This is a genomic window from Brucella sp. LJL56, assembly GCF_054871705.1.
Window position 1 is genome coordinate 171,346 of sequence record NZ_JBTXLQ010000007.1, and the last position, 56,098, is coordinate 227,443.

Genomic DNA, 56,098 nt, shown 5'->3' on the forward strand with positions numbered 1-56,098 from the left:
ATTCCTCGACATAGACGCCGGAACAGACAAACACCATTGACGGGCGCTGTTCGCGCTGCAGAAAGCGTCGCTCGTCTTCCAGCGATGCATTGACTGCACATTCCACACCATTGGATGCTGTCACCGGCTTTCCATCTACCGATGTCAAGCGCCATCGATAGGCGTCGTAACCCAGCATCCGATTTGCAATGCGCAATGGCTCGATAGCCGTTGCGAACGCAATCATCGAAAAGTTTGGAACCAGGAAAAAGACAATAGACCGCTTAACCGATGAAGCCTGGATCATAGCCCGACCGTTCCCATTTTCGAAAGCCTCGGCTGCGGTTCCCGACGCAGCTAAAGCCTTGTGTCTCCGTCACGACTCCGGGTGGTTTTGGGCCCGGTTTTTCCCGGTCGCTTTCAGACCGGCAACCTTGCTGCGTTAGCCCTGTTTCACAGGGGGAGGGCGATGGCGCAAACAAGATAGTGTTCTATTGAGACACAGAACGGGAAGGTTGCACAGTGCGGCTAAATGCCTGCCGCGAAAAGGTATTTTTATGTCGGGAAATTGAGGGCGGATCCCATGATCGCCCTCAATTGGCGTCACTGCCCACGCTTGAACTCTGCCGTGTTTTTGGCGATTCCCGGTAGACGATCGTCCACGTTCGGCCAGCCGATATCGTGCAGTATGTGCTCAGGTAGCGATTCCAGCACACGACGGCTGCGTCTCACACGGCGTTGGTAAGACCAGGATTCGACCTGTTTTTGCACTTTGGAGTAAAATTCCAACAGCCATGATGGCACGTTCGTGACGGATGAAGTTGACGTGAAGTGAACGACTGTTGCCCGACCGTTGGGAGCGGATTGGCATTGAACGGTCATTTTCTTTCTCCTCATTTGGAAAGTTCAGTTGATACGCTCGCTGCAGCTTTGCTTGTTCGTGTTTTAAATGTGCATCCCACTTGACGTTCAATCAAACGAAATATAGAAAGGATTAAGATCAGAAAATTTGAACAATGAGCAGAAAAACGGAGTCCGTCATGACAGCGCCCGTTCAACACCCCCTCCCAATGCTCGATATTGATGTGCTCCGCACATTTGTGGCGATTGCCGATACGGGAAGTTTTTCTTCTGCGGCGAATGCTGTGTTCCGCACACCTTCCGCCGTTTCGATGCAGATCAAGAAACTGGAAGAACAGATTGGTGTTGCGGTTTTCGATCGTGATGCGCGTTCGGTTACGCTTACGAGCGACGGTGAGGTCCTTCTCGGATATGCACGTCGTCTTTTGGCTCTCAATCGAGAGGCCGTATCGAAGTTCGTCGCGCCTACCGTTACCGGCGTGGTGCGCCTCGGCTCGCCGGACGATATTGGCGAATGTGTTTTGCCGCTTGTTCTCAAGCGCTTTGCGGAAACCCATCCGGGCGTAACGGTTGATGTGGTGATCGATCAGAGCAGTAACCTGCGCAAGCGGCTCGATGAGAGACGGCTCGATGTCACGCTGATCAACATATCTCATACGATATTGAACAAGGGTGATGTGGAGGTTCTACTGGACGAAGAACTCGTCTGGGCCGGTGCCAAGTGTGGCACGGCTTATCGTCGGGAACCTCTGCCTCTTTCTATTTGGGAAGAAGGGTGCGCCTGGCGTGGCAGTGCGCTTGAAGCGCTTGAGACCAGCGGTCGCCCTTACCGTATTGCCTATATGAGTTCGCATTCGACAGGACAGAGGGCCGCGATCATGGCCGATCTTGCGATCGCGCCGTTTGGTAAAACTCTCTTGAGCGATGGGATTGTTGCTCTGGGGCCGGAACATGGTTTGCCCGCTCTGGGGCGTTATCAGCTTGGCATGGTTGTGAAGCCGGAAGCCGGGCCGCATATTCAGGTCGTTGCCGACCATTTGCGAAGTGTGTTCGAGGGCTATCGTCGCTCCGGTCGGTTTGAGGCTTTTCGCTCTAGCTGACAGCAGATCACAGTTTATTGGGATTGGAACTAATGCATTCTCTTGCCAGCGAAAAACGCTGCGCTAGATTTCTTTTGTGACAGCCGAATGAATCGGCTTCACCGCCAGATGCCGGGCAGGGCTTCTTGTGTGGCGGAGGCATAACTGGTTTGAATAGATTTGGAACTCTATGCGTCTGTCTCTTTAAAAACGACAGAATCGCGCATCCCATTGGAGAGACTGTCATGAAGCTGACCCGACTTGTCCCAATTGCTATTGTTCTCTGCGCATTCACGCTTGCGTCCTGCGCAAATACTGTTCGCGGCGTTGGTCGCGACGTGAAGGGCACCGCCCATGCGGTTCAAGAAACCGTGGAATAAGAGAGCAGACGGCCCGGGTTTTCCCGGGCCTTTTCATTACGGTACCAGAAAATAGCTGACGGTGACGTGCTTGTCTGGCCACGTTTTGTATTCAATGTCCGTGGTGACGATGCCATCTTGAGGCACCGCGATGTTCGCATTTTGCAAAAGCCTTGCAATGCGCTCATTGGGTGTAGCTCCACCAAACCACAGGACGAGTACGGGCGGCGTCAAATGGGCTCTGACGTCCGGCGTTTCAGGATGCACGACATATAAGGATGCATCAAACAATCTGAAATTGCCCGGTATCTGAGCGTTGTCCGTCAGGATCGTCTTGAACGGGCCTTTCGCCTGTACCTCTTCATAGAAATGCCGATAGTCGAGCTGGCCGTAAGGCGGAGAGTTGGAGCCATAGGTTAGATAATAGCTCAATACTGGCGGGACGATCAGGGCGACGACGGCGCTCACAGCAGCGTAGTCAATCAAAGCTCTGTTTCCGGTCCGATAACGTGCCAAAAGGCTGGCCATGAGTGCCGGAGTGAGGAACAGGACTGGCTGCAGCCAGCGGTCCTTCACGTTATTCGCGCCAGTCACGACAACGCCAACGAGAACAATAATCAACCCGACCAGGATCAGAAGGCGCAGAAACTTCTCGCCGGTGGTAAGGGGCACCGACGGTGCAGTTTTCTTCTTCCAGTGAATGATTGCGATAATACCCGCGATCGCAAGAGCGAGGATAGCGAACAGAAACGCTGCCTCTATCAGGCTTTCGACACCCATCAGCCGATCATAGAGAACATTGCCGGAAGCGCCGATTTCGAATTTGTTCGCGCGTGCCATGACACTCGATTTGTGCGCAAACATCCAAAGTGCGGTCGGTCCAAAGCAGACCGCAAATGCCAGGATCGTAACGAAGCTCAGTTTGGAGAGCAGTATCCGGCGATATTCGGGAATGAGAAGTCCCGTCACGATCAGCATGATCAGGAAGAATGAGGCATTGAACTTGCCGAGAATGGCTGCCGCCATGGCAACGCCCAGCGCGGCGGCGGAAACGGTGTTGCGCGTGCGCATATGCCAGGCGAAAGCTAAAAACGCCCAGCCACAGCCCGCCGTGCCCGCAACAGAATGCGTCAGCGCACGCTGCGATTCCCATCCGATTTGCGGAATAAGAAACAATCCGAGCATGCTGGCCGAGGCAACAATACGCGAGAAGCCCAACAGCCTCATTGCGCCGTAAACGCTCAGGAACAGACTTGCAAGGATGCTGAACTTCACGATCTGGAGTGTAAGCATCGACGTGCCCAGCACTGACGCCGCCAGATTGGTAATCCATGTATAAAGAGGGGGCTGAGATCCACCATAGCCCCAGTCCAGATAACCGATATTGGCCAGTTGTTCGGCATCATCGAGGCCAGCGCCGTTGGAAACGACGGTGACGAGAATGGTTTGAAGCGCGAAATAGCACAGCACGAAAATTGCAGCCAAAGGCAGGCCGAAAAGCTTCCTGTCGGCAGTAGAAGCAGCGGTGGCTGATCGTTGTGCGGTCAAACTCATTGCCCTGAATAAAAATCGCCTGCGTGGCAGGCTTCATTGGAAGCAGTCTGCATTTCACAGGATTATGTCCGGATTTCAATCGGACTGCTCAAAAAGCTTTGTAACAAAGGCGTGTAATTGTGCATTCCCTTGAGATCAAGGGCAACCGGCCAAATTCAGGCAACTGTTTGCAGGCTGAAATGGCAAAAACCGCGCTGCCAGAGGTGCACGGTTTTGCCAATTACGCATGGCATCTCCGCCGAACAATACACTGGCGGGATATACTGAGCTCCGGTACGCAGTACCAGATCCGGAGCGTCGAGCCGGGTAAACCCGTCTCGTGCTCCTTTCTAGCTCAACATCGTTACCGTACGGTTATCAGAGACTTAAGCAAATCTAAACAATGCAAGTTTTTTGCGTGGGCAATTGTTTACTCGGTCCCGGATTTGGCGCGCAGGTAGTTGATGATACCAGAAAAGTCTTCGCCGCCATGCCCTTCGCCATCAAAAAGACTGTAAAGTTTCTGTGCGTGCGCTCCGAGCGGTGTTTCGGCGCCGGCGCTTTGGGCTGCTTCCTGCGAGAGTTTGAGATCTTTTAGCATCAAAGCAGCAGCAAAACCGGGTTTGTAGTCCCGATTCGCCGGTGATGTCGGAACTGGGCCTGGAACTGGGCAGTAAGTCGTCAACGACCAGCATTGCCCCGACGACGTCGAAGCCACGTCGAAGAGCGCCTGATGTGACAGGCCGAGCTTTTCAGCCAGAACGAATGCCTCGCTGACACCGATCATCGATATGCCCAGAATCATGTTGTTGCATATCTTGGCAGCCTGTCCGGCACCGTCGCCACCGCAATGAACAATCTTTCCGGCCATGGGCTGCAAGACCGGTTCTCCGCGTTTGAACGCATCGTCACTGCCACCGGCCATGAAGGTCAGTGTGCCTGCGGAAGCACCGCCGGTGCCGCCCGAAACGGGGGCGTCGATGGAAAGATGCCCGTGGCTCGCTGCCAGCTCATGTGCCTTGCGCGCTGAGTCTACGTCGATTGTCGAGCAGTCGATGAAAAGTGAGTCTTTTCGAGCGTTTGGCGCAATGTCTTCATAGACGGAGAGGACGTGCTTTCCCGCTGGTAGCATGGTGATCACCACGTCGACATCAGCCACCGCATCCAATGCGCTCGCAGCGATCGAGAGACCATTTGCTTTCGCCTCTTCGAGGTGCTGTGGCAAAAGGTCAAAGCCGCGGACGGTGTGACCAGCTTTCACGAGATTTGCAGCCATCGGGCCGCCCATATTGCCAAGGCCGATAAATGCTATTGTGGCCATATTGAATTCCTCCCTTGGCGGTTGTTAACTTGGAGCACGCTCCAAACTCAACGTCCGATCATCTGGCGTGCGATAATGACACGCATGATCTCGTTCGTGCCTTCCAGAATTTGATGCACGCGCAGATCGCGGACGATTTTTTCGATTCCGTATTCATGAAGATAGCCATAGCCGCCAAAGAGCTGCAGTGCTTCATTCGCCACGTCGAACCCCTTATCGGTGACGAAGCGTTTGGCCATGGCCGACCACTTACCAGCATCGTGGGTCTTGCGATCCAGCTTGCTTGCTGCGGCGTAAAGAAGGAGGCGCGAGGCCGAGAGTTCAGTTTCCATGTCGGCGAGGCGGAATTGCAATGCCTGAAAACGATCGATTGTCTGGCCGAAGGCCTTGCGTTGGCTGCAATATTCCAGTGCCTTGTCGAGCGCCGATTGCGCGCCGCCGAGCGAGCAGGCAGCAATGTTGAGGCGGCCACCATCAAGCCCTGCCATTGCTATTCGAAAACCTGACCCTTCTTCGCCGAGAAGATTTCCAATCGGGACGCGGCAATTGTCGAAATTGACGGTTCTCGTCGGTTGTGCGTTCCAGCCCATCTTGAATTCGTTGGCACCAAAAGAAAGGCCGGGTGCATCTTTTGGCACAACGATGGTGGAAATTCCCTTGGGGCCGTCCTCGCCGGTACGCACCATCGTCACATAAGCATCCGTGGCACCCGCACCGGAAATGAACTGTTTGGAACCGTTGAGGACATAGTGGTCGCCATCGCGTGTGGCGCGCGTCCTGAGTGCCGCTGCATCCGAACCGGATCCGGGCTCAGTCAAGCAGTAGCTGGCAAGCGATTCCATAGATGCGAGTTTCGGTAGAAAGCGCTGACGTTGCTCCTCATTGCCATATGTATCGATCATCCATGCGGCCATGTTGTGAATGGAAACGAAGGCCGAGAATGAAGGGCATGCAGTTGCCAGAGCTTCAAAAATAAGCACGGCATCCAGCCGGTTTAGCGCCGATCCGCCGACATCTTCGCGCACATAAATGCCACCCATGCCGAGTGGTCCCGTCTCGCGCAGGATATCAATAGGAAAGTGCTTGTCACGATCCCATTGCAAAGCCTGCGGGGCGACACGATCACTGGCGAAGCCCCGCGCCATATCCTGAATGGCAAGCTGATCTTCGTTCAGCTCGAACTGGTTCTGGTCGGCAGCATCCATGGTTTCCTCCCCGTAGCACTGCACTTCGTCACCGGACTAGATCATACCCCTGTGAGACTGCCAACGCTCCATTGGAATAATGTTGCTCACATTTGTAATAAACTGATGCGCATTTTTGCATAGACGGTGGCTGGATGAGGCTCCGTTGCCAGCGAGTTCAGTTTAAGCTACGCAGCAGTCCATGACACGCGCAATCATGTTTCAGGGAACGGGTTCGGACGTCGGCAAAAGTGTTCTTGTTGCCGGACTATGCCGTGCTGCACGTAATCGTGGTCTCAACGTTCGCCCTTTCAAGCCGCAGAACATGTCCAACAATGCAGCAGTCAGCGACGGTGGCGGTGAAATAGGTCGGGCCCAGTGGCTGCAGGCTTTTGCTTGCGGTGTGCCATCTTCCGTCCATATGAACCCGGTGCTCCTGAAGCCGCAGACAGACATGGGCAGTCAGATCGTCGTGCAGGGCCGAGTGCGGGGTGAAGCGCGCGGACGTTATTACCAGGAACTAAAACCGCAGCTCATGGCGGCAGTCATGGAATCCTTCGCCAAGGTCAGCGAAGGCGCGGACCTTGTGCTGGTGGAAGGGGCAGGGTCACCTGCAGAAATCAATCTGCGTGCTGGCGACATCGCCAATATGGGGTTTGCCACGCAGGCCGGCGTTCCCGTGGTTCTGGTCGGTGACATAGACAGAGGTGGTGTGATCGCGTCCCTTGTCGGCACCCATACTATTTTGTCCGAGCAAGACCGCGCGATGGTTCGTGGTTTTCTCATTAATAAGTTCCGGGGCGATATTTCTCTTTTCGATGACGGGCTCACTGCCATTACCCAATTTACCGGCTGGCGCTCGTTTGGCGTGGTTTCGTGGCTGAAAGCGGTATCGCGATTACCTGCTGAGGATTCGGTCGTTCTTGAACGGGCTACGCGCGGAGACAAGAAGTCGCTCGTGGTTGCAGTGCCGATGCTGCCACGTATCGCCAATTTCGATGATCTGGATCCGTTGAAAGCCGAACCTGACGTCGAGGTGGTCATGGTGCCGCCGGGTTCCAGTATCCCGGACGATACAGGTCTTGTCATTCTGCCCGGAACCAAATCAACGATCGCCGACTTGCTGGCATTTCGCGACAATGGCTGGGATCGAGAACTGGCTGCCCATGTCAGAGGAGGTGGCCATGTGCTGGGCATCTGCGGCGGGTTCCAGATGCTTGGTCGTCATATCAGCGACCCTGCCGGTATTGAGGGGCATATACGCGATATTCAAGGGCTTGGACTTCTGGATGTCGAAACCCTGATGGAGCCTGAAAAAGTGGTCCGCAATGTGGAGGCAACCTCGCTTCTCCATAATACGCCGCTGGAAGGCTATGAGATTCATATCGGGCGTACGACTGGACCGGATGTGGCGAGGCCCTTTGCGCGTATTGCCGGGCATGACGACGGAGCGATATCGCCGGACGGGCGCATCATGGGAACCTATCTTCATGGTGTTTTCAACACAGACGAGTTCCGCAGGCGATTTCTGGAGAGCCTTGGCGTACGCGGCAGCTCAGTGAACTACCGCGCTGGTGTCGAGGCCGCACTGGATGAACTGGCCGGGGAGCTGGAAACCTGTCTTGATATTGATGCGTTGTTTAACTTGAGGTGAAAATCAGTTCCACGTCCGATACGTGTCGGCTACGATTGACGCCGATGGGCCGAAAGCCTAGTGTTGGAACCATGCAACAGGTTTTGCCGGGACGAATCCCGGTAATACCAAAAGGGAATGCGACGGACGGACCCATGCCGGGCGTCTTTATCGCAGCCGACCCCGCGACTGTAGAGCGGAGAGGGATGAGGCAAGCCGGGCAACCGGTGGCCACTGGGAGTTTGAAACTTCTGGGAAGGTAGCTTCAATCCTTACGACCCGTGAGCCAGGAGACCTGCCTGTTGCGTGAGGGCATTGAGCCTGAACCCCATGGGAGGTTTTTCCCTGCTGCCTGCACGGAGGTTGTCATGGCTGCACGTACTCAAAATTCTGTTTCCAGCACACTTGCAATGCCGCTCGCTGCCCGTCTGGGCACGGCTGTCGTTTCACTGCTTCTCGGCGCGTTCCTGATTTATGGCGTGGGGCTTGCCCATTCCGACGCGCTGCACGATTCGGCACATGACACGCGTCATTCCTATGGTTTTCCCTGCCACTGAGCAGTCGACCATCTTTCGGAATTGAATAAGCAAGGCTCGATGGTGGATGGCCATCGGCGCGAAATTGCTATTGAGGGACAGAAATGTTGATCCGTTATTTATTGGCGACGCTTGCCGCCGGTCTTCTGGCCGGGCTGCTGGTTACTCCCGCCATGTATTTGAAGACCGTGCCTTTGATCCTACAGGCCGAAACCTATGAAGAGGCTGGCGGTGGCCATAGCCATGGTGAAGCGGAAGCCGCACCACACGATCATGGTGCCGCTGCCGCAGATGCGGAAGAAGAAGGGGCTGAACTGCCATTTGGGCGGCTGGGTAATACGCTTCTTGCCAATCTTGTTGCCGGAGCCGGTTTTGCCCTCCTGCTGGGCGGCGTAGCCTTGCTTCTCGGTCGCCGCATTACAATGCAGAATGGTATTTATTGGGGTATTGCGGGCTTCTTTGCGGTCGCGTTTCTGCCTGCATTGGGATTATCGCCGGAACTACCGGCAATGCCTGCCGCTGATCTAGCCGAACGTCAGCTCTGGTGGATTGCAACCGTGGTGCTCAGCGGTCTGGGGCTCTATCTCATCATGTTGCGCCAGGAAATCTGGGCAAAGATCCTTGGGCTGGTGCTGATCGTGGCGCCGCATCTCTATGGCGCACCGCATCCGGAAGATACTTCATCGCCGATTCCGTCGTTGCTTGCTTCGCAATATGCAGTCGCATCGCTGGCGACTAACCTGTTCATGTGGGCGGTGATCGGCCTCGCACTCGGCTGGTTCATCCAGCACTATGCATCGTCCGAGATTGAAGGTTGATGAAAATGGCTTCGCCGGGAAAATCGGTTCTGGTCCTCGGCGGAGCCCGTTCGGGCAAGTCGTCATATGCCGAAAAGATGGTTGAGACATCGGGGCTTAAACCACTCTATCTGGCAACAGGACGCGCTTTCGACAAGGAAATGGAAAGCCGCATTGCCATTCACCGCGACCGACGTGGTTCTGAATGGCAGACGGTGGAGGAGCCGCTTGATCTGGTCGGTGCACTTGGATTGCACGCTGCCGAGGATCGGTTCGTTCTGGTCGATTGCCTGACCTTGTGGCTGACCAATCTGATGATGGCTGAACGAGATATAGCGACCGAGACCGCGAGTCTTGTTGCCCTCTTTCCGGACCTTGCTGGACCTGTGGTTTTTGTTTCGAACGAAGTTGGACTTGGGATCGTGCCGGAAAATCGCATGGCACGGGAATTTCGCGATCATGCAGGCTTTATGCATCAGGCAGTGGCCGCGGTTGCGGATGAAGTTTATTTCATGGCGGCAGGGCTGCCGCTCAAGATGAAGGGATAAATCGATGCAGGGACAGAAAATTCCCGCGACAGTCATTACGGGTTTTCTTGGCTCGGGCAAAACGACGATGATCCGCAACCTGCTGGAAAACGCCAACGGAAAACGCATCGCGTTGATCATCAATGAGTTTGGTGATCTCGGTGTTGATGGCGGTATTCTGAAAGGTTGCGGTATCGAGGCCTGCCGCGAAGAAGATGTGATCGAGCTCAACAATGGCTGCATCTGCTGCACCGTTGCCGATGATTTCATTCCGACCATGACCAAGCTTCTGGATCGCGCTGATCGTCCCGATCATATCGTGATCGAGACCTCCGGTCTGGCATTGCCGCAGCCACTCGTCGCCGCATTCAACTGGCCGGAAATCAAGACGCAGGTAACAGTCGACGGTGTGGTAACCGTGATTGATGCGGCAGCCGTCGCCGAAGGCCGTTTTGCTGATGACCACGACAAGGTTGATGCACAGCGGGCAGCGGACGAATCTCTTGATCATGAAAGCCCCTTAGAGGAACTTTTTGAAGATCAGATTCATGCAGCCGATCTGATTGTCCTCAACAAGGCCGATCTGATTGACGCTTCAATGCTTGACGGTGTTAAGGCCGATGTGGCCGAGCGTTCGTCGCGCCGGGTGAACATGGTTCCTGCGAGCTTTGGCAAACTTGGAGCTGATGTTTTGCTCGGCCTTGGCGTTGGCACTGAAGACGACATCGCCAACCGCAAATCCCACCATGAAATCCATCATGCAGATGGACATGAGCACGATCATGACGAGTTCGAGAGCTTCGTGGTCGAAGCTGGCTCTGTGACCGATCCCAAGCTATTCACGGAAAAGCTGAAAGCAGTCATTGCAGAGCACGATATCCTTCGTTTGAAGGGCTTTGTCGATGTGCCGGGTAAGCCGATGCGTCTGGTCGTGCAGGCAGTCGGCCCACGCATCGAGCATTATTTCGACCGTCCATGGGGCAAGGATGAAGCGCGCTCCACGCGACTGGTTGTGATCGGGTTGCATGACATCGATGAAGCAGCCATCGCCAAGGCAGTGAAAGACGCTGTCTGACCGATGCATCTTCTTCTTGCCCAGAAAGGAACAATCAGCGACGGCAATGAAGCCGTCGATCTCGGCCAAACGCCGGGAGAGATATTGTTCCTTTCCGCCGCTGATACCGAACTTGCCAGTCTGGCGCAGGCGCATAAGCTTGCGCCAGGCCTACCGAGTCTACGGCTGGCCAATTTCCTGAGCCTTACCCATCCCATGTCGGTTGACGCCTATGTGGAGCGCACCGCCAGATATGCCAAGCTTATCGTTGTGCGCATCATTGGTGGCGAGACCTATTGGCCTTACGGGCTGGAAGCACTGCATGCATGTGCCGTCAATCACGGTATCAAGATTGCCGTGTTGCCGGGAGACGACAAGCCTGATCACGGGCTGGACCGGTTTTCGACTATATCCGCCCATGAACGAAATGAACTTTGGCAGTATCTGATCGAGGGCGGTGCGGCGAATACCGGCGCATTCCTTCACTATTGCGCTGCGCTGATTTCAGGTTCCGAGAAGCCGGAAAGTGCAGCACCGCTGCTCAAGGCTGGTCTGTGGTGGCCGGGAGAGCATGTCTCCTCGCTGGACAGCATCGGCTCGCACTGGAGCGATGCAAAAGCACCTGTGGCTGGAATCATCTTTTATCGGGCGCTGGTGCAGAGCGGACAAACGCAGCCCGTCGATGCGCTGATTGCTGCTTTGCAGGCGAAAGGCCTCAATCCGCTTCCGATATTCGTTTCGAGCCTCAAGGATCGATTGTCGGCGGCGGTCGTCGATGGTCTGTTCGAGGATTGTCCGCCGGATATCGTTTTGAATGCTACTGGATTTGCGATTTCTTCGCCGGGCGCTGAGCGGAAGCCCACCGTGCTGGACAAGCGCAGCAATATGGTGCTGCAGGTGATTTTCTCCGGCACGCCGAAGGCGGTTTGGGAAACCTCACAGCAGGGCTTGCTGGCGCGCGATCTGGCGATGAATGTCGCTTTGCCCGAAGTGGACGGGCGCGTGCTTTCGCGCGCTGTTTCCTTCAAGTCGGCAAAACAGTTCGACGCGGCAGTGGAAACGAATATCGTAACCCACGAGCCACATGAAAACCGCGTGGGCTTTGTGGTGGAACTCGCTGCAAACTGGGTGCGGTTGAAGCGAAAATCACCCGATGAAAGGCGTGTCGCACTTATCCTCGCCAATTATCCGAACCGCGACGGGCGGCTTGGAAACGGGGTAGGGCTCGATACGCCAGCCGGAACGGTCGAAGTACTGCACGCCATGGCGAAGGGCGGGTATCCCGTCGCTGACCTGCCCGTGGACGGTGATGCATTGATGCGTGCCTTGACGGCAGGCCCGACCAACGCTGCGCGTGACGGGCGCGAGATACGCGAAACGATTTCACTGAATCAATACAAGGCTTTCTTTGAAAGACTTCCCATTGCGATTCAGAAGGAAATCGAAGGCCGCTGGGGTGCGCCGGAAAATGACCCTTATTTTGCGCAGGAGCTTGTCGCTTTCGCATTGCCATTGATGCGGCTGGGTGAAACCTTCGTGGGCATTCAGCCCGCGCGCGGCTACAACATCGACCCGAAAGAGACTTATCACTCGCCCGATCTGGTGCCGCCGCACGGCTATATTGCTTTCTATGCTTTTCTGCGTGAGGCCGCAGGCATTGATGCGATTGTGCATATGGGCAAACATGGCAATCTGGAATGGTTGCCGGGGAAGGCGCTCGCGCTGTCCGAAAACTGCTATCCCGAGGCCGTGCTCGGTCCTACACCGCATATCTATCCTTTCATCGTAAATGATCCGGGTGAGGGCACGCAGGCTAAGCGTCGCGCCAGTGCGGTTATTATCGATCACTTGACGCCGCCGCTGACACGCGCCGAAAGTTATGGGCCGCTGAAAGACCTCGAAGCGCTGGTAGACGAATATTACGAAGCCTCCGGAGTCGATCCGCGCCGCCTGCTCAGATTGAAAGGACAGATACTCGATCTTGTGCGCGACATCGGGCTTGATCGCGATGCGGGCATTCACGACCATGATGATGAAGACATGGCGCTGCAAAAGCTCGACGCCTATCTCTGCGATCTCAAGGAAATGCAGATACGCGACGGTCTGCATATTTTCGGGCTGGCGCCTGAAGGCAGGTTGCTGACCGATCTTCTGGTTGCTTTGGCGCGTGTGCCGCGTGGTGTTCCGGTTTCGCTTGGTGGTGCACCGGGAGATCAAAGTCTCCAGCGTGCAATCGCTGCGGATTGCGGGCTTGGCGACACATTCGATCCACTGGACTGCAATATGGCAGAGGCGTGGACGGGTGCCAAACCGGAACTCTTGAGCGCCGCGAGCCCTGCAACATGGCGCATTGCGGGCGATACGGTGGAGCGTATCGAATTGCTGGCGGCCAGCCTTGTTGCAGGCAAAATAAAATGCCCCGCAGACTGGTCACAGACGCGGGCGGTTCTCCAGTCCATAGAGGAGCATCTGCGCCCCATGGTGGTTTCCTGCGGGCCTTCGGAGATAGATGGGTTTCTTGCCGCACTTGGCGGGCGGTTTGTGCCGCCGGGACCATCCGGTGCGCCAACGCGTGGTCGTCCCGATGTACTGCCAACCGGTCGCAATTTCTTCTCCACCGATAGTCGGGCCGTTCCCACTCCGGCGGCTTGGGAACTTGGACGCAAATCGGCGGAACTCCTGATTACCCGTTATACGCAGGATCATGGCGAATGGCCGACATCGTTTGGCCTGACCGCGTGGGGCACATCGAATATGCGCACTGGCGGCGATGACATCGCGCAGGCCCTGGCGCTGATCGGCGTCAAACCGGTCTGGGATATGGCGTCACGCCGGGTAACCGGATATGAAATTGTTCCGATTGCAAAACTTGGCCGTCCACGTGTCGATGTGACATTGCGCATTTCCGGTTTCTTCCGCGACGCGTTTCCGGAACAGATTGCGCTGTTCGACAAGGCCGTGCGCTCAGTCGGGGCTCTCGATGAAGATGCCGAGGACAATCCAATCGCAGTGCGCATGCGGATTGAGCAGACGCGTCTCGTTGCAGACGGGGCAGACGAAAAGACAGCGGAGCGGCGTGCGGGCTATCGTGTCTTCGGGTCCAAACCTGGCGCTTACGGAGCGGGCTTGCAGGCCTTGATCGACGAGAACGGCTGGACCGGGCGCAACGATCTGGCGGAAGCCTGGCTTGTGTGGGGCGGTTACGCCTATGGTGCAGGTGAGGAAGGGCAGGCAGAACGCGGCCTTCTGGAGGAACGGCTGCGTTCGGTTCAGGCTGTTGTGCAAAATCAGGACAATCGCGAACACGACCTTCTTGATAGCGATGATTACTACCAGTTCGAAGGCGGGATGGCTGCGACCGTTGAAAGCTTGAGCGGCGCAATGCCTGCCGTCTATCACAACGACCACTCCCGCCCGGAAAAGCCCGTGATCCGGGCATTGGAAGAAGAACTTTCACGCGTCGTACGTGGGCGCGCAGCCAATCCGAAGTGGATCGCAGGCGTCATGCGCCACGGCTATAAAGGTGCGGCAGAGATTGCGGCAACTGTCGACTATCTGTTCGCCTTCGCGGCGACCACCGGCAAGGTCGGGAACCATCATTTCGAGGCGGTCTATCAGGCTTATATCGCCGATAAGTCGGTGCATGATTTCATGGCCGAGAAAAACCCGGCAGCACTTGCCGAGACGGCAGCCAAACTCAACGATGCTATCTTGCGCGGCTTCTGGACGCCTCGCTCTAACTCTGCGCGGTTCGAGCTGGAAACATTGAGCTCAAATCTTCAAAAATTGAATCCGGAAAGGGCGGTAAATGGCTGAGAAATCGGAAAAACTTCTTTCGATGACGGAAGAGGAATTGAATGCACGCCATGCGGACAAGATGCGCAAGAAGAAAGCCGCCCGCGACAAGATTCAGGCGACAAAGACTGAAGAAAAAGGGCTGGTGATCGTCCATACCGGTAAAGGCAAGGGCAAGTCGACCGCCGGTTTCGGGATGGTTTTCCGTGCGCTGGGCCACGGAATGAAGATCGGCGTCGTGCAGTTCGTCAAGGGGTCGTGGGATACGGGTGAACGCTGGGTGCTCGAAAAATTCCCCGAGCAGGTGACGATTTCAGCGCTGGGCGAAGGCTTCACCTGGGAAACACAGGATCGCACGCGAGATATCGCCATGGCGCGTGGAGCATGGGAACAAGCCAAAGCCATGATTATGGATGAAAGCTACGATATGGTGCTCTGCGACGAGCTGAATATCGTGCTTCGCTACGATTACCTGCCGGTCGAGGAAGTGATCGAAGTTCTCAAAGCCAAGCCGGAGATGAAGCATGTCATCATTACCGGCCGCAATGCCAAGGACGAGCTGATCGAAGCGGCAGACCTTGTGACCGAGATGGAGATGATAAAGCATCCGTTCCGCTCAGGTGTGAAGGCGCAGAAAGGCATTGAATTCTAGTTTTTCTTTTGCGCATTATCCTGCGCAAAACCGTTTCACACTTTTGCTGGAAATGCTTCAATGGTGGATAGCTGGCAATTCTGGGCGCTGATGTCGGCGGTTTTTGCCGCGCTGACGGCGATCTTCGCCAAGATAGGCATTCAGGGCATCAATTCGGATTTTGCCACGCTCGTGCGCACGCTGGTTATCATCGGCGCTTTGTGCCTGTTCCTGACCGTTACCGGCCAATGGCAGAAGCCGGGCGAAATTTCCGGAAGATCGTGGCTGTTTCTGGTGCTTTCAGGGCTGGCCACTGGCGCGTCGTGGCTTGCCTATTTCCGGGCCTTGCAGATCGGTGACGCATCGCGCGTCGCACCGATCGACAAGTTGTCGGTCGTGCTGGTGGCTCTGTTCGGTGCGGCGTTCCTTGGCGAACGGATGTCGACCATCAACTGGTTTGGCATTCTGCTGATCGGCTGTGGCGTGGTGCTGGTTGCGCTTCGGGTTTAGAAACCAACCCACTGGCGCAGTGGATTGGTTCCGTCCATCAGAAGGCGAACTGCCAGCGCCAGGCTGACAACGATCAAAAGCGGCTTGATGATGCGCGAGCCGACCTTCATGGCGAGGCTTGCGCCGATCTGCGCGCCGATGAACTGGGCTACGCCCATGCAGATGCCGATCTTCCAGTTGATGACACCGACCGCGGCAAAGGTTGCGAAGCCGCCGATATTGGATGCACAGTTGAGAAGCTTCGTGTGCGCCGTGGCTTTCAGCACACCGAAACCGGCAAGTGCCACGAAAGCGAGCATGAAGAACGATCCGGTTCCGGGGCCGAAGAGACCGTCGTAAAAACCGATCAGCGGAACAAGCGTTACGCCGAAAAGAAACGGGCCGATGCGTCGTGTGCGGTCGACATCGCCGAGACTCGGTTTGATGGCAAAATAGACCGCAATCGCGATGAGAAGGATCGGCAACGCTGTGCGCATGATGTCGACCGGCAGAACCGTTGCGAGTAATGCGCCGAACACTGAGCCGACGAGCGATGCAAGGGCTTCGGGCCACTGTTCCTTGATATTGACGTGTCCTTTTCGCGCATAGGCGATGGTTGCCGATGATGAACCGAACAGACCTTGCAGCTTGTTCGTGCCCAGCGCTTCAACGGGTGGAATTCCGGCCAGCAACAAGGCGGGGATTGTAATCATTCCGCCGCCGCCGGCGATGGAATCGATGATCCCGGCAATGAATGCCGCCGCCGTCAGGAGCAGGGTAAGCGTGTCGAAGAATTCAAGCATCGGGGGAGCCTAAAGGAGAGGTTGGCGCAACATAGAGCAGTGGCTGGGTGAACGCCAGTCGAACAATAATAATCTGTAAAGAAAGCCAGTGTGTTGAGCGAGATTGTTTTCCAATGCATCCGGCGTTATTCATTATATGCTGACTGACAGTTTTGAGGGGTTCCATGAGCGAGAGCATTTTTGAGCGGATTACCGCTTTTCTCAGCAAGAAGAGCGCCGTGCAGCGTGTAGCCGACGATCCGGCGCTCGCTTCTGAACTGCTTTTGCTGTTGCATGTGGTGTTTGCCGATGGCGACCAGCATCCTGCTGAAATAGCCGCGTTCAAGGAAATTGCCGAAAAGAATTTCGGCATTCCGCCGGAAGAGCTTCCGGAAGTGGCTGAGTATCTCAAGGATTTCGCCTACGAGACGACAACCAAGCAGGCAGCCAACATGCTGGCGGAGATGGCGCCGGAGCGCCGTCTGGCATTGCTTAGTGATCTTGTAAAGATTGCCTGTTCCGATCATCGGCTTGATCGTTCCGAGGCAACGATGATCCAGCGCATTGCCGATACGCTCGGAGTGAAGCCGGAAGAGCTGCACAAAGCGCGCCAGTCGTCGCCCTGTGGGTTCTAGGAACTACAACACAGTCCTTGGCATGGGGGGCTCGTCGGGTGTGACATTCGACGAGCTTTTGACCTTGGCCGATCAGGTGTTGTCACGAAGTCCCGGTTCGCGGCCTGATGCCATATCGACCCTGAGCACCAAGCTGGGCGATCCGATATGGACTGAGCTTGCCGCGCATTATGAATGTGCACTTTGTTTCTTCGATGCCGAGCGATTGGAACAGGAAACACCACGTCTCAAAAACCCATCGGAAGCTGTTTTTCGCTCTGTCGGATGTCATGGCGTTGCTGAATCCGCTGCACTTGCTGCTATCGGTCCCGATGGTTTTCTTGTCGTAGAGAAAATTGCACTCGGCCGGGCAACTGCCGCCTTGGCGGTTGCCCGGTCCTGAGCCTGTATTATGCGGTAACCGTTTTACGCCACTGAATAATGTAGGCTACCAGCGTAGCAACCGAGAGCAGAGCTGCGGTCGCCATGATGACGGCAACATAAGCATTCTCAAAAGCCGCCGATGCCAGTACTGTCAGAGTTTGTGCATCTGCTGGCGGTAGAGATTGAGCCACCAGAAGCGCTTCGTCCAGACTGTCGCGCACAATTGCGGGGATGCCTGCGCCTTCAGGAATCACAAGGCTTGCCGTGTAGAATACGGACAGAATGCTTCCGAAAACCGTGACACCGAGCGCATTGCCGAGTTCAAAGGAGACTTCTTCAACGGAAGCCGCCATGCCTGCCTTTTCGACCGGTGCGTTCGTCATGATTGCCGATGATGCACCCGTCATGGTCGCACCGACCCCGAAGCCGAGAATTGCAAGCCCGACCAGATAAAACGACGCCGAAGTCTTGTAGGTCAGAATATAGACAATGACGCCAAGCGCCGTGATCCCCAGTGACGACCACAGGAGTCTGCCAGCCCCGAGGCGCGGCAGCATGATACCGGCAAGCGGACCTGCAACGAAGGCAGCCAGAGGGATCGGCAAGATCGACAATCCTGCATGCAAGGGCGTCATGCCTTCGATAAGCTGCATGCGCTGGCTGAAGACAAGTTCCATACCTGTCATAGATCCGGAGGCTACAAGGGCCGCGAAAACGCCCATCGAAAACAGCCTGTTGTTAAACAGGGAGAAGTCGATCAGCGGTTCGTCGCTTGCGAGTTGCCTGCGCACGAAGATGAACGAGGCGACCAGCCCGACTGTCAGCGCAGCTCCGAACACGATCATCGACGCATCGCGTTTTGCGAGCTCTTTCACGGCATAGGTGAGCGCAATTAGTCCAACCATGATCTGGACAGAACCGATCAAATCCCATTTGCGCTTCGATCCGAGCGGACGGTTTTCAAGTGTGAAGACGGAGAATGCCAGCGCGACCAGCACAACGGGCACATTGATAAGGAAGACCGATCCCCACCAGAAATATTCAAGCAGAATGCCGCCTGCCACAGGGCCGATAGCTGCACCACCTGATGCAATAGCCGCCCAAATGCCGATCGCAAGCGAACGCTCTTTATCATCGGTGAATGTCAGCCGAATGATAGAGAGTGTCGCTGGCATCATCATAGCGGCACCGCAAGCCAGAAATGCGCGGGCGGCGATAAGAAACTCTGGGTTTGGTGAATAAGCTGCGCAGAAGGAGGCAAGCCCGAAGATCGCCAATCCCGACATGAACATGCGTTTGTGGCCGACCTTGTCACCGAGCGTGCCGAGGCCAGGCAGAAGGCCCGCAACGACGAGCGGATAAATATTCATGATCCAGAGCTTTTCCGAAGCACTGGCTGCCAGATCGTGGGTGAGGCGGGGCAGCGCCGTGTAAAGCACCGTCATATCGACGACGATCAGGAACAATGCACTGGAAACAATAGTCAGAACCAGCCAGCGATTTTTCGGCAACATCGGTTAGTACCTTTTCAATACGCTTGTATTCAAACTTGCAAGGAGGGCTCACTTAATATAAATCCGTCTGTATGGAAAGTAATAATTTGTACAAAATGGGCAGGCCGCGTTCAATCGACCGCGACCATGTGCTTGATATGGCGGAAAAGCTCGTCGCTGAAGGCGGTCTGGCGGCCCTGACCATGGACGCCGTCGCACAGGCTTCCGGTGTGACCAAAGGGGGCGTTCAATATTGTTTTGGCAATAAGGACGGGCTTTTAAAAGCGATGATCGGGCGGTGGGGCGACCGTTTCGATGGTCAGGTGGCCAAGAAAAAGCAGGGCCGCATGGACGCGCTTTCTCATATTGCCGCTCATATTCGTGTGACCCGCGAAAGCGATGCCGAGGATGATTCGCGCTTCGCAGCCATGATGACCAGTCTCATTCCGAATACCGAATATCTGGATGAAACCCGCCTCTGGTATCGCAAGCAATGGGATGGGCTTGATGTTTCCACACCGGAAGGGCGCAAGGCTCGGCTGGCCTTCATAGCCAATGAAGGCGCCTTCCTGCTGCGTAGTTTCAATTTCTTCGAACTGACGGACGAAGAATGGCAATCGATCTTCAACGATATCGAAGAGTTGCTGCCGGAAACGGATTGACTTTCGACACCGTGGAAAGTCATGTCCGCAGTTCAGGAAGGGAAAATCGTGACTGTTCATTTCATTGGCGCTGGCCCCGGCGCGGCAGACCTTATCACCGTGCGCGGTCTGCGCCTGATCGAGCAATGTCCTGTCTGCATCTATGCGGGATCGCTGGTGCCGAAGGAGGTTGTTGCCGGAGCGCCGAAGGATGCGCGTCTAGTCGACAGTTCATCGCTGACCCTTGACGAGATTATTGCTGAAATGGAAGCCGCACATGCGCAAGGTTTCGACGTTGCGCGAGTTCATTCCGGCGATCCGTCGATCTATGGCGCTATGGCTGAACAGATGCGTCGGTTGGACAGTCTCGACATTCCTTATGACGTGACGCCGGGAGTGCCAGCCTTTGCCGCTGCTGCTGCCGCCATGAAGCAGGAATTGACCATTCCGGAGGTCAATCAGACCATTATTCTGACCCGCACCTCGATGAAATCGTCGGCGATGCCCGAAGGCGAAGACCTCGCCACGCTCGGGCGGTCCGGTGCGACGCTGGTCATTCATCTTTCCATCCGAAACCTCGCCAAAATCGAGGCCGAGCTGACACTTCTTTATGGTGCCGAATGCCCGGTCGTCATTGCCTATCGCATTGGATGGCCAGATGAGCAGATTTTGCGCGGCACGTTGTCGGATATAGCGGAGAAGGTTGTTGCGTCCGGGCTGAAACGTACGGCAATGATTTTTGTCGGGCGCGGACTGGACCCCAAGAGCTTTCGTGATTCAGCGCTTTATCATGAGGCGCACAGCCATGTGGCGCGTTCAAAAGCCTAGCGCTGCGCGGGCGAATGCGATTGCATCTTCCGGCGAGGCGACAACGTTTCTGGCCGCAACCGGCGGGCGGGCAATCATCATGACGGGAAGTCCAAGCGCACGGGCAGCCTCGATTTTGGCATAGGAAACGGTGCCGCCTGAATTGCGGCTGACGATCAGCCCGATCTTGCGACCCTCCAGAAACTGCTTTTCCGCAGCGTAATCGCCGGGTCTTGCCAGAACGATCTCGCAATTCGGAGGAAGGGCCACGTCAGGCGGATCGATCATGCGGATGGCGAAATGAACATCGGCGCGCTCCGCGAAAGGCGCAATGTGCTGGCGACCGAGTGCCAGAAACACGCGCTCGCCGCATGGAATAGCATTTGCTGCTTCGGTTTCATCGGAAATGTCGATCCAGTGGTCCTCTGGCTTTTCCTCCCAGGCGGCACGTTCCAGCCTCACCAATGGTATGTCGCGCTTGCTTGCTGCTTGGACTGCATTTTGCGAAATGCGCGCGGCATAGGGGTGGGTAGCATCGATGACGAGATCGATTCCTTCGCTATCGAAATAGGTGGCAAGGCCATCCGCCCCACCGAAACCACCGCTTCGAACCGTTCCGGTCAGTTTCGCTGGATTGCTGGTGCGTCCGGCAAGCGAGGTAATGGCATTGACGGGCAGTTCCGCAAAGGCCGTTGCAAGTGCGGCAGCCTCGGCTGTTCCACCCAGAATGAGTATCTTGGGGTCAGACGCGCGCAAGGATATTTCCACTGCGGTCAGTCACGATAATCTCAACTTCCACGGGCGCGCCGCGAAGGGTTTCGAGTGCTATTTCTTTCGCCTTGAGCGCAATTGGCGTGGCCATGTTGATGCCAATTGATTGAGTCAGTTCAAGCACTTCCAGCGCAGTGTTCGCAAAGAGAATCTGATCCTTCATGCTTTCCGGCGCACCAGCCTTTTCGGCAATGCGCCAAAGGAAGCTCTTGTCCACTTGCGACCGTGAGGAATGGAGATCGAGAGCACCTTGGGCGAGCTTTGTCAGCTTGGCGAAGCCGCCTGCGATTGTAAGTTTGTCGATGGGGTGGTCACGCAGATATTTGAGCACACCGCCTGCGAAATCGCCCATGTCGAGAATTGCAAAGTCCGGTAGATCATAGAGCGCTTGCGCGGCGTCTTCGGACGTCGAACCGGTCGCGCCGAGTACGTGTTTCTGACCGGCTGCGCGTGCAACGTCGATGCCGCGATGGATCGAATGAATCCAGGCCGAACAGGAAAACGGGTGGACCACACCGGTGGTGCCGAGAATGGAAATACCGCCAACGATTCCGAGGCGTGGGTTCCATGTCTTCTTGGCAATCTCTTCGCCGCCGGGCACCGATATCGTAATGACAAGATCGGCGGGCAGACCATATTCAGCGCAAATCTGTTCGCATATTTCCGTCATCATACGGCGCGGAACCGGATTGATGGCCGCTTCGCCCGGAGGGATTTGCAGGCCGGGGCGTGTGACTGTGCCGACGCCTTCACCGGCGCGAAAGATAACGCCGGTTCCGGGCGGAGCCGGGAATACCGTTGAGATGATCGTAGCGCCATGGGTTACATCGGGATCGTCGCCCGCATCCTTGACGATGCCTGCCATCGCATAGCCTTCGCCGAGCCCTTCATAGGCAAGCAGGAAATAGGGTACTTCCCCTTTGGGCAGAATTATGCCGACAGGATCGGGAAATTCCCCGGTGATGAGCGCCGTCAATGCAGCCTTTGTGGCAGCGGTCGCGCAGGCGCCAGTCGTCCAGCCGCGGCGAAGCTCGGCTTTTCCCTGACTTTTATTCGTTGGAGCGGTTTCGTCATTCATGGACGCCTTATAATGTATCTGATAGCTGTGCCGCTAGTGGATCAATGTGGTTGACGAGAATGAACAAGGCTGAAGAACCGGCTGCATGTGTCATTGCGAAGAGCAAAGTGACCCTGCCTGTGATGGAACCCGGCCACGTCTGGCTCGTGGGAGCTGGACCGGGTGACCCCGGTCTCTTGACCCTCCACGCTGTCAACGCTTTGCAGCAGGCGGATGTCATCGTTTACGATGCGCTGGTGGATGATGCCTGTCTGTCTCTCAAGAATGCAGACGCTGTTCTGGAATATGCTGGCAAACGCGGCGGCAAGCCTTCGCCGAAACAGCGCGATATTTCCCTGCGGCTTGTAGAACTTGCGAAACAGGGCAAGAAGGTGCTGCGCCTGAAAGGCGGCGATCCGTTCGTGTTTGGGCGGGGAGCAGAAGAGGCGCTGACCTTGGTGGAACATGGCGTTCCGTTTCGCATCGTTCCCGGAGTGACGGCAGGAATCGGCGGCCTTGCCTATGCAGGTATTGCCGCTACCCATCGCGATATCAATCAATCGGTGACGTTTCTGACCGGTCACGATGCCAGCGGCTCGATGCCTGATGGGATCAACTGGATCGGGATTGCCAGGTCAGCGCCGGTTATCGTCATGTATATGGCGATGAAACATATAGACCTTATCGCTAAGCGGCTGATCGAGGCGGGGCGTTCGCCGGATGAGCCCGTTGCGTTCGTGTGTAATGCGAGCCTGCCTAACCAGACTGTGCTTGAAACGACATTGGCGCGGGCTGCGAATGATGTTGAAGCGGCGGGACTGAACCCGCCTGCAATCGTGGTTGTAGGCGAAGTGGTTCGTCTGCGTGCCGGGCTGGACTGGATGGGCGCGTTAAGCGGTAAAGTCCTGTCGGGTGACCCACTTTCCAGACGAAACCAAAATGAGGGAGTGCAAAGCGCGTGAAGGGGTTCATGATAGCAGCGCCAGCTTCTGGGTCTGGCAAGACAACCGTAACGCTGGGTTTGCTGCGCGCCTTGAAACGGCGCGGAGAAACGCTTGCGCCGGTGAAGGTCGGTCCCGACTATATCGACCCCGCCTATCACAAGGCTGCAAGCGGGATGGAGTGCTTCAATCTGGACCCTTGGGCGATGCGACCCGAACTTATCAGCGCATTGTCTTCCCGTATGACTGAAAGCGGCGCCAGACTTCTGGTTGCTGAAGGCATGATGGGGCTCTTTGACGGAGCCATAGACGGTAAGGGTTCTTCTGCCGATCTGGCCCGACTTCTCGATCTGCCGGTGGTGCTGGTGGTGGATTGCGCGCGGCAATCACACTCCATTGCCGCGCTGGTCTGGGGGTTCAGCCAGTTCCGCAAGGACGTGCTGATTGCTGGAATTATCCTCAATCGCGTCGGTAGCCCTCGCCATGAGGCAATGTTGCGCGGCGCGCTGGAGCCGCTCGGCATTCCGGTTCTTGGTGCCTTGCCTCGTGATGCCGCTCTTTCGCTGCCAGAAAGACACCTGGGGCTGGTGCAGGCTGGTGAGCATTCCGATCTTGAAAGCTTTCTTGAGCATGCTGCCGATGTGATGGAAACGCATATCGACATGGGTGCACTTCAAGGCATCTGGTCGCGACCGAAGCGGTACGATGCGATGGCCAATGTTCCGCGTCTGAAGCCGTTTGGCAATCATGTTGCTGTTGCCCGTGACGATGCATTCGCCTTTGCTTATGCGCATTTGTTCGAAGGCTGGCGCAGGCGAGGGGTGGAAATTTCGTTCTTCTCGCCGCTCGGCGATGAGTCTCCGAGACAGGATGCCGACGCGATCTATCTGCCGGGCGGTTATCCTGAATTGCACGCAGGGCGTTTGGCGCAGGCCGGACGTTTTCAGGCGGGTATACGCGAAGCCGCAGCACGTGGGCTGACGATTTACGGCGAATGCGGCGGCTACATGGTTCTCGGCGAGAGCTTGCAGGATGCAGAGGGGGTTGCCCACCCCATGCTGGGTCTTCTACCGCTTGAGACGAGCTTTGCGAAAAGAAAATTGCATCTCGGCTACCGCATGCTGGAACCGCTTGCAGGCTCTCCCTGGACGGAGCCATTGAAGGCGCATGAGTTTCACTATGCCAGCATCGTGCGTGAAGGAAAGGCTGATCGTCTTTTCCGTGCACGTGATGCTGTCGGCGACGATGTTGGTGAGGTGGGCCTGCGCGTCGGTTCCGTTTCAGGCTCGTTCATGCATGTCATCGATTTTTGCGGAGAGAAAGCTTGAGCGTAGAAATCGAGCATGGAGGTGCTCTCGACAGGGCCGTCGCGCGTTTTGGCGGCAGGCTGCAAGATTGGCTCGACCTTTCGACGGGTATCAATCCCGAGCATTTTCCACTTCCCGAACTGACACCGGCAATCTGGAACCGCCTGCCGGATGAAGGGCTGTTGCAGGAAACGCTGCGACTGGCCCGCATCTATTATCGGCTGAACGAGAAAGCATCAATTGTTGCGGCGCCCGGCACGCAGGCTCTGATTCAGCTCGTTCCGACGCTGGCTGCCCCGTCGACGGTTGCCGTCCTCGGGCCGACCTATCAGGAGCACGCGGCCTCATTTTCCGCTTCCGGCTGGAAGGCCGTGCAATGCGCGACGATTGACGAAATTCCAGACGAGGCGACTGCGGCAGTCATCGTTAATCCGAACAATCCCGACGGTCGTGTGATTTCGAAAGAGGCTCTCCTGCGTCTTTCGCAAAAGCTCGGTGCTCGCGGCGGATTTCTCGTTGTTGATGAGGCTTTCGCTGATGCGCATGAAGCCGTCAGCGTCGCGGTAAATGTGGAAGATGCACCGATGATCGTGCTGAAATCCTTCGGCAAGTTCTTCGGGCTGGCTGGCGTGCGTCTGGGTTTTGCAATTGCGGGAGGCCGTTTCGTCGAGGCATTGGAGCGGCGGCTTGGCCCATGGGCGGTTTGCGGTCCGGCGCTCGCAATCGCCAGCCATGCCTTCAACGATGCCGAAGCTCTTGCCGGTTATCGCGCGCGTATTGATCTGCGGCGGCTCAAATTGTCGGCTGCTCTGGAAAAAAGCGGCCTGAAAGAAATTGGCGGAACGGCGTTGTTTTCGCTCGTCGAACATGCGGATGCACTCGGAATTTATACCAGGTTGTGCGAGAGACATATTCTGGTCCGGAAATTCAATTACGCGTCGCGCTGGTTGCGCATTGGTTTGCCTTTGGACGATGTGGCGCTTGCGCGGTTTGAAAAGGCGTTGAAATTTTGATTCAGTTTTTCTGGTCAAGCTCATGGAAATAAAGCTGATTGTCCTTTCGCTTGCGCTCCTTCTCGATCGCTTTGTCGGCGACCCGCCACGGCTGTGGCAGAGAATTCCGCACCCCGTCGTCCTGTTCGGGAAAGCAATTTCGTGGGGTGAGAAGCGCTGGAACAATCGTAATTTCTCTGCGGCGAATCTTCGTCGAAACGGCATGTGGCTGATGATCGGACTCGTGTCGGCCTGCGTGGTTACGGGGCTCGTCATTGAAAGCTTGTTGCCCTATGCCGGAACTGCTGGTGCAATTGCCGAAATCCTTATCGTGACGGTACTGCTTGCACAAAAAAGCCTGGCCGATCATGTACAGGCGGTCGCGCTGGCATTGCGTGAGGAGGGGATCGAGGGTGGTCGCCGGGCTGTGTCGATGATCGTCGGGCGTAATCCCGAACATCTTGATGAAGGTGGCGTCAGCCGTGCAGCGATAGAAAGTCTCGCAGAGAACGCTTCGGACGGCATTATCGCGCCCGCATTCTGGTTTCTGGTCGGTGGATTGCCGGGTTTGTTCGCCTACAAGCTGATTAATACGGCTGACTCGATGATCGGTCATCTGAATGATCGCTATCGTCATTTCGGACGCTTCGCGGCAAAGCTGGACGATGTGGCCAATTATATCCCCGCCCGGCTGACCGGGCTGCTTGCTTCTCTTGCCACTGCGATCACGAAAGACAGGCTTTCGGGACGAGAGGCGTTCTCCGTCATGTGGCGTGATGCGCGCCTGCATCGCTCGCCCAATGCTGGCTGGCCGGAATCGGCTTTTGCAGGCGGGCTGGGACTGGCGCTGGCCGGTCCGCGTCAATATGGAGCGGACAAAGTCGAGGGGCCTATGCTGAATGCATCCGGCAAACGCGACGCCAACGCCGACGATATCGATGCGGCGCTTCACCTTTTCTGGTCGACAATGAGCCTGATGACCGGGCTCGTGATCGCTGTAAGCCTGATTGGACTACTTGTCGGCTAGCACAAACCGTTTGCCGTCGAAACGTTGCAGGCGGTTCGGGTTGTCTGTTCGGATGCCGTCGCCGTCGAACTTGATCGTCCCGAGGACGGTTTCAAAGGAATTATTGCGGATTGTGTCGATAATCGGCTGCTTCTGCTCGTCTGCACGCTTGATCACGTCCGCAGCGATTTCGATGCTGGCAAAACCGGTGACTGCATAGGCATCTGCAAGTTTCCCGGCCTGACGTAATGCATCAATTGCGGGCTTCGCCGTCGACAGATCCTGCGGCCGGAGCGGTGCGATCATCAACGTGCCCTGACTTAAGGGCTGGGCGCCAGAAGTGGCTTCCAAAAGGCTGCCACCTGCGATCGTCAGCGGATAGTTGAGCGCGGTAGCGCTTGTGCCTATAGCCGCAATATCATCTCGCTCACCGCCGACGTAAACATGGGTAGCGCCTGCGCGTCGCAACCGGGCGACTAGCGCATTTTGATTATCAAGCCCTGGCCGATAGGTGTCGATAAATACCGGCTGTAGCTGTTGTTCCTTGAGACGGGCCAAAACGCGCGCCGCGCGCTCGCGCCCTTCAATCGTGCCGTCATCGATGATTGCGAAAGCCTGTGCACGCCAAAGGCTGCCGAGAAAACTTCCCGTCGCTTGCGTTTCCTTGTCTAACCCGGTTGCAAGACGAAATACCGCCATTGGCGCAGATGCGCGCCGTTCGGTCAGTGTGGGTTCGCTGACACCTGATGCCACAATGGGGATGTTTCCCGCCGTGAGGATAGGGAGCGCTGCCTCCAGTGCTTCCGGGCATAGAAAGCCGGTTGCGACCCGGACGCTTTCCTTCACGAACCGTTCTGCGGCTTCTTTGCCGCCTTCGGCATCGCAACGATCATCGGAAGCGACAAGTTCCGCGCCTTTCGCTGCTGCTGCGACGCGGGCGCCTTCAGCCAACTGATTGCCCAATGGAGCGAAGGTTCCGGACAGAGGTGCCGCAAGCCCAATGCGCATATCCTCCGCCTGTGCCAGTACCGAACTGGCCAGCAGTGTAAGGATGATGCTTGTCAGCACTGCAGTCGGACGTTTCCCTAACTCGATCACGTGATCCGTCTTCATTAAACAATTCGTGGCATTTTCAACGAAAAGTGGGTAGCTGTTTCCTCGCCTTTGTGCAATGCCCGTTATGGGGCCCCGTTATATGGGCCGTTATTGTGGCTTGTTATTAAGGTAGCTGGCTTCAGGTGACATGCCCTTGGGCAAGACGGATTCTGTTTGACGTGCAAACGATTAAGAACATCATTTCAAGTGCAGCTTCGGTAGAATCCAAGTCCTACCGCGATGCCATGAGCCATTATGCGGGTGCAGTGCAGATCGTCACGACCGCCGGTAGTGCGGGAAGACGTGGTTTGACGCTGACTGCCGCCTGTTCGGTGTCGGACAATCCGCCGACGATCCTGATCTGCCTGCAGAAAATTCACGAAGAAAACCGGCTGTTCATCGAAAACGGTGTTTTCGCCGTCAATACGCTCGCGGGGTCGCATCAGCAGCTTGCGGATGCATTTTCTGGCCGTATCGGACTGACGCAGGATGAGCGCTTCGAACTGGCGCGCTGGGATGTTCAGGTAACCGGGGCCCCCATATTGCAGGGTGCGCTTGCCGCTTTCGACTGCCGTGTGGTCAGCGTACAGGATCATTCCACGCATCACGTGCTCTTCGGGGAAGTCGTGGGCCTGCGGTCCAAATCCGAGGACGAGGCGCTGGTCTATCTCAACAGGCGCTACCATACGCTGGAGCTGTAATCCTATGAGCCATAGAATGTCGAAGCATGGAATGGGTGGCCTGTTTGGGGCATTGTTTCTGTTTTCGGCTGTGATGGCATCGTGGGCAGCGTCTCTGCCGCCGTATAAGGACGATTATTTCGCCTATCCCGGCATTATCAGCAGCGCTGACAATGGTGATTACAAGGTCATCGACTACAACGAGATGCGCGATATCAACGGGCGCGATGCGGTGCCCGAAAAGCGTGTGAAGGATGCCTATGTCTCGCTGAAGGCGCGCGCTTACCAGAAGGATGTCACCTTTCAGACCGCCGCCGGGCCGGTGAAGGCCATGACAGCGGGCAAACGCGAAGGTGCGTCCTTTATCATCATCTACCTGCATGGTCGGGGTGGCAATCGCCTGCAGGGCATGAATGATTTTACCTTTGGCGGCAATTTCAACCGTGTGAAGAATCTCGCCGCATTGAATGGCGGTCTCTATATCACGCCGGATTTCAAGGATTTTGCCGATACAGGCGAGGCTCAGATTGCCGGGCTGATTGAAGCAGCCAAGGCATCGTCGCCAAATGCTCCGTTGATCCTGTCCTGCGGTTCGCAAGGCGGAACACTATGCTGGCGCATAGCCTCCAATGAAAAGGCGGGTAACCAGCTTGCTGGCCTCATTTTGCTCGGTTCGCTTTGGGATGATGGATTTTTCAAGTCACCCGCATTCAAAAAACGCGTGCCGGTCTTCTTCGGACATGGCAGCCGTGATCCGGTTTTTGCCATAGACAAGCAGGAAGCCTTCTATCGTGAAATACGCAAGCGCGCGCCGGGCTATCCGGTTCAGTTCCGGCGTTTCGAGAGCGGCAATCACGGTACGCCGATCCGAATGTCCGACTGGCGTGAGATGCTGAACTGGATTCTCGCAAAACAGTGACGTCAGACTGTGGATGCGAATCGAAATTCTGGCAATGTGACCTTCCTGCCACTCGACAATCGAGCAAAACCGAATAGTTATCGAACTTAAAATTTTACCTGCTCAGCAGATCCTATGAGGTAGATCATGTACGGACGCGCCCGCACTGGAGCCCGTTTTCTAGCCATTGCCATGTTGGCCCCGCTTGCCGCTGCCTGCACGACGACTGTTCCGACCACGACAGCGACGCCGGGCAAGACCGACGCTCCGATCAGCGCGCCGACGATTTCACTGCCACGTTTCACGCCGACCGCTTATGTCGACCCTGCGCTCGCGCAGCCTTGCATCACCGCCGCGGCCAACAAGTATTTCCTGCCGGAACATGCTATTTCCGCCGTCAACTCCCGTCCGGGCGCTGCCGGTGGCACCGATGTCGACCTCAAGGTCGATCTGCGTACGGCTGTTTGCCAGGTAAGCGCCAAGGGCGGTGTGCGCGCCGTTATCGATACGTCGCCGAAGAGCGCGGATCAGATTGCAGCCGAAGCCGCAGCAGCCAAGGCAGATGCCGCCGCAGCTACCCAGCCGAAAAAGACCAAGGCGAAGAAGAACTGATTCAACAATCAGAGCTAACATATGAAAAAGGCAGGGTTTTCCCTGCCTTTTTGTTTGTCATTTCTCTGGCTTTTCACCGTACCAGCGCGGCGTATAAACCCATTTCCTGCCGTCGGACTTTGCAAAAACCTGCGTGTGGGACGAGCCCACAATCACCACGGTTCGCATGTCGACATCATCCGGTGTCAGTGCGCCGAGCGTGGTTGTGCGTGTCGTCTCTGCCGGCCTGCCTATGTCTCGTCCAAGGACAATCGGCGTGTCAGGGGACCGATATTGGCGCAGGATTTCAAGTGCGCAACCAAGCTGATGTGGACGCGCTTTAGAGATGGGATTGTAGAATGCCATGGCGAGATCGGCTTCAGCAGCGAGCGCAAGGCGCTTCTCGATGATTTTCCAGGGCTTCAGATTGTCCGACAGTGAAATGATACAGAAATCATGCCCCAGCGGCGCTCCGATACGTGACGCGGCGGCCATTGCAGCGGAAATTCCGGGCTGGATGACGAGCTCCACGCCTTGCCATGCAGGATTGTCCGTTTCATGAAGCGCCTCGACAACTGCCGCGGCCATCGCAAAGACGCCGGGATCGCCTGATGAAACCATGGCGACATGCCGCCCGGAAGCCGCCAGTTCGAATGCATGGCGCGCGCGCTGCATTTCCTCGCGATTGTCGGTCATATGGATGGTCTGATCGGTGCGGAAAGGGCGAAGGTTCTCCTCGGCCATCCGCACATAGGTCTCATAGCCGAGAATGTCTTCGGCCTGTTCCAGCTCATGCTGAACAGCGGGCGTCATCAGGTCTCGTGATCCGGGCCCAAGGCCGATAACGACCAGTTTGCCGCGTTTTCGACCGACAAGTAGCACATCTGCCGGGGTGGCAGCCACGGCAATAGCAAGCCCGTTGCCCTCTATCAATTCAACGGGCTGTTCCACTGAACGAAGGACGAGTTCACGGGTACTCTTTGCATCTGCCACATAGCGCAGCGGAATATCGAGATTGATCGCTGCCTTATGAAGCAGTGGAGAAGCGCAATCCTTCTCATGGGCGAGAAGCAATGCCAGAGACGGCCGGGCTATCCTCGCTTCGGCAAGCGCATTTTCAATATCGTTCTGAACGCTATCGCTGATCGTATCTACGGCAATTGCTACAGCGCGCGGATGGTAGGTCAGCTCGTTCAAGCGAGATGGACGGAGGTGCGGACTTATGGTGACCGTCAGCACGCCATCGTTGGCAAAAGGTAATCTGGATTCCGTAAGCCAGCGCGATTTTCCATTGAGGCGCAGTTTCTGCCCCGCAAGCAGGTTCGACATGAAGTTTTTCGCGTCGTCAGGATTGGCAAGGGTCAGTTCAGCAGGCGGGTGTAGCAGATTGATCCCGAACCGCAATTCGCCGGACGTGGTTATGGCAGGCGCGACCTCAAGTGCTGCTGCAATCTGCCGAGCCATGTCGTTGACGCCGGAGAGACCGCCCAGAAGCGGCACAACCGCGCTTCCATCTTCGGCTACGGCCAGAACCGGCGGTTCGATGCGTTTGTTCTGCAGAAGAGGGGCAAGCGCCCGGATCACGATACCGGCTGCGCAAAGCGCAATGATGGGGCGACCTTCTTCGTAAAGCGATCTGACCGCATCGCCGAAATGCACGAAAGTGTTGTCCAGCGACGCAACACGGTTCTGGAGGCCGCGTATTTCGGCATGCTGCAGAGCTGTCGCGATGCGTTGCGCGGCAGGCACTGCTGCTTCTCCGAGAACCAGAATCGCAGGGATCATGCACCGTTCCATTTTTGCCCCGGAACGAGAATGATCGAGAAATAGGGGCAGTTGCTGCCATCAACTTCGGCAAGCGGCACAATGCGCTGATTGGCCATGGTGGCGCGCTCGACATAGAGCGCACGGTCCATGAGGCCAAGATCGCCGAGCACAGCGCGAACCTTGTCGAGATTTTTACCAAGCTTCATGATGGCCGCAGCTCCCGTATCTGCAAGCCGCCGCGTCAGTTCTTCTGCGCTCATGACGCCTGAGAGGACGGATAATGTCTGATTGCGATAGACAAGCGGTGCGCCCAGCACAGCCGAAGCGCCGAGGACGGAGCAGACGCCGGGCACGACTTCCGTTTCATACTTGTCAGCAAGCCGGTCATGAATATACATGAACGAACCGTAGAAAAACGGATCGCCCTCCGCGATCACAGCAACATCCTGGCCGCGATCAAGATGGCTCGCGATCGTGCTCGTTATCTCGCCATAGAAATCGCTGACGATCTGTTCGTAATCCATATGCGCCGGGAGCTTTTCCGTCGTCACAGGATAGATGAGCGGTACCAGAACCTGTTCAGGCGAAAGATATTCCTCAATTATCGTGAGGGCGTTGCCCTTCTTGCCCTTCGCGGCGTGATAGGCTACGACCGGCGCACTTTTGAGAAGGCGGAGCGCTTTCAACGTTATCAGTTCGGGATCTCCGGGGCCGACGCCCAGGCCAAACAGTCTGCCTTTTGCCGCCATTATTCGCGCTCCGACGCGAGCGCATTGACCGCCGCTGCCGTCATGGCGCTGCCGCCGCGTCTTCCGCGTACAATCACATAAGGAATGCCGCGGCTGTTTGCAGCGAGTTCGTCCTTGGATTCTGCCGCGCCGACAAAGCCGACCGGCATGCCGATGATGAGCGCAGGTTTTGGCGCGCCAGCATCCAGCAATTCGAACAGGCGGAAGAGGGCGGTCGGCGCATTGCCGATTGCAACGATACTGTTGCCAAGATGCGGCAGCCAGAGGTCGAGCGCTGCTGCCGAGCGAGTATTGCCGATTTTCGTTGCAAGCTCCGGAACCGATGGGTCGCCAAGCGTGCAGATAACTTGATTATTGGCAGGCAACCGGGAGCGGGTGATGCCTTCGGCCACCATGCGTGCATCGCAGAGAATGGGCGTGCCCGCATGCAAGGCATCGCGCCCGGCTTGGCCCGCACCTTCCGAGAAAGCGAGGTCGTTGACCACATCCACCATGCCGCAGGCGTGAATGACACGGACTGCAAGCTTTTCCAGATCGGCAGGTATCCGGCTTAGATCGGCCTCGGCACGGATGATGGCGAAAGACCGGTCATAGATCGCCTGTCCGTCGCGAATATAGTCTGTCATGGTGGCCACTCTAATCAGTGTCGGGCGTTCAGAAGGCGCGCCGCTTCGTCAATGGTGATATCTGTCGCCAATAGCCGTCCGAAGCGCGATGGTCCAGCCCCGTCTTTTGGAAACGTGTCTTGCGTATATAGATCGTATCGACCCGCCGAACGCGCCAGAAGCGTGTGCGGCAAAGGTGCAAGTGCGGCGCATGATTTGGCGCATCCTGTGATGTGGATGGATGTCGTTCCGCATGCCAAATGGGAAGCAAGTTCCTCGCCGTCCGTCTGGGTGTCTGCGAGCGCGGAAGCGCAGCCTTTCGACCCGGAACAGGCACGAAGTCGCGCATGTGGGGTATCAACTGTTGTTTTGAGGTCAAGCGAACGAAGTTTTTCGGTAATTGCGGTTGTCTTTGCCTCGCTCATATGGGGCAGAATGATGCCTTGCCACGGCGTAAGGCGCAGTTCATTTTTTCCACTGTCGGAGAGATTTGCCAGCTTCGTGAGTTGGTACGGTGTCAGCCGTCCCATGAGCGGCATGGCGCCAACATAAAACGATCCGTCAGACTGCTGATTGTTGCCGAGATGCGAAGATGGCGTCGGTGCTTTACGCTTCCAGTCGGTGGCTGGGTGAATAGGGAACGACAATTCCCGGTTCAGACCCGCCAGAAACTCCGATTGCGAAATGATTTCGAACAGATGCTTCATCCGCGCCAAGCCACCATGGCGCAAAAAGCGATGCAGCAATGCTTCGATAAAGGGCAGGGCGTGTTGTGCTTCTATAGCCCCGAGCGCTCGCTTGTCGGGAGACGAAGCAAGGCCAAACGCAAAGGTTCCGTCGTCTATCGCCGAAAGCCAGATGTCGCCTGGATGGGAAATTGTCGCGCAGTTTTCGCCGCCATCGATCTGCAACGAGAATTTTGGCGAAAGGGCATAGAAAACCTCATTCGCCTGCAACGTGTCGAGCAGGGACGTGGCCAGTTCCGTGACGTTGCATATCTGGCCGCGATCAATGCCTGCCGTGGGACTAACCATCACATTGCGTATGTCGTCTGCACCGGGATTATCAGCGCCGAGGCCAGCTTCATGCAGCGCTGCGACGACATTTTCCCAATGCTTGGGCGCAATACCGCGCAACTGGACATTGGAGCGAATCGACAACTCTATTGCGCCTGCGTCGAAACGTTCGGCTATTGTGGCAATCGAACGCGCCTGATCGGCTGACAGGCGACCGAGCCTCAGTTTGATACGGGCAATAGCCCCATCCCTGGCCATGACCATACGCGAAAGTCCGGGGCAGGCGTTGCGCCTGTCCGATTGGACTTGCAGCGATTGATTGATTTGCTGGCTCGACATTTCAGCCTTATACGCCTTGCCGCTTGCACTTGCTACTGGCCCGCCATACGAACAAAGAAAAGGAGCAACGTTAATGAGCTGCTGGCTGACGGTTATCGGTATTGGCGAGGATGGACTGGCGGGCCTTGGAAAGAACGCCCGCGACGCGCTCATCAATGCTGCCGTCATTTTCGGTGGCAAGCGGCATCTGGATTTTCTGAACAGCGATATCACAGCCGAGCGCGTGGCCTGGCCGTCTCCATTCGACGAAGCTTTTGCGATGATTGAGGTATATCGTGGCCAGCCGGTCGTTGTGCTGGCAAGCAGCGATCCGATGTTTTTTGGCGTGGGCGCATCCTTGTCCCGGCATTTTTCTCCCGAAGAACTTCAGATTATTCCCTTTCCATCATCGTTTTCTCTAGCTGCAAGTCGGATGATTTGGCCTTTACAGGACGTCCGCACAGTGAGCGTCCATGGGCGTCCGTTTGAATTGCTGGTACCGCATCTTCTGCCAGGAGAGAGAATTCTCGTGCTCAGCAATGATGGCACAACGCCCGCAAAAGCTGCAGCACTTCTCAAGGCCAAAGGCTTTGGCCACAGTGCTCTGACGGTGCTTGAGCATCTTGGCGGGTCAAAGGAAAAGCTTATCAGCGGCAGTGCTGAAGGTTGGCCGCACGAAAACTGTGCCGATCTTAATGTGCTGGCAATCGAATGTGTCGCTGCGCCGGAAGCGAACGTGTTTTCTCCTGTCACCGGTTTGCCTGATGAAGCGTTTGAGAATGATGGACAACTGACCAAGCGCGACGTTCGTGCAGTCACGCTGTCGCGATTGCAGCCATTGCCGCGCCAACTGCTTTGGGATGTTGGTGCCGGTTGCGGATCCATTGGTATTGAGTGGATGCGCGTTCATCCTTCATGTCGTGCGATTGCCATCGAAACGAATGAACAGCGGCAAGTGATGATAGAGCGAAATCGCGCGGCTTTGGGTGTTCCCGGATTGCAGTTGGTCAGGGGCGAGGCACCGTTTGCGCTGGAAGCGCTGGAAGCGCCCGATGCGATTTTCATCGGCGGTGGTGTTACCGACGACAGGGTTATCGAAACCTGCTGGGATTCCCTGAAACCGGGTGGGCGGCTTGTTGCCAATGCCGTGACCTTGCAAAGCGAGATGCTGCTTTTTAACTGGCGTGAAAAATTCGGCGGAGAATTGACGCGCCTTGGTGTCGCTCAAGCCGCGCCACTTGGCTCCTTCGATGTCTGGCGGCAGGCGCTGCCCGTCACGATTTATTGCGGGTTCAAACCGAAATGATGACTTGAATAGTCATGTTATATTCGGGTAAGGCTGGGAAAACTATTTCCCAAAGGAGGACGGGGTATGTCCGAACTCAACGCCAACACCCGCTTTGCGCTCACGAACGCTGGTCATGTGGTCAATCAGCTTCTTGATCATTTTGTCGAGCATGCCGACGTGCATCGTCAGGGCAGCACGGCCAAGCTGGTGCTGAGCTTCGGTCAGGCGGATGTCGAATGGGATGAAGAAACGGTCAGCGTCGACGTCAAGAGCGAGGACGAAACCGGTCTTGCCTATATGAAATACTCCATCGCCGAACATGTGCTGGAATTTCTCGACAAGGGCAGCGCCAAACCGAAGATTATCTGGGAAGGTGATGGGGCCGCTGGGCTGCCGCTGCCCTATTTCCGCGAGATGCAGGTCGTCGCAGTGTCGAATGTAACGCCGCATATGCGTCGTATTCGTCTGAAGGGCGAAAACTTGTTCCGCTTCTCGCAGTTGGGTCTTCATATCCGCCTGCTGTTTCCACCGGAAGGTCTTGCCAAGCCGCAATGGCCCACAACCGGCGAAGATGGCCGTCCTGTCTGGCCGGATGGCGAAGCCAAGCTTGCCACACGTGTCTATACGATCCGCAACATCGATCCAGCAGCCGGATGGGTGGATATTGATATGGTCGTTCATGGCGATGATTGCGATGCGCCTGGTTCTGGCTGGGCTGTCAGCGCCAAGCCGGGCGATATTGTCGGGATGACCGGTCCGGGCGGCGGTGATGCAGGCGATGCGAAGTGGTATCTGCTTGCAGGCGATGAAACCGCGCTGCCCGCCATCGGGCGCATTTTGGAGCGGTTGCCTGAAGGAACCAAAGCGGTCGTGCGCGTGGAGATCGGCAGTGCTTCGGAAGAACAGGCACTCGCTTCTCGCGCGAACGTCGACTTACAGTGGCTGAACCGCGACGGTGCAGAAGCCGGAACGACGACATTGTTGCAGGATGCGGTGCGTGCGGTTGAACTGCCGGAAGACGAGGAAGACATTTACGTCTGGGCCGGTTGCGAGTTCAACGCGTTCCGGTCGATCCGCACCTATATGCGCAAGGAACGTAATATTCCGAAGGATCGCCAGCTTATTGTCGCCTATTGGCGACGCGGGCAGGATGGCGACACACCGCGCAAGGTATCCGACGAATGATGTAATGAAAAAGGGGACCTTCTGGTCCCCTTTTTGTTTACCTACTAAAGCCTTCGCTCGCCTGCATCAGGTTCTTCGTATAGTCGGCATGGATGTTGCCACCGACAAGATCATTTGCCTGCAACTGTTCCACGACCTCGCCATTGCGCATGACGGCAAGCCGGTTGCACATATGGGTGACAACGCCAAGATCATGGCTGACCATGACAAAGGTCAGGTTGCGGTCGCGCCGAACCTGTTCGAGCAGGTTCAACACTTCCGCCTGAACCGATGCGTCGAGCGCCGAGGTCGGTTCGTCAAGCAACAATATGCTGGGCTCAACGATCAAAGCGCGAGCAATGGCAATACGCTGGCGCTGGCCGCCTGAAAGCTGGTGCGGATAGCGAAAGCGGAAGCCTGAGCCAAGGCCGACTTCATCGAGCGCCTTCACGATGCGCTGTTCCGTGTCGCCGACGCCGTGAATGGCAAGCGGTTCCAGCAACAGCCGATCCACCGTCTGCCGAGGATGCAGCGAGCCATAAGGGTCCTGAAACACCATCTGGACATTGCGATAGAATGCTTTGTCACGGGGTGTCTTCAGCAATTGCCCATCGATACGGATTTCGCCGTCTTCGACGGGCGCCAGCCCGGCAACGGCGCGCAGCAGGGTTGACTTGCCAGAACCGGATTCGCCCACGAGGCCGTAGGATTCGCCGCGCGCTACGTCGATACTTACCGATTTCAGTGCATGGAAATGATCGAAATAAACGTCGATATTGTCGACGCTCAGTGCAGATGCCGTACTCATAGCTTCCCCGGTCATAATTTCCATGCCTCCTGACGTTGCAAGGTTGGCAGGGGATGGCGATCGGCCCCGATTTTCGGCATGCAGTTCAGCAATCCTTGCGTATAGGGATGTTTCGCATTGGCGAGGTCCTTCGCCGCAATTTCCTCTACGATCTTGCCCGCATACATCACGATGACGCGGTCGCAGAAGGAAGAAACGAGGCGCAGGTCGTGGCTGACAAAGATCAGCCCCATGCCGCGTTCGGCAACCAGCTTGTCCAGAATGCCGAGTACTTCGAGCTGAACCGTCACGTCGAGGGCGGACGTCGGTTCGTCGGCGATCAGCATTTCCGGCTCTGCCACCAGCATCATGGCGATCATGACGCGCTGGCCCATGCCGCCCGAAACTTCGTGAGGATAAAGCTTCATGACGCGTTCCGCATCACGGATCTGCACAGCCTCAAGCATGGCGATGGAGCGCCTGCGGATTTCCGCGCCGCTGAACTTGCCATGGGCCTTCAGCGTTTCGGCAATCTGCTTGCCGATGGTCATGACAGGGTTGAGCGAATATTTCGGGTCCTGCAACACCATGGCGATGCGGCCGCCACGCAAGGCGCGGCGTTCGCGAGCCGATATATTGAGGAGATCGATGCCGTCAAACTCGAGTTTCTTGGCGGTGATCTGCGCGTGCAGCGGGGTGAGGCCCATGATGGCGCGGCCGGTCTGGGATTTGCCCGAACCGGATTCGCCAACAATACCGAGACGTTCGCGGCCAAGCTCAAAGCTGACACCGCGCACGGCCTCGATTGCGCCCGTGCGCGTCGGGAAGGTGACGCGCAGGTCTTCAACAGTCAGAAGAGGCTTCATTGGTTATTACCCCGCGGATCGAGCGCATCGCGCAGGCCATCGCCCAGCAGATTGAAGCCGAGGCTAACGATCAGGATCGCGATGCCCGGCATAGCGGCAACCCACCACTGGTCTAGAATGAAGCGGCGACCCGATGCGATCATCGCGCCCCATTCCGGCAATGGTGGCTGTGCGCCGAGGCCGAGAAAGCCAAGACCCGCAGCGGTGAGGATGATACCTGCCATGTCGAGCGTCACACGCACGATCAGCGAAGATGTGCAGAGCGGCATGATATGGCGCACGACGATGCGGATCGGCGAAGCGCCCATCAGGCGAACGGCGGAGATATAATCCGAGTTGCGCACCGTGAGCGTTTCCGCGCGCGCAATACGCGCATAAGGCGGCCATGACGTGATCGCGATGGCGATGATGGCGTTCTCGATACCCGGCCCGAGAGCTGCAACAAAGGCGAGTGCCAGAATGAGCTTCGGGAAGGCCAGGAAAATATCGGTGATGCGCATCAATACCGCATCGACCCAACCACCGGCATAGCCCGCAACCGTGCCGACCAGAAGGCCGACAGGCGCGGCGATGATGGCAACCAGCAGCACCACGTAAAGGGTGAGGCGCGAGCCGTAGATCAGGCGTGAAAGAATATCGCGTCCCTGATCGTCGGTGCCGAGGAGATAGCCGGGAGTCCCCGGCGGCAGAAGACGTGCGTTGGCCAGATCGCCGATAACCGGAGAATGCGGTGCCAGCACATCGGCCAGAGCCGCAACGACGAGCAACCCGACGATAATCAGAAGACCGAGAACGGCCAGCTTGTTGGCGGTAAAGCGCCGCCACACCATGTAGGCACGACCAAGGCGGGCTTGCGTGCGTGATTGTGGACGCTCTGTGAGCAGCCATTCACGCCATGAGAGGTTGGAAGTATCTGTCATTTGGCTCATCGTACGCGCGTCCTTGGATCGAGAAGCCGGTAGAAAAGATCGGACACGAGGTTGAGCGCGATAAAGACCGACCCGATGACGATGGTACCACCGAGAACGGCATTCATATCAGCGTTTTGGAGTGAATTGGTGATGTAGAGTCCGAGGCCGGGCCAGGAGAAGATGGTTTCGGTCAGAACCGAGCCTTCCAGAAGCCCGGCATAGGAAAGCGCAATCACGGTCACGAGTGGAACGGCGGCATTGCGCAGCGCGTGACCCCAGATGATGCGGGTTTCCGAAATGCCTTTGGCGCGCGCAGCAACGATATATTCCTGTTCCAGCTCATTGAGCATGAAGGAACGGGTCATGCGGCTGATATAGGCCAAGGAGAAGTAGCCGAGCAAAGCCGACGGCAGGATAAGGTGGGAGATAATATCCTTGAGGGCCGGCCAGTCACGCTGGAGAATTGCATCGATCAGGTAGAAACCGGTGATCGGCGTGAACGTATATTCGAATGTGATGTCGATACGTCCGGGACCGGAGGTCCAGCCGAGCCGCGCATAGAAGATCAGGAGCGCAAGCATACCGAGCCAGAAGATCGGCACCGAATAGCCGACGAGGCCGATCACGCGCACAATCTGGTCGATGAGGCTACCGCGCTTCACGGCGGCAAGAACGCCAAGGGGAATGCCGAACAAAGCGCCGATGATGGTGCCGACGGTGGCGAGTTCCATTGTGGCGGGGAAGACGCGACGGATGTCAGTCATGACCGGATTGGTCGTAAGTACGGAAGTACCGAAATCGCCTTGCAGAACGCCTTTCACGTAAAGAAAGAACTGCTGATAGTAGGGCAGGTTGAAGCCCATTTCTTCCCGCACACGGGCGACGACATGCGCAGGAGCGCGGTCGCCGACAATTGCCAGTACGGGGTCGATCGGCACCACGCGGCCGATGAAGAAGGTTACGGCCAGAAGGCCCATATAGGTCGTGACGACGATGACCAGAAAACTGGCTATCGACGCGGCAATGGCTGATGAGCGTCGCGGCGCTCGCCTTACCTTTTTGGTGGTTTCAATATTACTCAATGTTTTGACCGCTTCCGACAATGAGAGCGTTTCCCGGTATTCCCTGGATTGGAGTTTTGCAGAAAATGCTCTGGAGCGGCTTTCTTTATTGATTCAGAAAACCGCTCCATCTCTTTGTTTTAAAGCCGATTCAGCGCACGGATGGTCATCATGCGCTGAGGCGTTACCGACTATTCCTTGCTGACGACGGCCAGGAAGTTGGAGTCGAATGTCGGGCCGAGCTTGTAGCCCTTTACGTTACCGGCAATGCCTGCAACTTCAACCTGCTGGAACAGCATGACGAACGGGCTCTGGTCGAGAGCTTCCTGCTGAAGCTTCTTGTAGATGTCGGCACGCTTTTCGGAGTCGCGTTCCAGAAGGGCAGCTTGCGTCTGCTTGGTCAGCTCCGGAATGTCCCAGGCGTTGCGCCAGGCCAGCGTCTTGGTCGATGCATCATCGCTGTTGTCAGGATTGCTGGTGAAAGCTTCGGCGTTGGAATTCGGATCCCAATAGTCCATGCCCCACTGACCGATATACATATCGTGGTTACGGGCACGATACTTGGTCAGCGTCTGTTTGCCGTCGCCGGGGATGATTTCGATCTTCACGCCAGCCTGAGCAGCAGTCTGCTGGAAGGATTCGGCAATGCCGGTGACCGGCTGGCCGTTACGGACGTCGAATGTGACCGAGAGACCATCTTTCAGTCCTGCCTTGGCGAGAAGTTCCTTCGCCTTAGCGACGTCGAGCTTGTACGGAGCCGCGTCCAGAGCGCCAAGGACACCCTTTGCCTGATAGGTTTGACGGATTTCACCGATACCCTTGATGAGGGTTGAGCCGATTGCATCATAATCGACCAGATACTTGAACGCTTCGCGAACTTCCGGCTTGGCCAGGTTCTCGTTCTTCTGGTTGAGGCTGATGTAATAGACCGTGCCCTTGGCGGCGCTGGCGGTGGTCAGCTTGTCGTTCTTCAGAACGGCTTCATAGTCGCCCGGCTCCAGATTGCGAGCCACATCGACGTCGCCGGATTCAAGCATCAGGCGCTGCGTCGCGCTTTCCTTGACGTGACGATAGAAGACGCGCTTGAGCTTGGCCTTTTCGCCATAGAAATTGTCGTTGCGTTCCAGAATGACGACTTCATTGGCGCGCCATTCGCGGATCGTGAACGGTCCCGAGCCTGCCGACTTGGTCTTCAGCCATGCATTGGCATAGTCGGTGTCGTATTTGTAGTCGTCGGTCGGCGTAACCTTCTCGGCATGTTCTTCGAGAAGCTTCTTGTCGACGACTGCAGCGACGGTCGCGGTCAGGCAGTTCAGCACGAAGCTTGGTGCATAAGGCTTGTCGACGGTGAAGACGAAGGTTTCGTCATCCACGGCTTTTGCCTTTTCGTTGACGTTGTCCTTGGTCAGACCGAACTGGGTCAGGATGAAGGCCGGGCTCTTGTCGAGGCGCACAGCACGTTCAAAGGAATAAGCCACATCGGCAGAAGTGATCGGGTTACCGGAAGCGAACTTGATGTCCTTCTTCAGCTTGAACGTATAGGTGAGGCCGTCGTCGGACACGGTCCAGCTTTCGGCGACGCCGGGCACGACTTTCGACGTGTCGTTGATATCGAGGCGAACGAGCATGTCATAGGCGTTACCGATGAATTCGGCTGGGCTCAGTTCGAAGGACTCTGCCGGGTCCAGCGTGATGGTGTCGTCGATGGCCCAGGCCTGCACCAGCGTGTCGGCAGGCGTGGCCGACCAGGCAGGATTTGCAGCCAGTACGGCCGCAAGCGCTGCACCGGCGGCCAGAATACGAAAACGTCCGAAATGCATCATGTTTGAGTTCCCTTCCTGTATTTTTGTTGGGATTTTGTTGGATTGTATCTGTATGTCAGGCTTCGTGCCATGCCTGTTTCAGGACCCTGATCCAGTTGCCCCGGCAAAGCTTTGCCAGTTCCTCACCGTTATATCCGGCCTTCTGCAAGGCCGCGACAAGGTTTTGGGTTCCGGCGGCGTCGCCGATTTCGGCTGGAATTGTAGCGCCGTCATAATCCGATCCAAGCGCCACACAGTCGATGCCCATACGTTCAACCATGTAATCCACATGGCGAACCACATCGGAAAGCGGCGTGTTTGCGTCTTCCTTGCCGTCGGCGCGAAGCATCGTTGTAGCGTAGTTCAACCCTGCTAGGCCCTTGCTCTCGCGGATCGCATCGAGCTGGCGATCGGTCAGATTACGGGCGACCGGAGTGAGGGCATGCGCATTGGAATGGCTGGCGACCAGTGGCTGATCGCTCAGTTTGGCCACATCCCAGAAACCTTTTTCCGTGATATGCGCCAGGTCGATCAGAATGCCCTTGGTGTTGCATGCCTTGACCAGACGCTTGCCCGCATCGGTCAGGCCGGGGCCGGTATCCGGGCTCATCGGATAGGCAAACGGAACACCGTGGGCGAAAACATTGTTTCGGCTCCAGACCGGGCCGAGTGAACGCAAACCGGCAGCATAAAAAACTTCAAGCGCGGCCAGATCTGCATCGATTGCTTCGCAGCCTTCCATGTGCAGCACGGCGGCGAATGTCTCGCTGTTCAGCGTTTCATCGAGTTCACGACCGTTGCGGCAGAGCTTCCAGCCTCCTGCGGCTTCCAGCTTCAGCGCGATGGCTGTGATTTCGAGAGCGATGTCGAGGGAGGGGCTGCGTTCCAGCGGAAGAGAAAGCGGCGTTTCGTAATGACCGTTGGCATCGGGCTTGCCAAGCTCGATATGCTCGCCCGAAGGTATGTAGATGGCGCATATTCCGCCGGCGAGACCGCCTTTGCGCGAGCGAGGCAGATCGATATGGCCGATATCCGTCCCGTCGATAAATTCCTTGATCGGGTCTTCGCCCTTACGGGCATTTTCCCAAAGCCGCAGAAGGACATCGTTATGTCCGTCAAAAACGCGCTGCATTCTTTCATTCCTGACTGCATGGCCTGCGAGGGCAGAACCACATATCCAAGTGTTCAGGCGCGAGGAGACAACACGGCAAGGTAAGATAACCTCCCGATATGGTGGTTGAGCTTTTCGCTCTTATTGTTCCCCGCACTTCCACTCCCGATTTATAATCGGTTAGTGCCTGTCGGAGTCAAGCCATCGAATGACGTAGTCAGACTGTGAAATGAAGATAAATTTATGCAAAACGAAAGGGCTGCGCTATGACACGCAGCCCTTTGTGCAAAAGCAGAATTGCTTGATGCGAAAACAGAATGAAGTTTCGCGTCGGATCACCAGGTCTAGAACTTGTAGTTCAGACCGGCCTTGATCGAATGGTTCTTCAGATTGTTGCGTTGCTCCACGCCGTTGACGCGGGACTTCACGTCGCCGAAGCGCTGGAAGTCATATTCAGCCTTGACGGAAAGCGGGCCACTCAGTGCCTGTTCGACGCCAGCGCCGACCAATGCGCCACCTTCCCAGCCCGGAGCCGAGGTGGTGTTGTCCTTGGCCTTGAAACGGGTCACACCGTAACCGGCAGTGCCGTAAACGAGCGTCTTGTCGAAAGCATAGCCGACCTTGCCCTTGGCATTGCCGTTCCATGATTGCTGAAGGCTGCCACCATGACCGATGCGATGTTCGGCTTCAGCAAAATTTCCTTCGAGTTCTGCACCGAACACGACATTGCCGCTCTGCATGTTCTTGCCGACGACAACACCGCCAAGAGCGCCGGTGCGGTTGGTGAAGGGGCTGGGGAACTTGGACGAAGAAGCGCCGATCTGTGCGCCGACATAGTTTCCGGACCAGTCATGCGGGCCGCTGGCAACTGGATCGTTATAGGAATAATCCGTTGCTCCCATCACGTCGGCTGCGAAAGCCGAGCCCGTAAAAGCAACGATTGCAGCGCCGAGCGCCGCTGCGGTGATAGAACGCTTCAACATTTTTTACTCCGATTTTCCCGTCCGCAAACGCTGGCGGGAAACATGCCTGAACTTATTATAGCCATTGGAAGGCGGCGCCTTCGAACTGGCTTTCGTCTCACCCTTGATTGTGACCAAATTTAAGAAAATTCGAGCGAATTCCATACATTGCGCAACCATTCTTCGCGCTATGCTTAATAATCGGTAACTGCATGTTCCCGAGAGTCTTGCTAAATCAATCCCAGTCCGCGGAAGCTGGCATGGCCATGCTTTCCAACGATGACATGATCGTGCACCGTAATGTTGAGCGCCTTGGCCGCACTGACGAGTTGCTTGGTCATGTCGATGTCTGCCCGAGATGGGGTCGGATCGCCAGATGGATGGTTGTGGACCAGAATAATGGCGGTGGCGGAGAGCTCCAGCGCCCGTTTGACGACCTCCCGCGGATAGACAGGTGTGTGGTCCACCGTACCTGTCTGCTGAACTTCATCGGCAATCAGCTTGTTCTTCTTGTCGAGGAAGAGAATGCGGAACTGCTCGCGGGTCTCGTAGGCCATGGCGGCGGTGCAATATTCAATCACCTTGTTCCATGAGCCGAGCACTTCGCGTTCCATGACCGTACTGCGCGCGCTTCGTTTGGCGACGGCTTCCACGAGCTTGAGTTCATGCGCGACGGTGGGACCCGCGCCGGGAACTTCAGCGATCAGTTTTTCGGGGGCGGCCAACACTTCGGCAATCGAGCCGAACCGCATCAGCAGAGCCTTGGCGAGCGGCTTGGTGTCGGCGCGGCGAATGGCGCGAAACAACAGCATTTCAAGCAGTTCATAATCTGCCAGCGCATCAGGGGCATCCCTGAAACGCTGTTTGAGACGATCACGATGCCCGGCATAATGCGGCGTGTCGATCTTCGGCGTCAGTTGCAGCGTGTCGCTGAAGCCGGGCAACTCGTTGCTACCCGGCTCATTCCTGTGCTTTGCCATCCTGTTTAAACCCCCGCAAAAACAGACCAGACAATTACCGAGGCGATATCCCTTCGCCGTTATCTCATGGAAGGCGGGCCGAAGACATTGGCCGGAGACAGGGTGAATATCTCGCAGCCGTCCTTCGTAACACCCACCGTATGCTCATATTGTGCTGTCAGCGAACGGTCTCTGGTAACCGCCGTCCAGCCGTCGGCAAGAACTTTCACATGCGGCTTGCCGAGATTGATCATCGGCTCGATCGTAAAGATCATGCCTTCCTTGATCTCGACGCCTTCATTCGGCGTGCCGTAATGGAGGATATTCGGCGCATCATGGAACAATTGCCCCACGCCGTGGCCGCAGAAATCGCGTACGACAGAGCAGCGCTCGCCTTCGGCATAAGTCTGGATCGCAGCGCCGATAGCCCCGGTCTTTACACCGGGTTTGACGGCCGCAATCCCGCGCAGAAGGCTTTCATAGGTGACTTCAAGCAGCCGCTCGGAAGCGCGCTTGATTTCGCCTACCGCATACATGCGGCTTGAATCGCCATGCCAGCCATCGAGGAGATAAGTCACGTCGATATTGACGATATCGCCCTCGCGCAGCGGCTTGTCGTTCGGAATGCCATGGCAGACGACGTGATTGATCGACGTGCAGGTTGATTTCGTATAGCCGCGATAGTTCAGCGTTGCCGGAAACGCGCCGTGATCCATGCCGAACTCGAAAACGAAACGGTCGATTTCGTTGGTGGTCACGCCCGGTTTGACGATATCGTTGAGTGCGTCGAGACAGCGTGCCGTCAGATTGCAAACCGTGCGCATACCCTCGAAAGCCTCGGAGCCATAGAGCCTGATCTGGCCCGTATATTTCATGGGTGCACTTGTCGCTTCGATATAGGTTACCATCACTCGATCCGTCTTGGTCTACTCAATTGGCACCACTTCAGTGGCGTCAATGCTTTTATCCGTTATTTGGCACCGAACGGCCCAAGCCTCAACCCCGTTTGCACGCGCACGTTCAAAAGCGCGTGCGTAGGTGGGATCAAGATCGCCGGAAATGCTGAATCTGCTGCAATCGTTTCGCTGGATAATAAACAGCATCACGCCCCTATGACCAGCGGCAACAACATCGACCAGTTCATCAAGATGTTTTGCACCGCGCGCCGTCACCGTATCAGGGAATTCCGCCAGGTTGGGAGTGCGGATAAAGTGCACGTTCTTGACCTCGACATAAGTTCGCTGGCGAGGACCGTCATCCAGCAAAAGGTCGATGCGTGAGTTCCTGCCATATTTCTGCTCGCGCTTGAGGCTGGCATATCCCGTTAGGTCCGGAATGAGACCGTTGAGGATTGCTTCTTCGGCGATCCTGTTCGGCAAGCCGGTGTTCACGCCGACCAGCGTGTTATCCGCTTCGACGATCTGCAGCGTATGGGCATATTTGCGGTGAGGGGCATCCGAAACACTCAGCCAGACGCGAGAGCCTGGAGCGGTCAATCCGAGCATCGAACCGGTGTTGGGCACGGAAGCAGTAATAAAGCGCCCGTCATCAAGTGTGACGTCGGCAAGAAATCTTTTGTAGCGGCGTTCCAGCCTGCCGGTAACCAAAGGTGTTTGAAAAATCATGCGCCGATTTAAAGTAGTTCGGCGGGCCTGCGAAAGGATTTTCTGATAGTTTCGCGAAAATAGTGAAACCGGTCGGGCGCTTAGAACAAGGCTTTGATGACGTCGGCCCAGCTCATATCCGCACCGAGGACCATTGCTGCCGCAACGAGGCCGGCGCCGAGAAAGGTGAGGGTGGTTCTTGTTTCGCTTGTCATTATTCTTCCCCATCAAATCAGTCGTTCAAAGCTGGGAAGAATTTCGCGGGAGAATTTGCCCGGATTGTGATGCGATAATGGCTATTCCGGGCAATTTGCGGGCTTTTTACAGATAGGGTAAACGCGCCCGCTTTTTTACTGTTTTACCCAGTTGAAGACGAGTTCCTCGCGAAAAGCGAAGCGGACGACGTGACTTGCCACCACCTCTTCGAGACGGGCGAGGTTTTCTTCCGAGGTTTCAACCGTTGTGGTCAGTTTTTCCGTGTCGGCATCAAGAATCACGAGACGGCCTTCGCCGAGATCGATTGTGCCGTGCTCCGGTGTGAATTCTACCGCGAATTTGTGCGCCCAATGTTTGCAGAGCTGCTGAAGGTAGCGGCTGGCATGGGCGGTGGGAACGACTGCTGTTGCTTTCGACATCATGCTGTCCTTTCGAAAAGGTTGCAGCCCGGCGCGTAACAGCATCCTGGCAATTCAGCCAGTAATAATTTCGTCAAATCTAAGAGAAAAGAAAAACCAGCAATGGTACGCCCAAGGGGAATCGAACCCCTGTCTGCGCCGTGAAAGGGCGCTGTCCTAACCGCTAGACGATGGGCGCCTGCTGGTGTGGGGCGCTTATAGTCAGGAAATTTCCGACATGCAAGCCCCTTTTTCACCTGTCTGTGAATAAGTTTAGACAGCGCCAAACCGCACACAACAAGCACTAACCAATTGAATTGTAGGGGGAAAAGAAAAACCAGCAAGTGGTACGCCCAAGGGGAATCGAACCCCTGTCTGCGCCGTGAAAGGGCGCTGTCCTAACCGCTAGACGATGGGCGCCTGTTGCTGGTGTGAGTGGGCTTATATTCAGGAAGGTCCTGACTCGCAAGCCCCAAAAAACACTTTTTTGAAAAAAAACGAATGTGCCGAAGGAATGGGGAAAACTTATGCGGAAAGCCACGTTACTCTATTGAAAATAAAAGCAAAAGGAAAAGCCGGATCACGTGATCCGGCTTTCGTGTATCCCAAGGATGCCTCTTTTTCAGCCCTTGCAGCGCCAGTTCCAGTCGCGTTCCGGGCCGACATCGACGTGAACCGAAGTCGTGTGGCAATAGGTTCCGACGCCGCCGCGCCCGGACATGGAACGGGCAAAGCGGGCGACTTCCCACTTGGAAACACCGTCGATCTGAATATCTGCGGCGGCGCAGATCATATGCAGCGATTTGCGAGCGCCGTTGACCTTGCGGTTATATGAGGGGCTGCGATAGCCCGAGGTCACCATTACAGGACGGCGGAAATGCCGTTCCATGGTTTTCAGCATGGAAACGAGCTGCGGCTTGAGGCAGGCAACATCCACAGTCTGTCTCTGGACCTTCAAGCCATTGGGCGCGAGGCGGGCTAGGCCCGGAGCCGAAGCAAGCGTTACGTTTGCGAATTCATCGTCTTCGTTCGCGTCAATATCACTATCGTCATAAAGGCTGTTGCGATGCTTGATTTCCACGCCGCCATTAGGACGGACGCCGGGCAGTGAATAATTATAGTCGTGCTTCGCAGATGGCGAAACGGGCTTTGCGACGGCAAGCTTCTTGTTTTCGGTTCGGTCGGAGCGCGTGCCAGCCGATTCGTCGGAGAAAAGCCGGGCTATGCTGCCTTGCGAGGCCGTTGGGCGTTGCGGCGAGGCGTAAGCGCTCTTCGTTGACCCGAACAATGAAGCAACCTGAACAGGCTTTTCAGCTTCGGCAGGCTTGGCCGCTGCGGTCTGTTCTGGTTCTGCTGCTTCGGCGGGCTTTTCTTCTTTTGCCGGTTCCGGCTGCTTTTTCGCGGTTTCGGCTGGAGCGGCTGCCGCTGGTTGTTCTGCAGCTTGCGCAGGCGCTGGTTCAGCGGTCTTGCTGCCGAACATACCGAAAAGCGATGAGCTTTTTGTCTGCTGAGGGGCTATGGCGGCTACCTCTATCGGCTGTTGTTCAGCATCTGCTGCAGCCTCGACCGGTTTCGCCTGCTCTTTAGTATTGGTGTTCGTTGCTTCGGTCACGGTCACCGGTTTTGTTTGGCCCGGCTTGGCCTCGGTCTTTTTTTCTTCTGTCGAAGGAGTAGCAGTCGTCGCCGCCTCGGCGGAAGCAGTCTGATCGGCGGCACTTTGCAATGTGTCCGCAATCATGGAGCCGCCCGTTGCGGAGGTCATCTGAAGCGGCTTTCCGTCAAGACCTGTACCGGTCGACGTACAGGACGTGACAAGAAGCGCAAGCAAAGCCACGCTACCTGAAAGAAACCTGCCGGTGGTCCGGTGTGTAGAATGCGCAAATTTCAACAGTCTGCTCCAGCTCGATTTCCCTGACCAGTTTGGCGGCTTGAACGCATTCGAGCCTACCTGGTTTCGGGAGATCGGCTCTCCCGTGCGAGGCTGACATCATCCCTGATGGCTATCGTCCCCACAGCTCCCGACTGCTTGTGTCGGGAAAGAAATTCAGAAATATCAGCGTCTTATGATAGTCACTTCAGAGTTATGACTGTCATTTCGCTGTATTGGACAAATCACCTGATTGGCAATTGGTTACCAATTTTTAAGTTTTTTAATCGCCGAGCGCAACTATTGATGCGCATTTAGCGTTAAAAGACTTCGCGTTCAGTGCGGGATATTCGCTAATAACGAAATATTACTTTATGTAACCGTTGGTTACATTGGCTAATCGTATTTGTCAGGCGGAATAGTCTGCGAGGGGCTGTCGGCATTCGGTGCGAGGCGAATTTCCGATTTGCATCACTCACTTGTTGACAGGACGCCTCGACTTGGTGCTATCCCTTGGCAATTGCTTTATCTTTGTCTGGTGTTGTGGCCAACAGCATCTTATGCGGCATTAACCGGGAACAGAAACATGACCAAGCGCACGCGGCAGATCGCCAATCTTTTGCTGGCAGCAACAGCGGCGGCTATGCTCACGGCATGCGCGGGCGGAAAAGAGTTTCAGGGCACCCCGCAGGAAGGTGCTTTGCGCACTGGTGTTTTCCCGACATTCGGCCATATGCCGAAGGCTGCGACCACGCAGATTACCGCCGAAGAAAAGCAGCAGCTTACAAGCAAACTCGATGCCGACCGCACGCGTCTGGCGGCGTCGAGAACCGGCGGTGCGGGCTTCACGCCCGCCGAGGCAGCAACTCTGCGTCAGCAGGCACAGCAGGAAACGGACGCTACCCTGAAACAGATCGAAAGCGGGGAAGAGTAAATCCTCTTCCTCGGTTTTTGGCGCGCATCTTATTCGAAAACCGTTTCACACTTTTCGGAATGCGCTCTAAAGACGAAAACTGCGTCGTTTGACGCGGCAACACGTCTCGACCCGATTCGAGAACAGGTGTATAGCTCCATTGCGGCGCGTACGCGCCATCACGTTCAACCCTCCACTGGAACACAGGATCATGTCGGAAGAATTCCATAAAATCCGTCGTCTGCCCCCTTATGTCTTTGAACAGGTCAACCGTCTGAAGGCATCGGCGCGAGCGGCGGGTGCCGACATTATCGATCTCGGCATGGGGAATCCGGATCTGCCGACCCCGCAGAATATCGTCGACAAGCTGTGTGAGGCTGTGCAGGACCCGCGTGCACATCGTTATTCCTCCTCGAAGGGAATACCGGGACTGCGTCGCGCGCAGGCGCAATATTATGCGCGCCGCTTTGGTGTGAAGCTCAATCCCGATACGCAGGTCGTTGCCACGCTTGGTTCCAAGGAAGGTTTCGCCAATATGGCGCAGGCCATTACCGCGCCGGGCGATGTGGTTCTGTGCCCGGACCCGACCTATCCGATTCACTCCTTTGGCTTCATCATGTCTGGCGGTGTGATCCGTTCGATTCAGGCCAAGCCGGATGACAGTTTCATTCCGGCACTGGAACGCGGCGTGAAGCATTCGATCCCGAAGCCGATCGCGCTGATCCTGAACTTTCCATCCAACCCGACAGCCTATGTGGCAACGCTTGATTTCTACAAGGATGTCGTCGCATTTGCCCGCAAGCATGACATCGTCATCCTGTCGGACCTTGCCTATTCGGAAATCTATTTCGATGGCAATCCTCCGCCATCGGTGCTGGAAGTGCCGGGCGCCATGGACGTGGCGGTGGAGTTTACCTCTATGTCGAAGACATTCTCCATGCCGGGTTGGCGGATGGGCTTTGCGGTCGGCAATGAGCGCCTGATCGCAGCTCTCACCCGTGTGAAATCCTATCTCGATTATGGCGCGTTTACACCTATTCAGGTTGCTGCGACGGCGGCGCTGAATGGCGATGGTTCGGATATCGCCTATGTGCGCAATGTCTATAAGCAGCGTCGCGACGTGCTGGTCGAAAGCTTTGGTCGTGCGGGCTGGGATGTTCCGCCGCCAGCCGCAACCATGTTCGCCTGGGTTCCGATCCCGGAACGTTTCCGTTCGCTGGGTTCGCTCGAATTTTCCAAGCTGTTGGTTGAACAAGCTGATGTGGCCGTTGCGCCAGGTGTCGGTTTTGGCGAACACGGCGACGAATATGTGCGTATCGCTTTGGTCGAAAACGAGCACCGCATCCGTCAGGCCGCACGTAACATCAAGCGGTTTCTCTCCACCACGGACGAGAACCTGCAAAATGTGATCCCGCTCGAAGGCCGCCGTTAAGAGCGTTCTTCATGCTTGCGGGCCGGCTGGTTCGGCCCGTAGCTTCCCACCCGATTAAGCCACTCCATACAGAAGGTCGATATAATGAGTGATGCATTACGGATCGGCGTTGCCGGCCTCGGCACCGTTGGTGCTTCGGTGTTGCGTATCCTGCGTGACAAGTCCGAAATGCTCACGCGCCAGTGCGGCAAGCCTGTGATGGTTACAGCGGTTAGCGCCCGTGATCGCACAAGGGACCGTGGCATCGACCTTTCCGGCATCGACTGGTTCGACGATCCGGTCGAACTGGCGAAAACTGCCCAAATTGATGTCTTTGTCGAGTTGATCGGCGGCGAAGATGGTCCGGCCAGGGCTTCCGTCGAAGCGGCCCTGCGCGCCGGTCGCCATGTCGTGACCGCCAACAAGGCGCTGCTTGCGCGCCATGGCGTTGCGCTTGCGAAAATCGCTGAGGACAAGGGTGTTCTGCTCAATTTCGAAGCGGCTGTTGCGGGCGGCATTCCCGTCATCAAGGCAATGCGTGAATCGCTGACCGGTAATACAGTTTCGCGCGTTTATGGCATCATGAACGGCACCTGCAACTACATCCTGACCCGGATGTGGGAAGAGGGCATTTCGTTCGAGGACTGTCTCAAGGATGCCCAGCGTCTGGGCTATGCCGAAGCTGATCCGACTTTCGATATCGAAGGCAACGATACGGCACACAAGCTGGCGCTGCTGACCAGTCTTGCCTTCGGCACGCAGATCGCTGCCGATGATATCTATCTCGAAGGCATCAGCAATATTTCGCTGGCCGATATCCGCGCCGCCGATGAACTCGGCTATCGCATCAAGCTTCTGGGCGTTGCGCAGAAAACCGATACCGGCATTGAGCAGCGCGTGCATCCGACCATGGTGCCAACCTCGTCGGTCATTGCGCAGGTTCACGGCGTGACCAATGCTGTGGCAATCGAAACCGATCTCCTCGGCGAGCTTTTGCTTTCCGGTCCGGGAGCAGGTGGTAATGCGACAGCATCTGCCGTGATCGGCGATGTTGCGGATATTGCCAAGAGCCGTCCGGGCTTCCAGCACGGTCCTGTGTTTGGCACGCCTGCCAAGGCATTGCAGCCTTACAAGCGCGCCAAGATGCGCAAACATGCAGGCGGCTACTTTATCCGCCTGACGGTTCTTGATCGCATCGGCGCCTTTGCGGCCATTGCCAAGCGCATGGCCGAAAACGACATCTCTCTGGAATCGATCGTCCAGCGTCCGCCAATGGACGGTGCCGCCAACGAGGGTATCAAGACGGTCATTCTCGTTACGCATGAGACGACTGAATCTGCCGTCAAGAAGGCGCTGGAAGCAATCTTGAAAGACGACCATCTGGTCGACAAGCCACAGATGATCCGCATCGAACGGGCCGGGTGAGCCTAAAAGCGACCTCTCTTGCAGGTTGGATTCACCTTTGTTATGAAAGCCGGGTCGGAATTGACCCGGCTTTATTCGTTTCAAGAGACAAAACAGGAAAAGGAGGGCTGTACGATGTATGTGACGCGTCATGATCATCACCGTCGGCACGGCCCCGATTTTGCCCTGCATAAGTAACTTGTGCAGGGCGGAAAAAGACTAGAACCACTGTCTTATTCTGCCTTTTCCTGAAGGCGCGGTCGTTGAGCCGTTGCCGGACATTCGCCAGCACATCTATTCGTGTCACGGTTCGGAAACCGGGCATTCGTGCGTGGCAGAATTGGGCTGATTGCCATGTCTCTTGTTTCTATCCAGAATCTTTCACTGACCCTTCATGAACCGCTATTCGCCAATCTCGATCTTGTCATCGGCGAGGGTGAGCGGCTTGGCATCGTCGCTGCCAACGGGCGCGGCAAGACCAGTCTTCTCCGCCTTCTTGTCGGTGAGGGTGAGCCAACGCTTGGCACCATCACGCGGTCGCGGGGCGTGAAGGTCGGCTATGTCAACCAATACGTTCCCCAGAACCTGTTGGGGCGCAGTTTTTACGAGGTTGTGCTGGATGGGCTCGACGCCGAGGCGCGCGATTATGAAAGCTGGCGCGCAGATATCGTACTAGATGACCTGAACGTCACCGAAGAACTGCGGCAGCGCCCCATAGGGCAGTTGAGCGGCGGCTGGCAACGACTTGCACTTCTGGCGCGGGCATGGGTATCAGAACCCGATGTTCTCCTGCTCGACGAACCGACCAACCATCTGGACCTTGAAAAAGTGCGGTTGCTGGAAAACTGGCTGAATGCGCTGCCGCGCTCGGTGGCGGTAGTCGTCAGCAGTCACGACCGCGCTTTTCTCGATGCGGTTACGAAGCGAACATTGTTTCTGCGGGCCGAAAAGTCACCGAATTTCGCCCTGCCATACAGTCAGGCGCGTGTTGCGCTCGATGAAATCGACGCGGCCGATGCCCGGCAGTTCGAAAAGGACATGAAGACAGTCCAGCAATTGCGCAGGCAGGCAACGAAGCTGAACAATATCGGCATCAACTCGGGCAGTGATCTGCTCGTGGTCAAAACCAAGCAGTTGAAGGCGCGGGCCGACAAGATCGAGGAAAGCGCCAAGGCGGCGCATGTGGAGCGCTCTGCCGGCAAGATCATGCTGAATAGCCGGGGCAGCCATGCCAAGGCTCTGGTTGTTATCGATCAGGCGGATATTGCCACGCCGGATGGGAGGCTCCTTTTCAAGACGGAACAGCTCTGGATCAATCCCGGCGACCGAATTGTTCTGCTGGGCGCCAACGGTATGGGCAAGACCCGGTTGCTAACGCTGGTGCGTGAGGCCATTCTTGCGCCGGATCAAGCGCTGGCAGGGATCAAGGCGACACCGTCGCTGGTGCTCGGATATAGCGATCAGGCCTTGTCGGAGCTTCGCCCTGACTGGACACCATTCGAGACGATTGCAAGAAGGTTCGATATTGGCGACCAGCGCACGCGATCCTTGCTGGCCGGTGCGGGCATGACGCTTGAAATGCAGACCAAGCCGCTGGAACGCTTGTCCGGCGGGCAGAAGGCGCGACTTGCCATGCTGGTTTTGCGGCTAACCAATCCGAACTTCTATATTCTGGATGAGCCGACCAATCATCTCGATATTGAAGGTCAGGAAGCGCTGGAAGTGGAACTGCTTCGCAATGAGGCGGCGAGCCTTATCGTCTCGCACGATCGGAGTTTTGTTCGCAATGTCGGCAACCGTTTCTGGATGATCGAAAGAAAAAGGCTGGTCGAAGTGGAAAGTCCGGAGTTTTTCTTTGACGGAATCGGAAGCTGATTGCCTGCAACATCTTTTGGTTGTTTAACAATTTCTGCAACTTCGGGCCGGGTGTGGGTGTTCACATCCGGCCCGGACATGAAACGAAGCGTGTATAGCTTAAATCGATTAAGAGTTTGAGCGCGCAATGTTTTTAGCCTTCTCACCCTTGCAGGGGGCGGGGGACTTTGACAAAAGGTTTGCACAGTGTCGCTATAAGAGGCGGCAATCGCGGGCTTCATGCGCCGCGTCCACGCAATTCGAATTCAGGACTTTGTTCAAATGGCCAAGACCGCAGAGCAGCAACCCCACGGACTGGATCGCATTCTCACTCTCGAACTGGTCCGCGTGGCCGAGCGTGCAGCGGTGGCCGCGGCGAGGCTGCGTGGCCGCGGCGACGAAATGGCTGCCGATCAGGCGGCTGTCGATGCCATGCGTCAGGAACTGAACCGTCTTCCCATTGCCGGAACGGTTGTTATCGGTGAAGGCGAACGCGACGAAGCGCCGATGCTTTATATCGGCGAAGAAGTCGGCACCAAGCAGGGGCCGGACGTCGATATCGCGCTCGATCCGCTGGAAGGCACCACGATCTGTGCCAAGAACCTGCCGAACTCGCTCGCTGTCATCGCGATTGCCGAGAAGGGCAACCTGCTTTACGCGCCTGATGTGTACATGGAAAAGATCGCCGTTGGTCCGGGCTACTCGAAGGGCGTTGTGGACCTTGACGCCAGCCCAACGGATAACATCATGTCCGTCGCCAAGGCGAAGGGCGTGAAGCCAAACGAAATCACCGCCTGCATCATGGACCGTCCGCGTCATGCGCGTTTGATCGAGGAAGTGCGGGCGACCGGCGCCGCGATCCGCCTCATCGGGGATGGGGATGTTGCGGGTGTCATGCACACGACCAATCCGGACGAAACCGGCATCGATATCTATATCGGTATTGGCGGCGCGCCTGAAGGCGTTCTGGCTGCAGCAGCCCTGCGTTGCATTGGTGGCCAGATGCAGGGTCGTCTGCAGCTCAATAGCGATGAAAAGATCGCTCGTGCCGCGAAGATGGGCATTGCGGACCCGAAGAAGGTCTATTCGTTGGAAGAAATGGCCAAGGGCGACGTGCTTTTTGCCGCTACCGGCGTGACGGATGGCAATATGCTCTCCGGCGTGAAGTTCGCGCGCGACTATATCCAGACGCACACCATCGTCATGCGTTCAAGCTCCCAGACGGTGC

Annotated in this window: 54 protein-coding genes, 2 tRNA genes and 1 riboswitch (2 of these 57 running past the window's edge); of the genes, 28 read left to right on the plus strand and 28 right to left on the minus strand. The window is 56.5% G+C overall.

Going from position 1 to position 56,098, the window contains the following annotated elements; all coding sequences use genetic code 11:
- Positions 1–286 carry the 5' end (the start) of a GlxA family transcriptional regulator gene (locus ACYSN1_RS17875; RefSeq protein ID WP_461726918.1) on the minus strand. 713 nt of this gene lie to the left of the window's left edge, so the window shows 286 of its 999 coding nt (coding positions 1–286); its start codon is at positions 284–286; its stop codon lies beyond the left edge, outside the window.
- A gap of 296 nt (positions 287–582) precedes the next feature.
- On the minus strand, positions 583–861 hold the full coding sequence (locus tag ACYSN1_RS17880) for a DUF1127 domain-containing protein (RefSeq protein ID WP_461726919.1): 279 nt from the start codon (positions 859–861) through the stop codon (positions 583–585).
- Positions 862–1,019: 158 nt separating this feature from the next.
- Between ACYSN1_RS17880 and ACYSN1_RS17885 the strand changes: the two genes are divergently transcribed.
- On the plus strand, positions 1,020–1,940 hold the full coding sequence (locus ACYSN1_RS17885; protein WP_461726920.1) for a LysR family transcriptional regulator: 921 nt from the start codon (positions 1,020–1,022) through the stop codon (positions 1,938–1,940).
- Between the two features lie 224 nt (positions 1,941–2,164).
- Positions 2,165–2,299 carry an entericidin EcnAB gene (locus ACYSN1_RS17890; RefSeq protein ID WP_461726921.1) on the plus strand — a complete coding sequence of 45 codons (135 nt, stop codon included), beginning with the start codon at positions 2,165–2,167 and terminating at the stop codon, positions 2,297–2,299.
- A gap of 36 nt (positions 2,300–2,335) precedes the next feature.
- Here the strand turns inward: ACYSN1_RS17890 and ACYSN1_RS17895 are convergent, their stop codons facing one another.
- From ACYSN1_RS17895 to ACYSN1_RS17905, 3 genes are all read right to left on the minus strand, one after another.
- The gene (locus tag ACYSN1_RS17895; protein WP_461726922.1) at positions 2,336–3,832 is read right to left on the minus strand and encodes an ArnT family glycosyltransferase; all 1,497 of its coding nucleotides are present in this window, start codon (positions 3,830–3,832) and stop codon (positions 2,336–2,338) included.
- Positions 3,833–4,241: 409 nt separating this feature from the next.
- Positions 4,242–5,132, minus strand: coding sequence for a 3-hydroxyisobutyrate dehydrogenase (gene mmsB, locus ACYSN1_RS17900; protein WP_461726923.1), 891 nt, complete (start codon positions 5,130–5,132; stop codon positions 4,242–4,244).
- Positions 5,133–5,179: 47 nt separating this feature from the next.
- Positions 5,180–6,337 (minus strand): isobutyryl-CoA dehydrogenase, encoded by a 1,158-nt coding sequence (locus ACYSN1_RS17905; protein ID WP_461726924.1) that lies wholly within the window; start codon positions 6,335–6,337, stop codon positions 5,180–5,182.
- A gap of 181 nt (positions 6,338–6,518) precedes the next feature.
- Here ACYSN1_RS17905 and ACYSN1_RS17910 point away from each other — a divergent pair, with 181 nt between their 5' ends.
- From ACYSN1_RS17910 to ACYSN1_RS17945, 8 genes are all read left to right on the plus strand, one after another.
- Entirely contained in the window at positions 6,519–7,970 is a 1,452-nt protein-coding gene (locus ACYSN1_RS17910) for a cobyric acid synthase (protein WP_461726925.1), read from the plus strand.
- 61 nt (positions 7,971–8,031) lie between these two features.
- Positions 8,032–8,266: riboswitch (cobalamin riboswitch) on the plus strand.
- Positions 8,267–8,317: 51 nt separating this feature from the next.
- Positions 8,318–8,506: a CbtB domain-containing protein gene (locus ACYSN1_RS17915; protein WP_140022176.1), complete on the plus strand. Its 189-nt coding sequence runs from the start codon at positions 8,318–8,320 to the stop codon at positions 8,504–8,506.
- Between the two features lie 83 nt (positions 8,507–8,589).
- On the plus strand, positions 8,590–9,303 hold the full coding sequence (locus tag ACYSN1_RS17920) for a CbtA family protein (RefSeq protein WP_461726926.1): 714 nt from the start codon (positions 8,590–8,592) through the stop codon (positions 9,301–9,303).
- A gap of 5 nt (positions 9,304–9,308) precedes the next feature.
- Positions 9,309–9,830, plus strand: a complete 522-nt coding sequence (gene cobU, locus ACYSN1_RS17925) for a bifunctional adenosylcobinamide kinase/adenosylcobinamide-phosphate guanylyltransferase (RefSeq protein WP_461726927.1) — start codon at positions 9,309–9,311, stop codon at positions 9,828–9,830.
- Between the two features lie 4 nt (positions 9,831–9,834).
- On the plus strand, positions 9,835–10,884 hold the full coding sequence (cobW, locus tag ACYSN1_RS17930; protein ID WP_461726928.1) for a cobalamin biosynthesis protein CobW: 1,050 nt from the start codon (positions 9,835–9,837) through the stop codon (positions 10,882–10,884).
- A 3-nt stretch (positions 10,885–10,887) separates the two neighbouring features.
- A complete protein-coding gene (cobN, locus tag ACYSN1_RS17935) occupies positions 10,888–14,679 on the plus strand; it encodes a cobaltochelatase subunit CobN (protein ID WP_461726929.1) in 3,792 nt (1,263 codons plus the stop codon).
- Positions 14,672–15,310, plus strand: coding sequence for a cob(I)yrinic acid a,c-diamide adenosyltransferase (cobO, locus tag ACYSN1_RS17940; RefSeq protein WP_461726930.1), 639 nt, complete (start codon positions 14,672–14,674; stop codon positions 15,308–15,310). Before cobN ends, cobO begins: the two co-directional genes overlap by 8 nt.
- 60 nt (positions 15,311–15,370) lie before the next feature.
- Positions 15,371–15,799: an EamA family transporter gene (locus tag ACYSN1_RS17945; protein WP_176038129.1), complete on the plus strand. Its 429-nt coding sequence runs from the start codon at positions 15,371–15,373 to the stop codon at positions 15,797–15,799.
- Here the strand turns inward: ACYSN1_RS17945 and ACYSN1_RS17950 are convergent.
- A complete protein-coding gene (locus ACYSN1_RS17950; RefSeq protein WP_461726931.1) occupies positions 15,796–16,581 on the minus strand; it encodes a TSUP family transporter in 786 nt (261 codons plus the stop codon). The genes ACYSN1_RS17945 and ACYSN1_RS17950 overlap by 4 nt on opposite strands.
- 164 nt (positions 16,582–16,745) lie before the next feature.
- On the opposite strand from ACYSN1_RS17950, the gene ACYSN1_RS17955 reads away from it, so the two are divergent.
- Both ACYSN1_RS17955 and ACYSN1_RS17960 read left to right on the plus strand, forming a co-directional pair.
- Entirely contained in the window at positions 16,746–17,195 is a 450-nt protein-coding gene (locus tag ACYSN1_RS17955; RefSeq protein WP_105542145.1) for a tellurite resistance TerB family protein, read from the plus strand.
- Between the two features lie 22 nt (positions 17,196–17,217).
- Positions 17,218–17,577, plus strand: coding sequence for a cobalamin biosynthesis protein (locus ACYSN1_RS17960; RefSeq protein ID WP_461726932.1), 360 nt, complete (start codon positions 17,218–17,220; stop codon positions 17,575–17,577).
- 7 nt (positions 17,578–17,584) lie between these two features.
- Here ACYSN1_RS17960 and ACYSN1_RS17965 read toward each other — a convergent pair whose 3' ends face one another.
- Positions 17,585–19,072, minus strand: a complete 1,488-nt coding sequence (locus ACYSN1_RS17965) for an MFS transporter (protein WP_461726933.1) — start codon at positions 19,070–19,072, stop codon at positions 17,585–17,587.
- A gap of 95 nt (positions 19,073–19,167) precedes the next feature.
- Here ACYSN1_RS17965 and ACYSN1_RS17970 point away from each other — a divergent pair, with 95 nt between their 5' ends.
- Both ACYSN1_RS17970 and cobM read left to right on the plus strand, forming a co-directional pair.
- Positions 19,168–19,713, plus strand: a complete 546-nt coding sequence (locus ACYSN1_RS17970) for a TetR/AcrR family transcriptional regulator (protein WP_461726985.1) — start codon at positions 19,168–19,170, stop codon at positions 19,711–19,713.
- Between the two features lie 48 nt (positions 19,714–19,761).
- Positions 19,762–20,520 carry a precorrin-4 C(11)-methyltransferase gene (gene cobM, locus ACYSN1_RS17975; protein ID WP_461726986.1) on the plus strand — a complete coding sequence of 253 codons (759 nt, stop codon included), beginning with the start codon at positions 19,762–19,764 and terminating at the stop codon, positions 20,518–20,520.
- Here cobM and ACYSN1_RS17980 read toward each other — a convergent pair.
- Both ACYSN1_RS17980 and ACYSN1_RS17985 read right to left on the minus strand, forming a co-directional pair.
- Entirely contained in the window at positions 20,509–21,255 is a 747-nt protein-coding gene (locus tag ACYSN1_RS17980; protein WP_461726934.1) for a cobalt-precorrin-6A reductase, read from the minus strand. The two genes, cobM and ACYSN1_RS17980, sit on opposite strands and share 12 nt — an antisense overlap.
- Entirely contained in the window at positions 21,242–22,348 is a 1,107-nt protein-coding gene (locus tag ACYSN1_RS17985) for a cobalt-precorrin-5B (C(1))-methyltransferase (RefSeq protein WP_461726935.1), read from the minus strand. Before ACYSN1_RS17985 ends, ACYSN1_RS17980 begins: the two co-directional genes overlap by 14 nt.
- A gap of 59 nt (positions 22,349–22,407) precedes the next feature.
- Between ACYSN1_RS17985 and cobA the strand changes: the two genes are divergently transcribed.
- Genes cobA through cbiB form a run of 4 tightly spaced genes read left to right on the plus strand, consistent with a single transcriptional unit; the run spans position 22,408 to position 26,594 of the window.
- Positions 22,408–23,289 (plus strand): uroporphyrinogen-III C-methyltransferase, encoded by an 882-nt coding sequence (gene cobA / locus ACYSN1_RS17990; protein ID WP_461726936.1) that lies wholly within the window; start codon positions 22,408–22,410, stop codon positions 23,287–23,289.
- Positions 23,286–24,596, plus strand: a complete 1,311-nt coding sequence (locus ACYSN1_RS17995; RefSeq protein WP_461726937.1) for a cobyrinate a,c-diamide synthase — start codon at positions 23,286–23,288, stop codon at positions 24,594–24,596. Before cobA ends, ACYSN1_RS17995 begins: the two co-directional genes overlap by 4 nt.
- Positions 24,593–25,588, plus strand: a complete 996-nt coding sequence (cobD, locus tag ACYSN1_RS18000; protein WP_461726938.1) for a threonine-phosphate decarboxylase CobD — start codon at positions 24,593–24,595, stop codon at positions 25,586–25,588. The genes ACYSN1_RS17995 and cobD overlap by 4 nt, the downstream gene beginning before the upstream one ends.
- Before the next feature lie 22 nt (positions 25,589–25,610).
- Positions 25,611–26,594: an adenosylcobinamide-phosphate synthase CbiB gene (gene cbiB / locus ACYSN1_RS18005; protein WP_461726939.1), complete on the plus strand. Its 984-nt coding sequence runs from the start codon at positions 25,611–25,613 to the stop codon at positions 26,592–26,594.
- On the opposite strand, the gene ACYSN1_RS18010 is transcribed toward cbiB, so the two are convergent.
- Positions 26,580–27,671, minus strand: a complete 1,092-nt coding sequence (locus ACYSN1_RS18010; RefSeq protein WP_461726987.1) for a branched-chain amino acid ABC transporter substrate-binding protein — start codon at positions 27,669–27,671, stop codon at positions 26,580–26,582. The two genes, cbiB and ACYSN1_RS18010, sit on opposite strands and share 15 nt — an antisense overlap.
- A 176-nt stretch (positions 27,672–27,847) precedes the next feature.
- Here ACYSN1_RS18010 and ACYSN1_RS18015 point away from each other — a divergent pair, with 176 nt between their 5' ends.
- From ACYSN1_RS18015 to ACYSN1_RS18025, 3 genes are all read left to right on the plus strand, one after another.
- Complete coding sequence (locus ACYSN1_RS18015) at positions 27,848–28,369, plus strand: flavin reductase (RefSeq protein WP_071630221.1); 522 nt, start codon at positions 27,848–27,850, stop codon at positions 28,367–28,369.
- Positions 28,370–28,385: 16 nt separating this feature from the next.
- Positions 28,386–29,267: an alpha/beta hydrolase gene (locus ACYSN1_RS18020; protein ID WP_461726940.1), complete on the plus strand. Its 882-nt coding sequence runs from the start codon at positions 28,386–28,388 to the stop codon at positions 29,265–29,267.
- A 126-nt stretch (positions 29,268–29,393) separates the two neighbouring features.
- On the plus strand, positions 29,394–29,858 hold the full coding sequence (locus ACYSN1_RS18025) for a hypothetical protein (protein ID WP_461726941.1): 465 nt from the start codon (positions 29,394–29,396) through the stop codon (positions 29,856–29,858).
- Positions 29,859–29,915: 57 nt separating this feature from the next.
- Here ACYSN1_RS18025 and cobJ read toward each other — a convergent pair whose 3' ends face one another.
- From cobJ to cobG, 4 genes are read right to left on the minus strand one after another with little or no spacing between them, the layout of a single operon-like run.
- The gene (gene cobJ / locus ACYSN1_RS18030; RefSeq protein ID WP_461726942.1) at positions 29,916–31,622 is read right to left on the minus strand and encodes a precorrin-3B C(17)-methyltransferase; all 1,707 of its coding nucleotides are present in this window, start codon (positions 31,620–31,622) and stop codon (positions 29,916–29,918) included.
- Entirely contained in the window at positions 31,619–32,353 is a 735-nt protein-coding gene (locus ACYSN1_RS18035; protein ID WP_461726943.1) for a precorrin-2 C(20)-methyltransferase, read from the minus strand. Before ACYSN1_RS18035 ends, cobJ begins: the two co-directional genes overlap by 4 nt.
- Complete coding sequence (locus ACYSN1_RS18040; protein ID WP_461726944.1) at positions 32,353–32,979, minus strand: precorrin-8X methylmutase; 627 nt, start codon at positions 32,977–32,979, stop codon at positions 32,353–32,355. The genes ACYSN1_RS18035 and ACYSN1_RS18040 overlap by 1 nt, the downstream gene beginning before the upstream one ends.
- A 14-nt stretch (positions 32,980–32,993) precedes the next feature.
- Positions 32,994–34,313, minus strand: coding sequence for a precorrin-3B synthase (gene cobG / locus ACYSN1_RS18045; RefSeq protein ID WP_461726945.1), 1,320 nt, complete (start codon positions 34,311–34,313; stop codon positions 32,994–32,996).
- A 73-nt stretch (positions 34,314–34,386) separates the two neighbouring features.
- Between cobG and cbiE the strand changes: the two genes are divergently transcribed.
- Both cbiE and ACYSN1_RS18055 read left to right on the plus strand, forming a co-directional pair.
- Complete coding sequence (cbiE, locus tag ACYSN1_RS18050) at positions 34,387–35,598, plus strand: precorrin-6y C5,15-methyltransferase (decarboxylating) subunit CbiE (protein ID WP_461726946.1); 1,212 nt, start codon at positions 34,387–34,389, stop codon at positions 35,596–35,598.
- Positions 35,599–35,664: 66 nt separating this feature from the next.
- Complete coding sequence (locus ACYSN1_RS18055) at positions 35,665–36,765, plus strand: DUF2218 domain-containing protein (protein WP_461726947.1); 1,101 nt, start codon at positions 35,665–35,667, stop codon at positions 36,763–36,765.
- A gap of 37 nt (positions 36,766–36,802) precedes the next feature.
- On the opposite strand, the gene ACYSN1_RS18060 is transcribed toward ACYSN1_RS18055, so the two are convergent.
- From ACYSN1_RS18060 to ACYSN1_RS18125, 14 genes are all read right to left on the minus strand, one after another.
- Entirely contained in the window at positions 36,803–37,567 is a 765-nt protein-coding gene (locus ACYSN1_RS18060) for an ABC transporter ATP-binding protein (RefSeq protein ID WP_461726948.1), read from the minus strand.
- Positions 37,564–38,397, minus strand: coding sequence for an ABC transporter ATP-binding protein (locus tag ACYSN1_RS18065; RefSeq protein WP_461726949.1), 834 nt, complete (start codon positions 38,395–38,397; stop codon positions 37,564–37,566). Before ACYSN1_RS18065 ends, ACYSN1_RS18060 begins: the two co-directional genes overlap by 4 nt.
- Positions 38,394–39,326 carry an ABC transporter permease gene (locus ACYSN1_RS18070; protein ID WP_461726950.1) on the minus strand — a complete coding sequence of 311 codons (933 nt, stop codon included), beginning with the start codon at positions 39,324–39,326 and terminating at the stop codon, positions 38,394–38,396. Before ACYSN1_RS18070 ends, ACYSN1_RS18065 begins: the two co-directional genes overlap by 4 nt.
- Positions 39,323–40,390, minus strand: a complete 1,068-nt coding sequence (locus ACYSN1_RS18075; RefSeq protein ID WP_461726951.1) for an ABC transporter permease — start codon at positions 40,388–40,390, stop codon at positions 39,323–39,325. Before ACYSN1_RS18075 ends, ACYSN1_RS18070 begins: the two co-directional genes overlap by 4 nt.
- A gap of 170 nt (positions 40,391–40,560) precedes the next feature.
- Positions 40,561–42,192: an ABC transporter substrate-binding protein gene (locus ACYSN1_RS18080; RefSeq protein WP_461726952.1), complete on the minus strand. Its 1,632-nt coding sequence runs from the start codon at positions 42,190–42,192 to the stop codon at positions 40,561–40,563.
- A 55-nt stretch (positions 42,193–42,247) separates the two neighbouring features.
- Positions 42,248–43,303, minus strand: coding sequence for a dipeptidase (locus ACYSN1_RS18085; protein WP_461726953.1), 1,056 nt, complete (start codon positions 43,301–43,303; stop codon positions 42,248–42,250).
- Between the two features lie 323 nt (positions 43,304–43,626).
- Complete coding sequence (locus tag ACYSN1_RS18090; RefSeq protein ID WP_461726954.1) at positions 43,627–44,265, minus strand: outer membrane protein; 639 nt, start codon at positions 44,263–44,265, stop codon at positions 43,627–43,629.
- A 209-nt stretch (positions 44,266–44,474) separates the two neighbouring features.
- Positions 44,475–45,224, minus strand: a complete 750-nt coding sequence (gene radC / locus ACYSN1_RS18095; protein ID WP_461726955.1) for a RadC family protein — start codon at positions 45,222–45,224, stop codon at positions 44,475–44,477.
- A 59-nt stretch (positions 45,225–45,283) separates the two neighbouring features.
- On the minus strand, positions 45,284–46,111 hold the full coding sequence (map, locus tag ACYSN1_RS18100) for a type I methionyl aminopeptidase (protein ID WP_109988461.1): 828 nt from the start codon (positions 46,109–46,111) through the stop codon (positions 45,284–45,286).
- Positions 46,112–46,129: 18 nt separating this feature from the next.
- On the minus strand, positions 46,130–46,828 hold the full coding sequence (gene sfsA, locus ACYSN1_RS18105) for a DNA/RNA nuclease SfsA (protein ID WP_461726956.1): 699 nt from the start codon (positions 46,826–46,828) through the stop codon (positions 46,130–46,132).
- Between the two features lie 329 nt (positions 46,829–47,157).
- Positions 47,158–47,442 (minus strand): DUF2218 domain-containing protein, encoded by a 285-nt coding sequence (locus ACYSN1_RS18110; RefSeq protein ID WP_461726957.1) that lies wholly within the window; start codon positions 47,440–47,442, stop codon positions 47,158–47,160.
- A gap of 103 nt (positions 47,443–47,545) precedes the next feature.
- Positions 47,546–47,620, minus strand: a tRNA-Glu gene (locus ACYSN1_RS18115).
- 146 nt (positions 47,621–47,766) lie between these two features.
- Positions 47,767–47,841 (minus strand) — tRNA-Glu (locus tag ACYSN1_RS18120).
- A 202-nt stretch (positions 47,842–48,043) separates the two neighbouring features.
- Positions 48,044–49,309 (minus strand): YcbK family protein, encoded by a 1,266-nt coding sequence (locus ACYSN1_RS18125; protein WP_461726958.1) that lies wholly within the window; start codon positions 49,307–49,309, stop codon positions 48,044–48,046.
- A 565-nt stretch (positions 49,310–49,874) separates the two neighbouring features.
- Between ACYSN1_RS18125 and ACYSN1_RS18130 the strand changes: the two genes are divergently transcribed.
- The 5 genes from ACYSN1_RS18130 to glpX all read left to right on the plus strand — a co-directional run.
- The gene (locus tag ACYSN1_RS18130) at positions 49,875–50,222 is read left to right on the plus strand and encodes a hypothetical protein (RefSeq protein ID WP_461726959.1); all 348 of its coding nucleotides are present in this window, start codon (positions 49,875–49,877) and stop codon (positions 50,220–50,222) included.
- Between the two features lie 190 nt (positions 50,223–50,412).
- Entirely contained in the window at positions 50,413–51,633 is a 1,221-nt protein-coding gene (locus tag ACYSN1_RS18135) for an LL-diaminopimelate aminotransferase (protein WP_140022213.1), read from the plus strand.
- An 84-nt stretch (positions 51,634–51,717) separates the two neighbouring features.
- Positions 51,718–53,037: a homoserine dehydrogenase gene (locus ACYSN1_RS18140; RefSeq protein ID WP_461726960.1), complete on the plus strand. Its 1,320-nt coding sequence runs from the start codon at positions 51,718–51,720 to the stop codon at positions 53,035–53,037.
- A 333-nt stretch (positions 53,038–53,370) separates the two neighbouring features.
- A complete protein-coding gene (locus ACYSN1_RS18145; RefSeq protein WP_461726961.1) occupies positions 53,371–54,891 on the plus strand; it encodes an ABC-F family ATP-binding cassette domain-containing protein in 1,521 nt (506 codons plus the stop codon).
- Positions 54,892–55,152: 261 nt separating this feature from the next.
- Positions 55,153–56,098, plus strand: the 5' portion of a protein-coding gene (gene glpX, locus ACYSN1_RS18150; protein WP_461726962.1) for a class II fructose-bisphosphatase. The gene runs 41 nt beyond the window's last position; 946 of the gene's 987 nt are visible here — the first part of the coding sequence; its start codon is at positions 55,153–55,155; its stop codon lies off the right edge, out of view.

Excerpts from the sequence above, each read along its gene's own strand:
- ACYSN1_RS17880 (WP_461726919.1), bottom strand. The coding sequence starts at position 861 with ATGACCGTTCAATGCCAATCCGCTCCCAACGGTCGGGCAACAGTCGTT.
- ACYSN1_RS17885 (WP_461726920.1), top strand. The coding sequence starts at position 1,020 with ATGACAGCGCCCGTTCAACACCCCCTCCCAATGCTCGATATTGATGTG.
- ACYSN1_RS17890 (WP_461726921.1), top strand. The coding sequence starts at position 2,165 with ATGAAGCTGACCCGACTTGTCCCAATTGCTATTGTTCTCTGCGCATTC.
- ACYSN1_RS17895 (WP_461726922.1), bottom strand. The coding sequence starts at position 3,832 with ATGAGTTTGACCGCACAACGATCAGCCACCGCTGCTTCTACTGCCGAC.
- mmsB (WP_461726923.1), bottom strand. The coding sequence starts at position 5,132 with ATGGCCACAATAGCATTTATCGGCCTTGGCAATATGGGCGGCCCGATG.
- ACYSN1_RS17905 (WP_461726924.1), bottom strand. The coding sequence starts at position 6,337 with ATGGATGCTGCCGACCAGAACCAGTTCGAGCTGAACGAAGATCAGCTT.
- ACYSN1_RS17910 (WP_461726925.1), top strand. The coding sequence starts at position 6,519 with ATGACACGCGCAATCATGTTTCAGGGAACGGGTTCGGACGTCGGCAAA.
- ACYSN1_RS17915 (WP_140022176.1), top strand. The coding sequence starts at position 8,318 with ATGGCTGCACGTACTCAAAATTCTGTTTCCAGCACACTTGCAATGCCG.
- ACYSN1_RS17920 (WP_461726926.1), top strand. The coding sequence starts at position 8,590 with ATGTTGATCCGTTATTTATTGGCGACGCTTGCCGCCGGTCTTCTGGCC.
- cobU (WP_461726927.1), top strand. The coding sequence starts at position 9,309 with ATGGCTTCGCCGGGAAAATCGGTTCTGGTCCTCGGCGGAGCCCGTTCG.
- cobW (WP_461726928.1), top strand. The coding sequence starts at position 9,835 with ATGCAGGGACAGAAAATTCCCGCGACAGTCATTACGGGTTTTCTTGGC.
- cobN (WP_461726929.1), top strand. The coding sequence starts at position 10,888 with ATGCATCTTCTTCTTGCCCAGAAAGGAACAATCAGCGACGGCAATGAA.
- cobO (WP_461726930.1), top strand. The coding sequence starts at position 14,672 with ATGGCTGAGAAATCGGAAAAACTTCTTTCGATGACGGAAGAGGAATTG.
- ACYSN1_RS17945 (WP_176038129.1), top strand. The coding sequence starts at position 15,371 with ATGGTGGATAGCTGGCAATTCTGGGCGCTGATGTCGGCGGTTTTTGCC.
- ACYSN1_RS17950 (WP_461726931.1), bottom strand. The coding sequence starts at position 16,581 with ATGCTTGAATTCTTCGACACGCTTACCCTGCTCCTGACGGCGGCGGCA.
- ACYSN1_RS17955 (WP_105542145.1), top strand. The coding sequence starts at position 16,746 with ATGAGCGAGAGCATTTTTGAGCGGATTACCGCTTTTCTCAGCAAGAAG.
- ACYSN1_RS17960 (WP_461726932.1), top strand. The coding sequence starts at position 17,218 with ATGGGGGGCTCGTCGGGTGTGACATTCGACGAGCTTTTGACCTTGGCC.
- ACYSN1_RS17965 (WP_461726933.1), bottom strand. The coding sequence starts at position 19,072 with ATGTTGCCGAAAAATCGCTGGCTGGTTCTGACTATTGTTTCCAGTGCA.
- ACYSN1_RS17970 (WP_461726985.1), top strand. The coding sequence starts at position 19,168 with ATGGGCAGGCCGCGTTCAATCGACCGCGACCATGTGCTTGATATGGCG.
- ACYSN1_RS17985 (WP_461726935.1), bottom strand. The coding sequence starts at position 22,348 with ATGAATGACGAAACCGCTCCAACGAATAAAAGTCAGGGAAAAGCCGAG.
- cobA (WP_461726936.1), top strand. The coding sequence starts at position 22,408 with ATGAACAAGGCTGAAGAACCGGCTGCATGTGTCATTGCGAAGAGCAAA.
- cbiB (WP_461726939.1), top strand. The coding sequence starts at position 25,611 with ATGGAAATAAAGCTGATTGTCCTTTCGCTTGCGCTCCTTCTCGATCGC.
- ACYSN1_RS18020 (WP_461726940.1), top strand. The coding sequence starts at position 28,386 with ATGTCGAAGCATGGAATGGGTGGCCTGTTTGGGGCATTGTTTCTGTTT.
- ACYSN1_RS18025 (WP_461726941.1), top strand. The coding sequence starts at position 29,394 with ATGTACGGACGCGCCCGCACTGGAGCCCGTTTTCTAGCCATTGCCATG.
- cobJ (WP_461726942.1), bottom strand. The coding sequence starts at position 31,622 with ATGATCCCTGCGATTCTGGTTCTCGGAGAAGCAGCAGTGCCTGCCGCG.
- ACYSN1_RS18035 (WP_461726943.1), bottom strand. The coding sequence starts at position 32,353 with ATGGCGGCAAAAGGCAGACTGTTTGGCCTGGGCGTCGGCCCCGGAGAT.
- ACYSN1_RS18040 (WP_461726944.1), bottom strand. The coding sequence starts at position 32,979 with ATGACAGACTATATTCGCGACGGACAGGCGATCTATGACCGGTCTTTC.
- cobG (WP_461726945.1), bottom strand. The coding sequence starts at position 34,313 with ATGTCGAGCCAGCAAATCAATCAATCGCTGCAAGTCCAATCGGACAGG.
- cbiE (WP_461726946.1), top strand. The coding sequence starts at position 34,387 with ATGAGCTGCTGGCTGACGGTTATCGGTATTGGCGAGGATGGACTGGCG.
- ACYSN1_RS18055 (WP_461726947.1), top strand. The coding sequence starts at position 35,665 with ATGTCCGAACTCAACGCCAACACCCGCTTTGCGCTCACGAACGCTGGT.
- ACYSN1_RS18060 (WP_461726948.1), bottom strand. The coding sequence starts at position 37,567 with ATGACCGGGGAAGCTATGAGTACGGCATCTGCACTGAGCGTCGACAAT.
- ACYSN1_RS18065 (WP_461726949.1), bottom strand. The coding sequence starts at position 38,397 with ATGAAGCCTCTTCTGACTGTTGAAGACCTGCGCGTCACCTTCCCGACG.
- ACYSN1_RS18070 (WP_461726950.1), bottom strand. The coding sequence starts at position 39,326 with ATGAGCCAAATGACAGATACTTCCAACCTCTCATGGCGTGAATGGCTG.
- ACYSN1_RS18080 (WP_461726952.1), bottom strand. The coding sequence starts at position 42,192 with ATGATGCATTTCGGACGTTTTCGTATTCTGGCCGCCGGTGCAGCGCTT.
- ACYSN1_RS18085 (WP_461726953.1), bottom strand. The coding sequence starts at position 43,303 with ATGCAGCGCGTTTTTGACGGACATAACGATGTCCTTCTGCGGCTTTGG.
- ACYSN1_RS18090 (WP_461726954.1), bottom strand. The coding sequence starts at position 44,265 with ATGTTGAAGCGTTCTATCACCGCAGCGGCGCTCGGCGCTGCAATCGTT.
- radC (WP_461726955.1), bottom strand. The coding sequence starts at position 45,224 with ATGGCAAAGCACAGGAATGAGCCGGGTAGCAACGAGTTGCCCGGCTTC.
- map (WP_109988461.1), bottom strand. The coding sequence starts at position 46,111 with ATGGTAACCTATATCGAAGCGACAAGTGCACCCATGAAATATACGGGC.
- sfsA (WP_461726956.1), bottom strand. The coding sequence starts at position 46,828 with ATGATTTTTCAAACACCTTTGGTTACCGGCAGGCTGGAACGCCGCTAC.
- ACYSN1_RS18110 (WP_461726957.1), bottom strand. The coding sequence starts at position 47,442 with ATGTCGAAAGCAACAGCAGTCGTTCCCACCGCCCATGCCAGCCGCTAC.
- ACYSN1_RS18130 (WP_461726959.1), top strand. The coding sequence starts at position 49,875 with ATGACCAAGCGCACGCGGCAGATCGCCAATCTTTTGCTGGCAGCAACA.
- ACYSN1_RS18135 (WP_140022213.1), top strand. The coding sequence starts at position 50,413 with ATGTCGGAAGAATTCCATAAAATCCGTCGTCTGCCCCCTTATGTCTTT.
- ACYSN1_RS18140 (WP_461726960.1), top strand. The coding sequence starts at position 51,718 with ATGAGTGATGCATTACGGATCGGCGTTGCCGGCCTCGGCACCGTTGGT.
- ACYSN1_RS18145 (WP_461726961.1), top strand. The coding sequence starts at position 53,371 with ATGTCTCTTGTTTCTATCCAGAATCTTTCACTGACCCTTCATGAACCG.